The sequence below is a fragment of the Pseudomonas sp. Y24-6 genome (assembly GCF_020295325.1).
Taxonomy (GTDB): domain Bacteria; phylum Pseudomonadota; class Gammaproteobacteria; order Pseudomonadales; family Pseudomonadaceae; genus Aquipseudomonas; species Aquipseudomonas gregormendelii.
Map to the genome: position 1 here is coordinate 1 of NZ_JACBXG010000005.1, position 54,129 is coordinate 54,129.

Consider the following 54,129-nt stretch of genomic DNA (forward strand, 5'->3'; position numbering starts at 1 on the left):
CTTGGCCTGCGGATCAGGATTCTCAAAGCCAATGATCAATAGGCCCATCGTAGCTTTACCCGCCTGACTCACCGACGATTGCTGCGTGGCCGCCGCCGTCACGCTTTCCCAGGGGACAATCCAATACTCGCCATCCTCTCGTGGCACACACACCTCGCGGCGTTGCCGATTAAAACGCACTGGTAAAGGCACATCACGAAATAAACCTTGGATAACAAACCAGATAGGAAGAAGCATGATAATCGAGCCCAAGATCAGAATATCTTGGCTGAAGTCAGAGTTAAGATTTCGGGTAAAGTAAGACATGGCTAATACTGTCATTATGCTAGGCCAGATCACCATTACCGCCGAACCAATGCTGTAGTTGCCAATATCGAGAAACACCTCGTTCTTTCGCCAAATGGTGTTGAGCACATCCGAGGGTTTTTCCCCGGTAGGAATGGGCAACGGCGCCAAGTAGTCATTGCGCGAAAACAGCCTCTTTTTCGTGGTGCCTGCCGGTGGTGTACTCATGCGCGGTCCTTGGGTTGCAGGTAAGTAGAGCCTGAACGCTCACTGGCGAGCGGGTAGCTTGGCACGCGATCCAGTTCCGGTGTCGGATCGTCCCGCAGGGCAATCACGTCTCCGCTGCCACTCACGGTAAAGGCCACACCGCGTTCGCCGCCGATAAAATTTCGGGCGCCCAGCAGCGCGGTCAATGGCGTGCGATACCTCAAGCGCAGGGAGATCGTGCTGGGTGGCGTGCTAAGGACACCTTGTACTGAGCTGAAGGGGCCGCTCAGGCGTAAGCCTTGGCCTTCCTTGACCGGTATCCAGCGACAGGTGCTGCTGGGCAGCCAGTGCGGTGCCATATCTCGCCAAGGGCGAGGCGGTTGGTAGTTGTTGGTCGGGCTGTTTTTGATCAAGTCGCGGTAGCGCTGGGTATCCACCGGATCACCGATCAGGCTCAGTTCCAGGTAGGCGCTGCTGGGCTCGGCCCCAGGCAAGTCGATGGTCAGGCTATTGATGGCGCTTACGTAAGTCAGCCCGGAAGGACCACTTGAACTTCCCATTACCGAGCTGCTCTCCATGCTCACTCGTGGGGTATACAGGATGCCGTACAGTTGGTTGAGTTCGTCTTGTTGGGCCTTGGCTGCGATAGGATCTAAATTCCCTGCTCGGGATTTTGACCAGCAGCAGAAGTTGAGGAAGTTTTGCAGTGGGGTTTGCTGAAAGAACCAGGTGATCAGGTACAGCACGCCCAGCACGGCAATGACCCAGTTCAGCGGGCCCATGTACAGCGAATAACGCATTATGGCGGTTTCGACTTCGATCAGGCCGGCCAAGGCTCTCGCCGTTTGACCGAACCCTAGTAATGCTTGGGCGCCATAGGCGGCGACCTGCCCGGCGACCACGGTCTGGCGCATCGTCAGCCACGGGTCGATGTGCGTTTGAGCGCTTTCTAGTTGTTTTTGCAGGGATTTAAATTCTGATAATGCGGCACCCGTAGATAGAAGCCCAATCACCCCGCCAAACAGGGTGAGGGTTGGGGCCGCTGCTGAGCGAATCAGAAATCGATCCTTCCCCAACCCCTGCCGCACCTGATTGTCAATCACCGCCGTCAACGCAGCGGCAGCATACAAGGTAGCGGAAACTGTATCGTTGACGCGCTGGCTGTCGCCCCCCTCCACGGCTCCGGCTTGACTCAAGTAGTTACTCGCATTAAGCGAGTTCAGCAGCAAGGCCGCCAACGGCACCACGCCACCGCTGTTGGTCACAAAGGAGGAGTTCACGATGCCTTTCACATGCCCGGCACCGATGGCATTCCCCGTGGAGCGCGCCCATTGCGTCAGCCCCTCGGCTTTTTGCCCCACCAATTTCCACACCGGCTGGCCGCCCTCAATAACAGACTGCAAACGAGCCTCGCTGCCCAGGCGAGCAGCAACCAAGACTCCCAGCCAGGCACTGCTGAAGGTTTTATCGCCTTTGAGCAACAGCAACGACGCAGCCAGACGGTTGACCAGTACGCTCCATGGGCTATGAGCGCTTTGGGCGATGGCGGCGAGGTCATTCAATATCGGCGCGGTCAGGGGCGCCAGTGCCTGATGGGTCGCGGTGATGTTTTCCGACGCCAATGCGGCCATCAGCTCGCCCAGACGAGTGGTGTTGTTAATGCCCGCATCGAGCGAGGGCGTCCAGGCGCGAAACAGTTGTGTCAGTGCGCCGCCATCGGCTGCCCGCACGTAGTCGGCGTATTGTTCGGCGCCCTGGGCACGAATGCATTGGGCGGTCAGGCAACCGGTGGCCAGTTCGGTTAACCAGTGCCGAGTCTCCAGGTCATAGTAATCGACAAACCAGGTGCCGCTGACTGAACGTTTGAGGTACATGCCTCGGTCGGTAAACAATGCTTTATGGCGTTGTTCGATGTGCTGGAAATGCGCTGGCGCGGTGGTATCGAGCCAGGTGTTCATCGCTGTCAGATCGATATACTCGCCGACCTTGGCACTGAGGAAATCGTTGTCGAGGTTGGCCTGCTTTTCGGCGCGGTACTCACGCACCACGAACTCTGCCTCGTTGTACAAATCAGCCGGAATAAAGGCCCGCACCGGTGCGACGATGGTATCGATGCGCGCATCGCGGGCGGTGGCTTCAGCCTGGCCAGGATGGCCACCGTACTGGCGGGCCCGGGTTTCAGCCTTTAGCTCCTCGTCCAGCTGATGCTGGGCATTGAGCATCACCCGACCCTGATCGGGTGTCAGGTGGATCTCACGCTCCTTGTAGCGGTAGCTGAGGGAGCCCGCCAGCTCGGCACCGTCTTCGCTGATCAGGCTGCGAACAAACCCGCCGATACTCAGGCGCAGATTGTTGTCACCGATCCATTGTTCGTGGCGCGCTTCCACCCATTCCTGCTCATGGTTGATATCGCGCAGCACACCCAAGTCATCATCCAGGCACGCGAAGACCGGGAACAAACCTTTGGCCTGCGCTTTGGCGGTTTCCAGCCAATCCTGAGTGCTCTGACCCTCCCACCGTTCGGCACTCCACTCTCCCGGAGGCTCATCGCTGGCGTCGGGGTGTTGAGCGATGACTTTCTCCCGCTCACGAGCACGGTGCATCGCTTCGGTGTAGGCATTGATGTTCGGGGTCGTCGGGTCTTTCATCGCGGTCGCACCCAGAGCATCGGTATCATCACCGCCCCGTTGCTGGTCAGCCTTCATCGACCGGGTATAGGTGGCCGCGATGAGTTCGGCCATGACCTGATCCGCGTTGAGCAGCGGCGGACAATGAGGCGCCTGCAGCTCGTTGGCCACCGTGCGCAAGGCGACGTGACGCATGTGCGCACTGCGTTTGGCGCTGCTGTCGCTCAGCGCCTGGCAGTGTTCCGGATTCAGTGGAAACTCACTGTAGAGCATCCAGGCGTCATGGATTTTCTTCAGGGCCAGACCTGTCAGGGTGCCATGAAGCAAGACGGTGGCATCGGCTTCCAACGGTTGTTCACTCAGCAAACCATTCGGCCCGATGGCATAGCGCTTGAGAGGCCCCTGGTCCTGCCACAGATAAAGAAAACCTCCCCGCAGCCGGCGTGCCGCCATAGGGTGGCTCTGGGTAGCCACGCCGGGCGCGCAGCAAGGATGGGCAGCTTTTTCTTCCGCCAGGGCATACCGCACGGGCACTACGAATACGTCGGGCTGGTGGGCTGGGCAGGGTGTAATTGAACTGTTGATATCTTCATGGGGCATCGCCTTCGCGGCCCGGTTAGCCTGAGCCAGCCGGTCAACCATGGCCAGTCTTTCAGCACTCATGCGGACAGTCCCTTATCAGTGAGCAACTGGCGCTCTAGTTCAGCACTCAGGTTGTCCAGGCGTTGCTCAGGTAAAACCCCAGGTTCGGTGAGAATCTGCCGGTAGACGGCATGGCCGGGAGCGTCCGGAAAGTCATTGCCTAGTCAGGCGTGAAAGCTGGCCCAGCGGGTGACTTCATCGGCGGCACCGTAGCCTTGCCGTTCAGCGCTGAGCTGACAGCTCGTGACCCACTGCTGCTGTTCGGCTTGATCCAATCCTTGCAGGCACTGAGGGAAGTGCTGCTGACAATGTTCGAGCAACTGCTGGGCAAGACGCTGCCGCTTGGCTTCGCTCAAGTGATCCAGTTGTTCTGGGGTCAGGCATAACCAAGGCTTTTCCGTATACTGCGCGATGGGCTGTTCAGGGTTTTCCTGACGAATAAATCCGGAGCTGTGAGCCAATTTCGGCAGCAAAACAAGTCGGATAGGCCCCATCAATCGATCACGTGCCTGGGGCTCCAGACCAGTCAGCCACAAACGCGTGATACGGGGGTCGTAGTAACGAAAAAGGACCGTGGCATCGCCCTCGACGCGGGCGTGAATCAGGCTGCGCAGGTGCTGAACTACAACGTCTTCACCGGCCTCTGACTCCAGCCAGATACCCGCCGTTGCACTCCACTCCAGTGCAAAGATGTGGGCCAACGGGCTGCTGGGGGAAACCGGCACCAGTATCGGGCCGATATCCGCCAGCTTGCTGTAGGCAGTGTGCTGATACAGCGACTGAAACTTGGTGTTTTTCCCCTGATCCAGCAAGCGCTCGGCCAGGTTGTCGATCTGAGCACCATCCAGCAGTAAATAAGCCTGATTCATGCATTCAACTCCGCCAGTTTTTGACACACCGCACAGACCGGTGCGGCATGACGTGCGGCCTGAATCAACGCAGACGTTTGCGTGGCCAGTGACGGAGCAACCACCACCTCGGCGACCACCGGTATGACCGAAAGTGCCGGCTGTGCAGGAACCCCCGCCATAGGTGCACCACCCTGGACGATGGGCACGCTGCTGAAAATGCCCCCAGGGGTGATGACGATGTGGTGACCTCCCGCGCTGAGCGTCAGGCTCATGCCGGCATCGACCACTACATTGGCCGCAGTGACGTGCGCGTGTGCGCCTGCCTGAATCACCACTGAACCCTGAGCCATGGTGCTGCTATTACCGTTGATGCTGATCAGCTCGCTACCGCCAATCACCGTGTTGCGCAGGCCTTGGGTCGTGTGCAGTTCGTCGCCCTTGATCAAGCAGGAACTGTTCTTGTCGACTTGTTCAAAACGGTCATTGCCAATCAGGCTGTGGCTGTCGCGAGTGATGTGCTCGCGACGGTCGTTACCAATCTTGGCGTCGCTGTCATTGAGGACCAATTGCTCGATGTCGCGCTGGGCACGCAGGCAGACTTTTTCTTGTCCCGCCCGGTCTTCAATCGACAGTTCGTTGTAGCCGCCACTGGCGGGCGAGCTGTGGCTACGCAGAACCGTTTTGGTTTTGTTCGCGGGCAGCGCGTACGGCACCGGCATGACCTTGTTCGGCACGCATCCGGTAATCAACGGATTGTCGGGATTACCCTCCAGGTAGGTCACCACCACTTCCATCCCGATACGCGGAATGGTCACCGCACCAAAGTGTTCTCCTGCCCAGTTGGACGACACGCGCAGCCAGCAACTGCTCTTGTCGCTGCCCAGTTCTGCGCGGTCCCAATGGAACTCGACCTTTACGCGCCCGTACTCATCGCAGAAGATTTCCTCTGCCACTGGACCGGTGACACGGGCGGTCTGGGTGACCAACACTGATTTGCGCGTGACCAGCGGTGGACGGTAGAACACGTCCCAGGGAATCGCGCTGAAGCTGTTGCGGTAGCCTTGAGTGAAGCCGTCCTCGGGGTTGAGGTCACTGGTGATCGCTTCCTCTAGCGCCTGCGGTTGCTTGCCCGAGTGCGTCACGCTGAGCAACAACCACAGGTCGTTGCATTGTTGACGCGGATGCTCGGTCAGGTCGAAGAAGTGACCGCTGCGCAGGTTCGGCTGGTCGCTTTTGCCCTCGGCCAACTGGTAGTCGGCACGGTGCCGCTCAAGCGCTTGTCGGGCAAGCTGTTTGCCGAGCTTTGCATTTTCGATCAACACCGGGTAGCGGTAGTCTTCGAGCGCTGGAGTAAACTCGGCAGTGAATTGGCTTTCCAGCAACAGGCTTGGACGTTTTAGATCGTAGGCACGTCGTGTGGTCGTGCTGGTTCGGGTGCTGAAGCGCATGGAAAACTGACTGACAACCGGATGATCCGCCGCCAAGCCGGAGCCTTGCTGATACGGGGTGCCCCCCAGTTTGGGGAAATAGGTCTGGTCGTCGGTAAACACCAGGTGGTGGCCTTCCTGGCTATGCTGGTGATGCCACGAAATCCCGTCCTCGCTGCACAGCCTTTGGACGTACTCGTAGTCGGACTCACCGTACTGACTGCAGTACTCGCGTTCAGGGCTGGTGCTGACATGAAAGGTATACGCATCCGCCAGAATGCCATGTTCCTTGAGTACCTGAGCGATGATTTGCGGCACCGTCAGATTCTGGAAGATTCTTTGGTTGTGGCTGAACTGCAGATAGTGAAGAGCCGGCACCAAGGTCAGGTGATAACGGGTCAGGCGCTTACCGGCCTCGCCCACGAACACATCTTCGATACGGCCATGAATCCCTTCGCCATTGAGGCCGAACTGGAGAAACGCTGGCTGACTGAGCAGGCTTTCCAGATCGAAATCAGGGGCCTCGCTGACGAGTTCAACCTGGATCGCATACAAGCTGCTGATGGCTTCATCGCCGTGAAAGGCCAATACCTTGAAACCATTGCGAACAGAGGGAATGAGTAGAGCGAAGTGCGCAGTATTGGCCGGCGCGAACATACGCTTATCCTTAAGCTGAAGTAGTAGAGCAAATGCGTGGTCCGAACCCTCCCAGGGCTGAGCACGCTTAAAATTTCCAACAGGCTAACAAGGTGTCAAAGAAGTTAATTTAGGAAAAATCCTAAGAGTCGCTCGAACGCTCACTAACGGAATGTCCGTCTGCGGACTGGTCTAAATTAGACAGCCAGCAAGAACTGGCACAAAACGAATAGTTATCAAAAAGACTAAGATGAGGGGCGACTCTCATGTCCGGTTCTTAGGGGACGGCGGCGCAGTAATTGAACGAGGCCCACTGCGCCCAGGACTGGGCCTGGGCGATGAAAAATGGTCAACTGAGCCGATAAAAACCTACTACGCCGGCTACGCGCTCACCCAACGCATGTAAAGCGAGCATGACGTCATTCAGATCACGACCGGTCAATTCAGCCAGCTCTTTGGCACTTTTTGACAATCCACCTTTTAGGTGACTCAAAATCTGATTTTCGAGCTTTGTGTAATCGTCAAGACGTTCCGCCAAATGCTCCTGTCCTCGGTATTTCACGAGCAACTGCTGAGCAGTTTGACAATCCGCAGCCTGCCGATCCCGCTCAAGAATCAAGATTTCATTCCGATCGAGTAATTGTTGATACAGGTGCTTTTCGTCTTTCCTGTTCAGTCGGAACACCAGGCTCAAAATGATAGAGACCGCCGCCAGCACCAGGAAAAGCACCCATAACGGAACATCACGGGACAGTAATGCGAGTACTCCTGATGCACCGTCAGGCACGAAGTAAGCAGTGATTGTTAAGACGGATGACACCAGGGATATGGTGTTGAAGTAAAGCCAGCCATGCTTCATTGCGATGAACCCTCCTTGAGACGCGTTGCCGAATTGGCCGTTGCATTGTTTCCTCTGCGAACGACAATCGCAATGTGTTGCAAATTCGCGGCTTAAGGTCCGTGCTTGCGCTCAACACTGTCACCAAAGGCTCGAATCATCTCCAGTAGCGCCTTCACCCGCAGTGGCAAGTTCCCGGCCGGGTACACCGCGTGCATCTGCGGGTTGTCACCGTTGCTGGAGGTGAGCCGGTACTCGGGGCAGACCCGGCGCAGGCGCCCCGCTTGCACTTCGGGCTCCGCCAGCCAGTCTGCCAGGCGGGCGATGCCGATGCCCGCCAGGGCGGCCTGGAACACCGCCACGCCCGAGCTGAAACGAAACCGTGGATGGACCCGAAGGCTGATGGCCTGCTGCCCACTGCGAAAATTCCATTCCTTGAGGATGCGCGGCGCCGTGTGCAGGATCAGCGCGTGGGCTTCCAGCGCGTCAATGGTCTCAGGCGTCCCGCGCCGCTGCAGGTAGCCGGGGCTGGCGTACAGATGACGGGAGTAACGCCAGAGCGGATAACCGATCAGGTCACTGGATTGCGCGAACGCGCCGCGTATCGAGAAGTCCAGCTTGCTCTTGGCCGGGTCGAGGGTCTCATCGGTAAAGATCACGTCGACGTTCACGTCCGGGTAACGCTCGGCGTACTGCGCGATCAATTGCGGCAAAACACCGTGGCCGAGGAACTCGGGGGCGGAAAAACGCACCCAGCCGCTCGCCATGCCGCTGAGACCGGCCAGGTCTTCATCCGCCTCACGTTGCACATCCAGCATTTTGCAGGCATGGGGCAACAGGCGTTCACCCGCCTCGGTCAGGCTTACGGCGCTGGAGGAGCGATTAAACAACTTGGCCCCGGCACTATCCTCCAGGCCTTGAACGGCGCGGGTCACCGCACTGGGGGAGCGCCCCAGCGCGCGTGCCGCCGCGACGAAGCTGCGCTTGCGCGCTACGGTCACGAAGGCTTCGAGCGCCCACAGCTGATCCAGAGCCATTGATCACCTCATTGCAGTTATCGCAACGTGGCATTGCAACACAAAAAAAGCCGGTCCGTTAACCTTCGCGCTCAACTTACAGGGACGTAGGCAAACAAGGAGCAAATGGACATGACCAAGATGGAAAAAATAATCGGGACATCAACGACCTCCGGGGGGGAACAGATTCGTGACTGGCAGGGCAGTCACTCAGCGAGTTCAACCCGTCAGGCGATACCGCAGGTTCATATCTCGTTCCAGGAGCAGCAAGCGCTTCGCGCCGGCCTGGCCTCCCTGGCCGTGACCGACAGCCTCTCGGGTATCCGTCACATGCCGGCCTTGGGGCAGTTGCTTGAGAGCGCCCTTTGCAGTGAAAAAATCGATCGCTTGCGCAACTTTCCCAAGGCCCCCGAGGAGGCAATGATCGTCAGGGGGCTGCCCCTGGACTCACACCTGCCCGCCACCCCCTACGACATGGCGCCGGGTATCGAGCAACTGCCGGTAGTGGCCGGCGCGATCCTGGCGGTGCTGCAAACCCTGCACACTCATCCGGTGGCCTACGAGGGTGAAAACGACGACACGGTGTTCCGCCACGTGTCGCCCAAGCAACAGTGTGAAGCCGAAAAGAGCTCTTACGGGTCGCGCATGGACCTGTGCATGCACGTCGACAACCCGCACCTGCCCTTGACGTGCGAGCCGGTCTCCGCGTTGTCGGCCTGTCCGGAATACCTGTGCCTGACCGGTCTGCGCTGCGAGCTGGATGTGCCGACCCGCATCGTTGCCATTAGCGAGGTGCTGGCCATGTTGCCCGCCTGGGTTGAAACAGCCTTGTCTCAACCGCAGTTCGCCATTCGCCGACCGGTGTCCTTCGGCAAGCCGGGCAATGTGCTGGAACAGGTGCCCCTGCTCTACAAAAGCGCAACCGGCGAGCTGTTTTGCCGTTACAACAAAGCCAGTGTCACCGCCACCGGCGCCATCGCGAACCTGGCCCTGCAGCTGTTCGAAGCCGCCGCCAATCACCCCGATGTCGTACGCCCCGTCCTGCTGCAACCGGGGGACATGCTGATCTTCAAGAACCAGCAAACCCTGCATGCCAGGGAAGGTTTTACCCCGCGCTACGACGGGCGCGACCGCTGGCTGCTGCGCGTTTTCGGGGTCAACGACCCGGCCCGGGTGCTGGCGCTGGACCCCCAACAACCCTTCATTGCAAGAGCCTGATGTTAATGGTCGATATTGTCATTCTTTGTGTGTTCGCCTTCGCCGCTGGCCTGATTGATGCGGCGGTGGGCGGCGGCGGCCTGATCCAGATACCCGCGTTGTTCAACGTGCTGCCTGCCGCACCACCGGCTGCGCTGCTGGGCACCAACAAGGTCGCGGCCGCGTTCGGCACCGCATTCGCGGCCAGGTCCTTCGTGCGCAAGGTGGTGATCAACTGGGGGCTGGTGATTCCAGCCGCCTGCGCCGCCTTTGTCATGGCCTTCTTCGGCGCGGCCACGGTATCGTTCGTGCCCCAGTCGGTGATGCGCCCGATGGTGCTGGTATTGATCGTGGTGATGGCGATCTACACCTTCTGCAAAAAGGACTTCGGCGCCCTGCACACCCCCACGCACATCGGTATCCGGCAGAAGTGGCTGGCGGTCGTCATCGGCGGTGCCATCGGTTTCTACGACGGGCTGTTCGGCCCTGGCACCGGTTCCTTCCTGATCTTCCTGTTTATCCGCTGCTTCGCCTTCGACTTCCTGCACGCCTCGGCGTCGGCCAAGCTGGTGAACATCGCGACCAACGTGGCGGCGCTGATGTTCTTCATCCCGACAGGTAACGTGCTGTACCTGATCGCCCTCCCCATGGCGGTCTTCAACATCCTGGGCGCGTTGACCGGCACCTGGCTGGCGGTGCGTAAAGGCGTGCCCTTTGTCCGGGCGCTGTTTCTGGTGTTGCTGGTGATGCTGATCAGCAAACTGTCCTACGACCTGCTACTGAAAATCTGAGGAAAGCCCATGCAGCCCATGTTTGATCGCCTGGTGGCGCTACTCGATGCCCACGCCGCCACCTATCGGGTGTTGATGCACGATGCCGAGGGGCAGTCGGCGCGGGTCGCCGAACTGCGTGGCACCGAACCCGGCCAAGGCGCCAAAGCCATGCTCTGCGCGCTAAAGGGTCAGGCCGAACCCTACGCCCTGGTGATACTGCCAGGGGACCAGAGGCTCGATATGAAGAAAGTCGGCGCGGCCCTGGGCGGAAAAAAAGCCGAACTGGTCAACGCGCAAACGGCCATGCAGTTGACCGGGTGCAGGATCGGCGCCATCCCTCCGTTTACCTTCGATGAGCGGATTCAATTGATCGTCGACCCGTCCCTGACCACGGGCTACGGCGAAATCGCCTTCAACGCCGGTCGGCTGGATGCATCAATGGTGCTCGATACGCAGGATTACCTGTCGATTGCCAAACCCCGGTTGGTGGATATCCGCCAGGGTTGATCACCGGTGGGCAGGGTTGCGACGAAAGCCAAGAACGCCGCAAGGTGTCAGGTGTTATGCGTTATCGTTAGCAACCATTGCGAGCAAGCTCGCGCCTGCAAGGACCTGAGCCCACCATGAAATTCGACCTCGCCTACTGCCTCAGCCTCGACACCAAGCTGTCGATCTATGACGTGCGCGATTTGAATTTCGACGAGACGATGGCCTTCGATTCCGCCAAGGAACACTTCCAGTGCCCTAACGATGCTTGCCGGGCGGCATTTGATGCGGCGAATGTGTTGACGACGTTCAACGCCAAGAACGTGAACTACGTTCGCACCCCGCATTTCAAGAACACACCCGGCACCCGCCATGTTGCAGATTGCCCTTACGTCAGTCTCAAGTCGGCGGCGCCAGGGGTAGACGGGGTGGAAGGAGATGACAGTCGGGAGGAACATTTCCCATCCGAGCTGTTACTCACTCGGCGGCAGTACGTGCGTAAACCGCCGAGCCCGGCCTTGGCTCCGGATGCAGTGCGCAACACTGCGAAAGCACCTTCGGCCGCTGACCATGGCGAACACCCAAGCAAGGATTCGGCGCCGGACAAGACCACGGTCTTCGCGCACCCGGTGGAGTGTTTTGTCTCCAACTTCGGCGACAAGGAACTGCTCAAGCGCACACCGCTGACGATTGGCGAGCACACGGCGCCTTATGCCTCGTTCTTCAAGAAGGTCGAATACCTGCAGGACAATCAGGGCTTGATCTACTGGGGCAAGATCAAGGAGATCAAGGACTACACCCAAAGCTTTCGCATCGATTTCGAACAGAAGGTCTGGTTCAAGCAAGCGGACGAGGCGAAGAAGAAGCCCTATTCGGTCAACGTTTACCTGAGCAAGAAGCTGATCGAGAACTACCGCAAGCGCAAAGCGTTTCTGCAAGAGATCAAGCACGCCATCGACAGCGATAAAGAACTGTTTTGTTTCTTCTACGGGGTCACGCCGGAATTGAAGCAGGTGCCGAGCAAGAAAAACCCCGAGCAGACGTTCGGGGTATTCACTGCGAACATAGAGAACCTGGACCACTTCATTGTTCGGGAAGCGCCGGGGCTGGCTGAGAAGTAACTCAACCTACCCGAGACACATCCCCAGCATCACCAAAACCAGCAGGCCAATGTAAACACGCGCATGAACTCGATCGGCAATTCTCCCGATCCAGGGCGCGGCCAATCGAATCCCCAACAACGACCCCAGCGTCAAAACCGCAAACGCCAGCACATCCACATAACCCATAAATCCAGGTCCCAAATCGAGCTTAGCCATCGCCATATAAGTGACTGTCCCGGCAAGGGCCACGGGTAAGCTCAGCGGGTTCGCCATGGAGGTCGCCTGGCTCATGCTTAGCCCGCATCGCCGCAGCAGTGGCACAGTCATGACGCTGCCGCCTACGCCGAGAAAGGTCGCAATGGCGCCGATGCCTACGCCGCCTGCGGACACTTCTGCCCTCTCCAACCGTCGTGGCATTCGGTTCTCGGCATGGGAAAGAAATCCGCGTCTGAACAGGCAGTCGACGATTGTCACGACCAGGTAGGCGATGAAGGCATATCGAATAACTGCGCCGCTGACCCACATGGCGGCGACAGCGCCGACTATCGCGCCCAGCCCAATAAATCCAGCCAATGGCCACAGGTAATGGCCAATCAGGTTGCCGGCGCGCCAGTGTTTTGCGGTGGCGACCAGGGCGTTTACGATCATTACGCAGGTGGAAGTGGCAACGGCAATGTGCATGGCCGCTTGGCCGATGGGGGAGTCGGCGCCGTGGCTGGCCATGAGCATGCTGTACAGCAGTGGCACCACCACGAAGCCGCCGCCGAAGCCGAACAGTACGGCGGTGACGCCGGTCATGCAGCCGAAAAATGCCAGCAAGAGGTAGAACATTGTGTGTCGTCCGTTAGTGGGAGCGGTCGACGATAGAGCGAAGCGCCTTGGCCTGCTTCAGCAAGCCAGCCAATAATGTTTGCGTTTACGCCAAAAATGGACGTTGTTCGATGCGCAATGTTTCGATTGAAGTACTGGACGACACGCCGCGAGCGGTGGTGGCGACGGGTACGGATTATTCCTACGGCTATTTGCTACCTCGTCATATACACCGTCGGGCACAGCTGTTGTATGGCGCTACCGGGGTGATGCAGGTCAGCACGCGCGAGGGCAACTGGGTGGTGCCACCCCAAAGAGCGGTGTGGATTCCGGCGGGTGTGGCCCATGAGGTGCTGATGCTCGGGGTGAGCACACGCAGCCTCTACGTCGAGCCCGCCGCCGTCGATTTAGGTCCCCGGTGCCAGGTGCTGGGTGTTTCGCCCTTGATGCGCAATTTGCTGCTGGAGGCGGTGGAAATGCCCCTGGAGTATGACGAGCGCGGGCGCGATGGCGTGTTGATCGAGTTGTTGCTGCACGAACTGCGCAGCTGCGCGCGCCTGCCGTTGCACATTCCGCTGCCGGTCGAGCCCAGGTTGCTCGCGCTGTGCCAGGGGTTTCTGCAGCACGCCGACGCTCATCAACCGCCGCAGCAGTGGGCTGATGCATTGCACGTCAGCCTGCGTTCGTTCAATCGTCTGTTTCGCCTGCAGACAGGCTTGAGCTTCAGCCAATGGCGCCAGCGCGCCTGCGTCGTACTGGCGCTGGCGCGATTGGCGCAAGGCTCACCGGTAACGCGGATCGCCCTGGATTTCGGTTATGACAGCCCGGCGGCGTTCTCCACGATGTTTCGACGGGTGCTGGGGCAGGCGCCGTCCGTCTGGCTGAAGGGGACAAAAGTGTAAAAAACGAAAAATGAGTTTGATCCGGGCGCAAAACCACTGTACAAAAACACAGTATATCAAAAACAGCACTCTCGAGCCCGGAGAACATCATGGCCTCTCAAGCGATCAAAATCACCCTGGAACGCATCGCCCTTTTCCAATTCACCCCCGCCCACTGCGCCCAGGCCCGGGCCATGCTGGATTGGAGTATCGAAGAGTTGTCCCGAGAGTCCGGGGTGTCGGTGGAGGCCATTCAACGATTCGAGAATCAGCAGCCAGTGCTGGATGTCACGCGGCTGGCGTTGGCCTATCGGTTTGAGTCGCAAGGGTTGGCGTTCTTCCCGGGTTTTGCGCCGGGTCGGGGTATGAATGTGCGCGGGTCGACGCCCAATCCTGTGGGTCGGGCGGATTATGCGATGGTTGAGTGAGCGATCATGTATTGACAAATATACCAATATAGGTATATTTTTATATGAGCACAAGGAAGTCGCTCCTGTGGGCTCGTGCGGTCTACACGGTGAGATTTGGCAATGCCATCTACGTTCTGCACTGCTTTCAAAAAAAGTCATCTTCGGGAATTAAAACGGCGCAGAGCGACGTCGAATTAATCAGAACGAGACTCCAGGCAGCGCAGGCTCACGCAAAAGGATCGAAGAATGATTGAAATTGAAAAAAGCAGCGGCAACGTTTACGAAGACCTCGGGACACCCGAAGCCAGTGAAATGCAGGTCAAATCCCAGTTGGCGGCGAAGATTGGCGAGATCATCAAGGCCCGGCATTTGACCCAAGTTCAAGCGGCCGAAATTCTAGGGCTGACACAGCCTAAGCTTTCGCAAATGCTGCGAGGAAAGTTTCGTGGCATCAGCGAGTCCAAGATGATGGACTGCCTGTTATTACTCGGGCGTGATGTGCAGATCGTTATCAAGTCAGCCCCCCGCTCAAGGAAAGAGGGCCGAATTGAAGTGGTATTCGCCTGAAGACTGCACATTCACCAACCGTGCGATGACGGATGGCCAGTGACAGAACTCACTGACTCGCCAGCCTGCCGATACTGTTCAGAACTGCATCATCACCGTTCCTCAGATCACGTACGAATACTCACTTCAAGCCGTAGCTTTTACCCCGGGCTTTGTTGGTTCTGGTAAACCGGCTGCTCGACTTCGTACCACCAGGCTTCCCCGCGACAAGGTTGCTTCAGGTTAAACGCCTCCCCCATCTGCGGGGTCGTTATCGACACACTGCGCTCCCAGGCCAGTGCCATGATGCGGTCGAACGGTTCGTACCAGGCATGCATCGACAAGTCGAAAGTACCGTTGTGGATAGGCAGCAGCCAGCGCCCTTTGAGGTCGATGTGCGCCTGCAGGGTTTGCTCAGGCTGCATGTGCACATGCGGCCACTCGACGTTGTAGGCGCCGGTTTCCATCAGCGTCAGGTCGAACGGGCCGTGCTGCTCACCGATGCGCTTGAAGCCATCGAAGTACCCGCTGTCGCCGCTGAAGAAGATCCGCGTATCGGCGTCGATCATCACCCACGAAGCCCATAGCGTGATGTTGCCATCGAACAGGCCACGCCCGGAAAAATGTCGCGACGGCGTGGCGATGAACTGGATGCCGTCGACCTCGGTACCTTGCCACCAGTCCAGTTGTCGCACCTTGCTGGCATCGACTCCCCACTTGATCAGCGTGTCACCGACACCCAGCGGGGCCAGGAAATAGTTGGTCTTGCTTGCGAGCTGGAGCACGGCCTGATAATCCAGGTGATCGTAATGATCATGGGAGAGGATCACCGCTTCGATCGGCGGCAGTGCTTCGAGGCTGATCGGCGGTTGATGAAAGCGCTTGGGCCCGGCCCATTGCACGGGCGATGCGCGTTCGGCGAACACCGGATCAGTAATCCAGAATTTGTCGCGCATTTTCAGCAATACAGTCGAGTGGCCAAGGCGGTAGACGCTGTGATTGGGTGCGGCGATCAGCGCCTCGCGTGTCAGCGGCTGCACCGGCACCGCGGCGGCTGGGCGGGTGTTGCGCGGTTTGTGGAAGATCATGTTCCACATGATGCGCAGCATCTTGCGCAGTCCTTCGCGCTGGACGGGGGCATGGTTGCGAAAGAGCCCTTCGACCTGACGGGAAGATTCAGGTTCGCGAACCGTGTCTGAATCAGAGATGGCCATAAAAAACTCCAGAACGAGCGCAAACGATTGCGTGTTGGCTCGGTGAACCGGGATGAATGGCCAAGCATGCACGCATCAGCCAGAAATCTATTTTTACCAGCGCAGGATTAACACAACATTACACTGCACGGTGTAGTTTCAAGGTTGCATCAAAGCCGATCACAAGTAAACTGCTGAGTGTAATTCTTCTCTCTTCCTGCCGAAGCGTACTTATGACAGCTCCAAAGCGCCTGACCGATCGAAAACGCGAAGCCATCATCCAGGCTGCCATTGCCGAATTCCGCGCCAACGGTTTCGACATCACCAGCATGGACAAGATTGCCGCGACGGCAGACGTGTCAAAGCGCACGGTGTACAACCACTTCCCGAGCAAAGAGGAATTGTTTGCCGAGATCCTCAATCAATTGTGGGCCCGGGTCACCGCCGAACAGGACGTGGCGTACCAGCCCGACCAGCCCCTGCGCGGCCAGATGCGCCAGTTGCTGATGGCAAAGATGCACACGCTGGGGGATGAGAATTTTCTCAACCTGGCGCGCGTCGCCATTGCTGCCACCATCCATTCCCCCGAGCGCGGGCAAGACATGGTTGCGCGCATGAACGAGCGCGAGGGAGGCCTGACGGTGTGGATTCGTGCAGCACAGGCGGATGGTCGCCTGAAGCCGGTCGACCCGGCCTTCGCCGCGCATCAGATACAAGGCATGCTCAAGTCATTCGCGTTCTGGCCACAGATCTCCCTGGGTTTGCCGAGCATTGAGGCCGCGATGCAGGACCAGGTGGTGGATTCGGCCCTGGACATGTTCCTGGCCTGTTATCAGCTGGCATAAATGACAAGGTCTGACCGCTGGTCAACGTTGCGCTGACGCGGCATGAAACTTCGCGATGTGTTTCAGAATGAAACCGGCGCCAGCGCTATAGTGTGGCTCTGTCCTAACGACCCGCAGAGAGCACCATGACCACGACGACTGATTCCAAACCCGCAGCCCCTGTCGATCACCTGCGGTTCCACCGCCGTCATGCTCACCTCGCCCCGACCTTTGGCAACGACAAGTTCGCCCTGCGCGCCGAGGCATTCGCGCGGTTCTTCGGTACCCCGACCTTTCTCGGCGCACAGACGCTGATCGTAGTGCTGTGGGTGTGCCTCAATGTATTTGGCGTGGCGCACTTCGATCTGTATCCGTTCATCCTGCTCAACCTCGCGTTCAGCCTGCAGTCAGCCTACGCCGCGCCCTTGATTCTATTGGCCCAGACTCGCCAGGCAGCACGGGACAAAGCCCAGTCGGATGCCGACGCCCAGCACCGCGAAGCACTGGCGGTGGCCAACACCGAGCGCCAGGCACAGGCCGCGCACAACTCCGCGCAGTTATTGGAATTGCTGGAACAGAACACTCGCCTGACCGAGATGACAAAAGCGCTGACCGAGCGCATCGAGAACCTCACTTCGCAAATGCACCAGCACCTTGTGCTCGAGCACCCGCCAACTAACAATTGATCTGGCGGCTGGTCGGGCCACTTCGTCGGTACGCCTCACCCCTGCACAAGACTGCGCTGCGCCAGAATCTGCGGCACTTCCCTGCGGTTCATGTACACCCGCAACGGTTCGGTCACGTTGATCCGGTCATCGATGTTCTGATCCAGCAGCAACTGAATCGACTCCCGGTTGAGCGTCATGCCCTGCCCCGGCCCAGGCGACCAGACGAACTCACTCACAGGAATAATGCCGTCATCCGCCACGTCCATGCCGAAGGAATCCTCGCTGAAACGTACGATGTATTGGCCGGTTTTGCGGTTGAGGCCGACGAAACCCTTGAGCTGGTCGGCGGCCTGGCAGATGAGCTGGGAAGTGATGCGCATATAAACCTCACAACAAGTGATCGATGGTTTACACGCAAGGCGGGTTCACGGGTTTCCCTCTGCCGGGGAAACTGCCGTGGCCAAGAGTACTGCAAAGAAGCGCACAAATGCGCTGAAAAAAACTGCTTTAAACAGGTTTATGTCGGTCTGGCGATAGCGCTGTCGGCGCTCAGTTGTTAAAAGGGACGTCTTTGAAAACTGCGAAAGGACCTCGACCATGGCTGTCACCTTCACCCAAAGCGCTCTGCTGCTGAGCGTGCTGCTCGGTCTCGGCCAGGCACAGGCCGCCAGCGAGCCAAGCCCTACAGCGCTGGCAACCCGCCTGGGCATACCGCACCCGGCGGTGATTGCGCACCGCGGCGCGTCATTCGATGCACCGGAATCCACCGCTGCCGCCTACAAGCTGGCTCGCGACCTGGGCGCCGATTATCTCGAACTGGACCTGCAGCGCAGCAAAGACGGCGTACTCTTCGCCCTGCACGACGACAACCTGCAACGCACCACCGACGTGGCCACCAAGTTCCCCGAGCGCAAGGACAGCCCGGCCAACGCCTTTACCCTCGCCGAGCTCAAAACCCTCGACGCCGGCAGTTGGTTCAACAAGGCCTACCCAGACCGCGCGCGCCCCTCATTCGTCGGCCTGCAGATCCTGACCCTCGACGAAATCATCGACATCGCCCAGGGCAATCCGTTGCACAAGCCGGGCCTGTACATCGAGACCAAGGAACCGAAGCAGTTTCCAGGGCTTGAACGTGATTTGAAGGACAAGCTCCAGGACCGCGGCTGGCTGAGCCCCGCCGGGTCAAAGTTGGCAAAGAGCCCACTGGCCGTGGGCCAGGGCAAAGGCAAGGTGGTGCTGCAGACGTTCGAGAAGAGCAGCCTGGAACTGCTGGAAAAGGAAATGCCCCAGGTGCCGAAGATCTTGTTGCTGTGGGTCGGGCCGGGCAGCATCGAGCCCAAGTCCAAGGTGACCTTCGCTGAGTCCGGCGACAAGGACAAAGCCACCTACTACGCCAAACAGGAACCCAAGAGCAAAGCCGAATTCCAGCAATGGGTCGAGTACGCTAAATCTGCCGGCGCCATCGGCACCGGTCCTTCTGCGGCGTTGACCAAAGGTGGCGACCAGAGCTACTCCGATCTGGTGCAACCGTGGATGAACCAGTACACCCACGACCAGGGTTTGCTGGTGCACGTGTACACGATCGACGATGCGGTGGACTATCAGAAAGTCACGGATGCAGGGGTTGATGGCATCTTCACCAACCGTGCCAGTGAGCTGCTGAAGTTCTACAAGCGTCCCGCGGCGGCGAGCGTCGGGCAATTGTTGCAGAATAATGGGTATTGAGTCGGGACCGAGGTGAGTCGATCACGGGCAAGCCGTGCTCCCACGGCGAGGACACTCAGTTCCAGCCGCAATAGGGAATTAAGCCTGAATTAAGTTGCCACAGTTAATCTGATCCCACTTAAACAGTTCATCCAAGGAAAGAACCCATGAAAACTTTGACTGCTCTCTTCACTGCTGCTGCCCTCACCCTTACCGCTGGCCTGGCCCAGGCTGACGTTCCAGTGGATCAGATCCCGCAACTGGTCAAGGACGGCAAGATCAAGCCGTTGGCAGAACTGAACCAGGTCGTCATGAAGCTGCACCCGGGCGCCACCATTACCGATAGCGACCTGGACAACCACTTCAATGGTTACGAGTACGAAGTGGAACTGCGTGACGCCCAGGGCGTTGAGTGGGATGTCGACTTGAACGCCGCGACGGGCGAAGTTCTGAAGAACAAAAAAGACGACTGATTGAACAATTAAAAAGCCGCACGATTTCACGATCGTGCGGCTTTTTGCTGCTCCGCAAAAAAACTACGCACTCAGGCGCGCCGTCACCTCATTCAACTGCCCGGACAAACCGTGCAGGTTGTGGCTGGCCGCTTCGGTACGCTGCACGTTATCCAGATTGGTGCTGGCAATGCTGGTGATCTCGGTCAGGTTCCGCGAAATATCCTCGGCCACTGAGGTCTGCTCTTCGGCAGCCGTAGCAATCTGGCGGTTCATGTCGCGGATCGCTTCCACCGCCAGGGTGATGCGCTCAAGCATGGCGCCAGCCTGGGTAACTTGCGCAACGCTTTCCTCACTGCGGGACTGGCCACTCTCGATTGCATGAGCCGCATCCACCGCACCGGTTTGCACCGTCTGGATAATCTGGTTGATCTCGATAATCGACGCCGCCGTGCGCTGCGCCAGGCTGCGAACTTCATCGGCCACCACGGCAAAACCGCGTCCTGCTTCGCCAGCCCGTGCGGCTTCGATCGCGGCGTTGAGCGCCAGCAGGTTAGTCTGCTCGGCGATGCCGCGAATCACTTCCAGAACCTTGCCGATGCGCCCGCTGTCGGTTTCCAGCTGGCGAATGACCGTCGCGGTATTGGCAATTTCACCGCGCATCAAGGTGATGGTCTCAATCGTGCCCTGCATGACTTTTTCGCCCTCCTGCGCTGACTGGTCGGCGTCGTCGGCAGCACGTGCTGCGTCGGCTGCGTGACGCGCCACTTCCTGGGCGGTAGCGGACATTTCGTTCATCGCCGTCGCCACCTGATCAGTGCGGTTGAACTGTTCATTGGTGCCACCGGCCATGAGGCTCGCGATCGACTTCAACTCGCCGCTGGCGCTGTCCAGGTCCGACGCACTGCGCTGCAGACGACTAAACGTATCGGCGAGAAAGTCGCGCAGGGTATTGGCCGCAACGGCGAGCTTGCCCAACTCATCCTGCCGGGTGCTGGCCGCTCGTTCGGCAAAACGTCCCTGGCTGAGTTGCGCCACGTAGTCGATCAATTTGCGGATCGGCTCAACCAGGTTGCGGTTGACCAGCCACAGGCTCAACAGGCCGATCAACAAACCCGAGACCAGCATCACCACGAGACCCAGCAACACGGTGCGATCGGCACTGGCGCTGATCACTGTCGACTGCTCAGTGCCCTGCTTACGCAACTCGCTGACCAGTTCGCTCATCTGCTCGCTGGCGGCACGGTCGACACCTTTGACCGCGGCGTCCCCCGCCGTGGGATCAGCACCCGCCGCCACATAGGCATCGCGTCCCTTCTGGTAAGCGGCGCCCAGCAGGCGATGCTCATCGCGCAGACGTTCGATGCGTGTCTTCAGTTGCGGTTCGATGCCCTTCTGCCCGGCCAGTTCACCGAGAATATTCTGCACGTCGCGCTGACGGTCCTCGAACTGCTTCCAGTACTTGGCCAGTTCAGCCGGTTGCTTGCCACGCAGCAGGACGTTTTTCCATTCCTGCACTTGCACCTTGAATTGCAGGTTGGCTTCGTCGATCAACTGCGAAGTGTGTAAAGGTCCTTCGATGAGATTGGCGTAGCTCTGAACGCCGCCAGACAAGAAGTGAAAGCAGGACAGCGCGATCAGCAACATCGCCAGCAGGCTGCCGCTCAACAAAGCGAGGATTTGTGCTCTCAGGGATTTTTGCAAAAACATCGAGTGGTATCTCATGGCAGGGATAAGACACGCCAGGCAGGCGTGCAAGATGTCCGGACATCCCTGTCGGCGACGCAGGTCCACGACCTTCATCGCAATCGAACCAGCTACCCGTCATCGGCGCGTCAAAGCCTTTCTTTAGCGATTTAGACCCAATGGCGCACGAGACTCATCCATCATCAAAACGTCATAAAACGGTAAGAATTCAGCGCCATGCTGCGGCTCAAGTGTCCCTGTAAAACTTTGCAATATTTGCCTCCCGCAGCGAGACCTCATGAACCACAGCATCGATCACAGCCATCGCGACCAGGACCTGTTTGGTCTGCTGTACGGTTTCAGTTTTCGGCCCGGCGAGCCTGGCCGAGAGATCGATTCGGCCCGGGCACTGCAGTGCCTGCAGCAGCCCCAGGACAGCGAGGAATTCCTCTGGCTGCACCTGAACCTGGCACACGCCGCCTGCGAGCGCTGGATGAAAAGCCATCTGGAATTGCCCGATGAGTTTTTCGAAGCCCTTCACGAAGGCTCGCGTTCAACGCGCATCGAGCATGTGGATTCAGCGCTGCTGGCGGTGGTCAACGATGTGGTATTCAACCTCAGCAGCATGGTGTCCTCCGATGTGTCGACGTTGTGGGTCTGCGCCCGCAGCCGGCTGATCATCAGCGCGCGCCTGCAACCCTTGCACTCGGTGGACAAGCTGCGCTCGTCGGTCAAAGCCGGTGAACGCTTTCGTTCGCCTCTGGAGTTGCTGGTTCATTTGCTGCGCGATCAGGGCGAAGTGCTGACCCAGATTGTGCGGCGCACCAGCCTCAGCGTTGATCAGATTGAAGACGAGCTACTGTCCTCGCGACTGTCGACCAACCGCGCCGAACTGGGCGCCAACCGTCGGGTGCTGGTGCGCTTGCAGCGCTTGCTGGCACTGGAGCCGGGTTCATTGCTGCGCTTGCTCAATCGGCCGCCGCAGTGGTTGCAGAAGGAAGACGTGAAGGAGTTGCGCAAGTCCACCGAGGAGTTCGCGTTGATCATTAACGACCTGACGGCACTGGGTGAGCGCATCAAATTGTTGCAGGAAGAAATCGCCGCCAATCTCAACGAGCAAAGCAACCGTACGTTGTTCACCCTTACCGTGGTGACGGTACTGGCACTGCCGATCAACATCATTGCCGGTTTTTTTGGCATGAACGTGGGTGGGGTGCCGCTGGCGGGAGATCCGCAGGGGTTCTGGATTCTGGTGGCGCTGGTGGCCACCTTCACCGTGATTGCCGGGCGCTGGGCTTTTCGCAAGCGGCAGGATTATTAAGATCAAAAGATCGTCCGAACGCGGCCCGAGCCTTCGGCGCCGCCTAAACGGTTGTGTGTCAGGCCTGGCAGGCCCGACGCAGCAGCACACGCTCGCGAATCACGTCATACACCCAGTGGTAAACGTAGGTGTACGGCAGGAAGAACAGCAGCACGCCGATGTCCAGGACAAAAGCCTGCCACAGGCTGATATCCAGCCACCAGGCAATCAACGGCACGCCCAGCGCCACCAACCCGCCTTCGAACAGCAGCGCATGCACCACCCGAACCCAGGCTGTACGGACGATGGCAAGTCGTGTCAGTAAACGGTCAAACATGCCGTTGAACAGCACGTTCCAGGCCAGCGCCAGGGCCGCGATGGCCATCGTGACGACGCCCATGTCGAGCATCGGTTTATCCATGACCCACGCCAGCAACGGGGTACAGATGACAATGGCCAGCAGTTCAAAACCTACCGCCTGGAATACACGTTCTGTGATGGATTTGTCGGCGCTCATGACCTGACTCCTTGAGTGACTGTGGTTGCCATGATCCGCCATCAACCCGATACTTCATAACCAATAACCATCGATCAAGGCGATAGTTCAATGCCCTCCCACGAAGTGTTGCTGGCGTTTGTCCAGGCAGCCACTCAAGGCTCGTTTTCCGCAGCGGCGCGCAAGCTCGGGCGCAGCCAGTCGACCATCAGCGCTGCCGTGGCCAGCCTGGAAATCGACCTCAACCTGACACTGTTCGATCGCAGCAGCCGCAAACCCGGCCTGACACCGGCCGGGCATGTGATGCTGCAACGGGCCGAAGAGATCCTAGCGGCCACCAGTCGCCTGGAAATGACCGCCAGCCAGCTATCACAAGGTGTCGAGGCAAAGCTCACCGTGGCGATCTCCGATACCTACCAGTCCGACCGGTTCGAGGCGGCGTTGGGGGCATTTGAGCAGCGTTACCCGGATCTGGAGCTGGAGTGCCTGATTGCCGAGTGCGATGACCTGGTGGCACTGGTCCAGCGCGGTCGGGCGCATGTGGCGTTTGCCGAGAAGCAAGACAGCTACCCACCGGACCTGGTCAGTTCGACGGTCGAGGAGCAAACGGAAATTGCCTTGTTTGTCTCGCGCAAACATCCGCTGGCGCAGCTCAGCCCTATCGATCAGGACCTGCTGCAGCAGCACCGCGAACTGCGCCTGGCGACCATCGTCAATCCGTATGAAAGCCGGGCCAAAGGGCGCGTGTGGTCAGCGCCCAGCTACCTGATGCTGCTGGAAATGGCCCAGGGCGGGTTCGGCTGGGCGCCATTGCCGCGCTGGCTGGTGGGACGATTTGGTGCGGGAGAGCTGGTGGAGTTGAAGGTGCGTGGCTGGCCGAAACCGTTATTCGTTGATGCACTGTGGTCGCGGCTGCATCCGCCGGGGCCGGCGGGGAGTTGGTTGTTGGGCAAGATGTTGGAATGAGAGCAAAAGATCGCAGCCTTCGGCAGCGCCTACAGGGGGATCGCATTTCAATGCAGGAGCCGCCGAAGGCTGCGATCTTTTGCTAATCCAAACCGCGCAACCGCTCCTGCAGAAACCGCCGTTCCGGCACCTGCTGCGTCAATTCCAGCGCCCGTAAATACGCCGCCCGAGCCTCCTCTACCCGGCCCAACCGCCGGCAAAACTCGGCGCGGGCCGAATGCGCCAAGTGGTAATCCAGCAGTTCACCGCGCTGCAAAATCCCGTCGATTAGCGTCAACCCCACCAATGGCCCATCCCGTTGTGCCAGCGCCGCCGCACGATTCAGCTCGACCACGGGCGACGGCACCGCCCGCAGCAACACGTCGTACAAACCCACGATCTGTGGCCAATCCGTATCCGCCGCAGTTGCCGCCTCGGCGTGCACCGCCGCTATTGCCGCTTGCAGGCAGTAAGGCCCGAACGGTCCGGCGGACAGTGCGCGCTCGATCAAGCCGCAGCCTTCGGCGATCAGCCCGGCATCCCACAGCCCGCGATCTTGCTCATCCAGCACAATCAACTCGCCGTCAGCAGAAGTTCGCGCCGGCCGGCGGGACTCGTGCAGCAGCATCAGCGCCAGCAGCCCCATCACTTCCGGCTCGGGCAGCAGTTCCATCAACAGACGGCCCAGGCGAATGGCTTCGCGAGTCAGATCCTCGCGGGTCAACTCATCACCGACAGACGCCGAGTAGCCTTCGTTGAACACCAGGTAAATCACCCGCAACACGCTGTCGAGGCGCTCGGGCAATTCCGTCAGGGTCGGCACCTGGTAGGGGATTTTCGCGTCACGGATCTTCGCCTTGGCCCGCACGATTCGCTGGGCAATGGTGGCGGGGGCCGCGAGGAACGCCCGGGCGATTTCTTCCGTGGTCAGGTCGCACACTTCCCGCAGCGTCAGCGGCACCTGCGCGTCGGCGGCGAGTGCCGGGTGACAGCAGGTGAAAATCAGGCGCAGGCGATCGTCTTCCACTTCCTCGCCACTCCAGTCCGCCTGCTCCAGTTCTTCCAGCTGCGCGATCAACAGGGGGCGAGAGGCGTTGAACCGGGCACGCCGACGCAACACATCAATAGCCTTGAACCGCCCGGTAGACACCAGCCAGGTGCGTGGATTATCCGGTACGCCGTCCCGTTGCCAGCGCTCGACCGCAACGAAGAACGCTTCGTGCAGCGCCTCTTCAGCCAGGTCGAAATCCCCGAGCAGGCGAATCAGCGTCGCCAGGATTCGCCGCGAGTCTTCCCGGTAAACCTGCTCGACCCGAGCGCTGACGGCGGCGCCAGGCATCAGTCCGGCATGCCTTCGGTCACCAGCGTGACCAGTCGATCCAGGCTCTGCCCCCAACCATCGTGAAAGCCCATGGACTCGTGCGCCTGGCGGTCTTCTTCCGACCAATGCATCGCCCGCGCCGTGTACAGCGTTTTGCCCTCACGCTCTTCAAGCGTCACCTGGGCCGACATGAAAGGTTTGCCCGAAGGGATCCAGCCGGGGGTAAACGCGTCGGTAAACACCAGCCGCTCGGGCGCGACGATTTCCAGAAACACCCCCTGGGTCGGGTATTCGGCACCGTCCGGGGCGCGCATCAGGGTGCGAAATTGCCCGCCCACCCACAGGTCCATTTCGCATTCGGGCGTGGTCATGCCGTGGGGTCCCCACCACTGGGTGAGCAAGGCCGGCTCGGTCCAGGCGCGAAAAATCTTGCGCCGCGGGGCATCGATCAGGCGGCTGATGGACAACTCGAAAGCCGCAGGTTTTTGTTGAAGGGCATGCGGACTCATGAAGGATCTCCTGTTGTGATTGTTATTCAGGGATTCAACTGGCGAACGGGGCGCACCTCGACACAGCCGACCCGGGCCGCCGGGATATTCCCGGCGACCTGCAAGGCTTCATTAAGGTCCCGTGCATCGATCAGGTAGAAGCCGGCCAACTGCTCCTTGGTTTCGGCAAACGGGCCATCGGTGATCGACACCTTGCCGTTGCGCATGCGCACGGTGGTGGCGGTCTGCACCGACTCCAGCGCCTCGGCCGCGATCATCCGGCCGCTGCCCTGGATCGATTCGGCATAGGCCATGCACTCTTCGTCTTTGGGGCTCTCTGGCAGCGAATGCAGTTCACGCTCGTTGCTGTAGACCAGGCATAAATACTTCATGGCGCACTCCCGGATCGAACGGATCAACTATGGCTCAGTTTGGCGCCCAGGCGCCCTTTCCCGACGACCAGCCCACGCATCAGGGCTGCACATCGAACAGCATGGCGCCGCTGGCCATGTCGAACGGGGCCGACCAGTGCTCGTGCACGATGCGCCATTGCCCCGCGTCGCGACGGTAGCAGGCGGTGGCACGCATCCAGCAGGCCTGGGTCTCGCCCTTCTCGTCGGTGCCGCCGCAATGGGCCAGCCAGTGGGCAAATGCAATGTGCTCGTCGGCGACGATGTTGACGTGATCAAAGTCGAAGGTGTGGGGCCCCGGGCACATCTCCATGCACTCCAGCCAATGTGCGCGGTAGGCGGCCTTGCCACGAAATTGCAGGGCCTTGACCGCATCGTAGGAGACGACGTCGTCGGCATACAGGGCCATGATTTTCTCCACATCCTTGCCGATCACCGCCTGGCGGTAGGTGTCGATCAGGGTCTGGATTTCTGTGGTAGCAGTCATGAGCGTTCTCCGTGATTGTTGTTGTGAAGACACCCTTAGTCGTCCGGTGGAATGCCAAATCGACAACCCAAATAAAAATAAACCCTGCGCGCAAAATCGCTAGAATCCGGGAATCATTTGTGTTGGAACAAGGACTCTCCAGTGACAGTTCGACTCGTGCCTTATGAAAGCCTGACGACGCTCCAGCGCCAGCAGGTCGAGGCCATTGAAGTTCATCCGCAGCAGATCAGGTTCTGCGGCGATATCCACGGCGCGCTGCACTCCCTGCTGTCCAAGCCAGGCCCGGGGGTCAAGGGATTTGCCCTGCTGGTAGAAGGCGTTCCCGTCGCCTTCCTGCTGCTCAAACGCCCGCCGGTGCTGCCGGCCTGGGCCAATGAACACAGCGCCACCTTGCATGCCTTGCAGGTCGATCAACGGGCCCAAGGCAAGGGTTACGGCAAGGCGTGCCTGCAGGCCCTGCCCCACGTTGCGCGCCAGGCCTGGCCGCAAATCAGGGGGTTGGAACTGTCGGTGGATGCGGACAACACCGCGGCGATCGCGTTGTATGCCCGGTTTGGCTGGGTCGACAGCGGCGAAGCCTATCGGGGCCGGATCGGCTACGAACGACGAATGGGTCTGGTTTTCGAGGAGTCTGGTCATGCTCAACACCATTGAAGAACTGGAGGCGTTGTACGGCCTTCCCCACGATCGCGCCGTGCGCAAGCAGATTCCGTTCCTCAACGAGGATTACCAGGCGATGGTCCGCGCTTCGCCGCTGGTGATCATCAGTTCGGTAGGCCCCGACGGCATGGATGGCTCGCCGCGGGGCGATACGCCCGGTTTCGTGCGCATCATCGATTCGCAGACCCTGGCCATCCCCGACCGCCCCGGCAATAATCGCATCGACACGCTGCGCAATGTGGTGCTGGATTCAAGGGTGTCGCTGCTGTTCATCATCCCGGGGATCGGCGAGACATTGCGCGTTAACGGCACGGCGCAAATCAGCGCCGAACCGCAGTTGCTGGAGAGTTTTGCGGTCAACGGCAAGCCGGCGCGCACGGTGATGCTGGTGACGGTGGACGCGGCGTATTTCCATTGCTCGAAGGCAATAGTGCGCTCGGACCTGTGGAACCCGGACAAATACCTGGATCGCTCGGCACTGCCGACGGCCGGGGCGTTTCACAAGCGGTTGAATGATGGGGCGTTTGATGCCGAATCGTATGACCGGGAAGCGCCAGCGCGGGTGAAGGACAGTCTTTACTGACTCAAACATCCCCCGGTAGGAGCCTTCGGCAGCTCCTACGGGGGGAGACCGAGGATCAGGATCAGAAGATCGCAGCCTTCGGCAGCTCCTACAGGGTCAGGATCATCTCATGCCACGCCATCCCGCCATGGTCCGACGTCGATGGCTTGATGTAGGCAAACCCGAAACCGGCATACAGCGGGACATGCCGCTCCTTGCACATCAGGTGAATACTCGCCTTGCCCAGCCCGCGCATCCTCTCGATGAACTCGCCCAGCAACACTTTCGCCAGTCCCTGTCCCTGATAATCCGGGTGCACCACCACCGACATGATCACCACGTTAGGCCCTGCCGGATCGTGGCCGATCAGCTCCTTGAAGGCCTCGTCCGACATTTCCACTTCATACGCCGCACCGGAATTGATGAAACCGGCAACCACGCCATCCACTTCGGCCACGATGAAGCCTTCAGGCCAGGTGGCAATGCGGGTCGCAATCTTTTCCCGGGTCGCGGCCTCATCGCCCTCGTAGGCGAGGGTTTCAATGGCGTAGCAGCGATCCAGGTCGGCAGGCGTGACGAGGCGGATAACAGGGGTCATGACAACTCGATTTCAGCGATGAAAGGGCTGCAGATCATAGATTATTGCGGCTTGAGTGGCAGCCAGATTTCCAGCAAACCGGTGTGCCGTGTCGGGTTGAAGTCTGCACTGTAGCGCTCGAATTCCGGCGCATCCGCCGCCTCGCGCCCGGAACCCGGCAACCAGGTTTTCCAGATGTACTGGAACGTCTGGGGCAACCTGTCCAGTGAGCCTTTGTGCTCGAACACTGCATATTGCTGGGGCTGAACCTCGACCCAGCGGTACTTCTCGGGCAAGTCATCGAGCTTGCTGATCTCGACGCCGGCAATGTACTCGAAGCCGCCCTTGCCATCGGGATTGCAGCAGATGCCGTAGGTCACTTCGTCCTTCTGGCCAGGAATGTTGCCAATCTCGGGGATGAATTTTTCCCAGAGTTCAGGGATGCCGGCCGTAGTGTCCTGGGTGAATCGCCCGCCAAGCCCTGCAATCAGCAGGAAATGCCCATGCTCGAAGCGAGGTTCAGCTACTTCCACGGTTTTTTGCTCGTCCATCATTCGACTCCTTGAGTGTAAAAAGTGGGTTCGGCTGGGAGTATAGAAGCCAAACCCGATTCGCCAAATTACAGCGTGTGTAACTGCTCGGCCGCGCCGCCGCCGATAAATTCGTTATAGCCCGATAGAATCACATACACCGCGAAATAGCAGAAGATCGCTGCAGATGCCATGTAGGAGTAACGCAACAGCTTGTCGCCCAACAGCTTGCCGCCATGACTCGCAGCGAAGCACAGAGCACCACTCCACAACAGCCCGGCGCAGAAGAAGCCTCCCAGGAACAACGCCGACCCGAGCGGGCCACCGGCACCCGAACGCGCGATCAAGGTGCCGCCGACTGCGGCAAACCAGAGGATGGCACTGGGTGAGGACATGGCCAGGAATATCCCGCGCAAGAATTCCTTGCGATGGGAGTTCTGCCCTACCTCGGCGGTTTGCGCCAATACCGCTTCGTGGTGAATGGCCGAATAGATCATCTTCGCCGCAAAGTACATCAGCAGCGCCGAGCCACCGACCCACAACACCCAGCGCACGGTCTCGTACTGCAGCAAAACTGTCATGCCCGCCAGTGCCAGCACGGCGTAGATCAGGTCGCCGACGCAGGTTCCCAGGCCCAGGGCAAACCCCTGAAAATAGCCGCGCTGCATCGCCAGGGTGATCATCGCGATGTTGGCCACGCCAATGTCCAGGCACAGCGAAAGGCTCAGCAAGAAGCCACTGGTGAACTCCATCGAACGGTTTCCTTCGGAAAATTTTGTTTACAAAGCCGCTGGACAGTTTGCCACAGCTGCCCTTACATTCCGCCACAGGCCACCGCAGTGGCCAACGTCGCTCGGACGGTTCAGGGCGCTTACGTTATCCGAGGCAACAATGGCCGAACAAGGTTCGCCGCGCCGCTTTTCGCGCATAGATCGACTCCCCCCCTATGTTTTCAACATCACCGCCGAGCTGAAAATGGCCGCCCGGCGTCGTGGCGAAGACATTATCGACTTGAGCATGGGCAACCCCGACGGGCCGACACCGCCGCACATTGTCGAGAAACTGGTCACCGTTGCCCAACGCGAAGACACCCACGGTTATTCCACGTCCAAGGGTATTCCACGCCTGCGCCGGGCGATTTCCAATTGGTACAAGGATCGCTATCAGGTCGACATCGACCCGGAAACCGAAGCCATTGTCACCATCGGCTCCAAGGAAGGCCTGGCGCACCTGATGCTGGCCACGCTGGATCAGGGCGACACCGTGCTGGTGCCGAACCCCAGCTACCCGATTCACATCTACGGTGCCGTGATTGCCGGCGCCCAGGTGCGCTCGGTGCCGCTGATTCCGGGTGTGGATTTCTTCGCCGAACTGGAGCGGGCCATTCGCGGCTCGATTCCAAAGCCGAAGATGATGATCCTGGGTTTTCCATCCAACCCCACCGCCCAGTGCGTGGAACTGGATTTCTTCGAGCGGGTGATTGCCCTCGCCAAACAGTACGACGTGCTGGTGGTACACGACCTGGCTTACGCCGACATCGTCTACGACGGCTGGAAAGCCCCCTCGATCATGCAGGTGCCGGGCGCCAAGGACATTGCGGTGGAATTTTTCACCCTGTCCAAGAGCTACAACATGGCCGGCTGGCGCATCGGTTTCATGGTCGGGAATCCGGAGCTGGTCAACGCCCTGGCGCGGATCAAGAGCTACCACGACTACGGGACCTTCACACCGCTGCAGGTAGCGGCCATCGCCGCGCTTGAGGGGGATCAGCAGTGCGTCAAGGACATCGCCGAGCAATACCGGCAGCGGCGTAACGTGCTGGTCAAAGGCCTGCATGAATTGGGCTGGATGGTGGAAAACCCGAAAGCGGCGATGTATGTCTGGGCCAAGATTCCAGAGGCGTATGCGCACCTGGGTTCGCTGGAGTTCGCCAAGAAGTTGCTGGCCGAGGCCAAGGTCTGCGTCTCGCCGGGCGTGGGGTTCGGTGAATACGGCGATGATCACGTGCGCTTCGCCCTGATCGAAAACCTGGACCGGATCCGCCAGGCCGTGCGCGGCATTCGCGGGATGTTCCGCGCCGATGGGCTGGCCGGCAAAACCAGCGGCTGACGCCTGACCCGCGCCCAACCAAAATCGGCCACAAAAAAACCGCATCGCTGCGGTTTTTTTGTGCCTCAAACAGCGCTTACACGAACATCGACAACAGCAGGATAAAGCCCAACGCCACCACGGACAGGATGGTTTCCATCGCGGTCCAGGTCTTGAAGGTTTCTGCCACAGTCATGTTGAAGTACTGCTTCACCAGCCAGAAACCGGCGTCGTTGACGTGGGACAGGATCAGCGAACCGGCGCCAGTGGCCAGCACCAGCAGCTCACGGTTCACGCCCGGGATCATGCCCACCACCGGCACCACGATGCCTGCACCGGTGATGGTCGCCACGGTGGCCGAACCGGTCGCGATACGGATCACCGCAGCCACCAGCCAGGCCAGCAGGATCGGCGAGATCTGCGCGTTGACCGCCATGTGGCCGATCACGTCACCCACACCGCTGGTTACCAGCATCTGCTTGAAGCCACCACCGGCACCAATGATCAGAATGATCGCGGCCGTCGGCGCGAGGCTGGCATCGAGCAATTTGAGGATCTGGTTGGAGCCGATGCCCTGGCGGTGGCCGAAGGTGTACAGCGACAGCAGCAACGCCAGCAGCAGCGCCGAGATCGGGTGACCGATCAGGTCCATGAACGAGCGGAAGAAGTTACCTTCTGGCAGTACGACATCGGCGAAGGTCTTGAGCAGCATCAGGAACACCGGCAACAGCACGGTGATCAGGGTAATGCTGAAACTTGGCAGTTCTTTGGCGTCCGGCTCGCGCGCCAGTTGATCCACCAACTCCTGATTGGGATGGCCGGGAATGTACTTGGCAATGAAGGTGCCGTAGATCGGCCCGGCAATGATGGCGGTGGGCAGCGCCACGATCAGCCCGTACAGGATGGTCTTGCCGATATCGGCACCGAACACGCCGATCGCCAGCAACGGGCCCGGGTGCGGTGGCACCAGGCCATGCACTGCTGACAGGCCGGCCAGCAGCGGGATACCGATCTTGATGATCGATACACCGGTGCGCCGCGCGACGATGAACACCAGCGGGATCAGCAGCACGAAGCCGATTTCAAAGAACAGCGGGATGCCGACCAGGAAGGCAGCGAACATCATGGCCCACTGCACCTTGTCCTTGCCGAATGCGCGAATCAGGGTCTGGGCGATCTGGTCCGCCCCGCCGGATTCGGCCATCATTTTGCCGAGCATGGTGCCCAGCGCCAGGATGATCCCGACAAAACCCAGCACCCCGCCGAAGCCATCCTGGAATGCCTTGATGATGGTGCCGATCGGCATGCCCGAGGTCAGGCCGAGAAACGCTGCGGCAATGATCAGGGCGATGAACGGGTGGAATTTGAACTTGGTGATCAGGACGATAAGTCCGATCACCGTGACCACTGCATCAAGCAGCAGGAACGTCTCGTGGGACATGCCAAACATTAGGGGTGTCTCCTGGTTGTTGTTGTTATTAAAGCGGGTAATTCGCAAGCCATCAGGACAGCGCTGTCTTTTCGCAGAAAACTCATACGCCGGGTTTCAGGCCATGTTCCAGCCACCAGCGGTGTGCTTGAACGGCCAACTCGTCGACGCTATGGCTGGAGGCATCCAGCGCCAGGGTCAGCGGTTCGCCCTTGGGCGACTCGAGCGTGGCGAACTGGCTGTCGATCAAGGTCGACGGCATGAAATGGCCGGGGCGGTGGGACACACGCTCGGCGGCCACTTCGGGGGTCAATTCGAGAAACACAAAACCCAGGCCTGGCAGCGCGCTGCGCAATACTTCGCGATAGCTGTGCTTGAGGGCCGAGCAGGTCAATACCGGGCGTTGGCCCTGGGCGTCGACACGGCGCAGTTCATCGCACAGGCTGTCGAGCCAGCCGGCACGGTCCTGATCATTGAGGGGGATGCCCGCGCTCATCTTTTCGATGTTGGCAGCAGGATGGAAAGTGTCGCCTTCGATGGCCGTTGCGCCGCTGAGCTGGCACAGCGCTTCGCTGACGCAGGTTTTGCCGCAACCGGCAACGCCCATGATGACCAGGGCGGTGATGGGATGATTCATGTAACACCTCAGCACGCAGACAGCGCTACCTTTGCCAGCTTTGACACTGGTTCAAAAGCAGAAGTTGCCGACGCCTTCTTGTCATTTTTGTGGGTTGCAACATTTCGTACCCAACGCCGAGAAGCGAGGTTCAGGCAAAACTCGCTTACGCATTTGCAGCTGCTTCGGGACAGCGCTACCTTAGTGCCTCGAATTTTGTTTGGCAAGCCGTCCGATGATCTCCCCTAAAAACGATAAGAATACGCGCACCACTGGCCGCCCTACCCTCAACGAAGTGGCGCGCCTAGCCGGTGTCAGCCCGATTACCGCATCCCGAGCCCTGCGCGGGGTCAGCACGGTGGCCGCCGACCTGGTGGAGAAGGTGCAGAAAGCGGCGCTGGAACTCAACTACGTGGTCAACCCCGCCGCCCGTGCCCTCGCCTCTGCACAGGGCCACTCCGTGGTGGTGCTGGTGCCGTCGCTGTCCAACCTGCTGTTCATCGACACCCTGGAAGCCATTCATCAGGTGTTACGTCCCAAGGGCTTCGAGGTGCTGATCGGCAACTTCCACTACTCGCGCGACGAAGAAGAAAACCTGCTGCGCAACTACATGGCCTATCAGCCAAGGGGCTTGCTGCTGACCGGTTTCGACCGCACTGAAAGCTCGCGACGCATGATCGAGGCCAGCAACATCCCGTGCGTGTACATGATGGAGCTCGACAGCGCTGCGGGCGTCAATTGCGTGGGCTTTTCGCAGTTGGCCGCCGGTGAAACGGCGGCGCAACATTTGCTGTCCCGCGGTCGCAAGCGCCTGGCCTACATCGGCGCCCAGCTGGACCAGCGCACCCTGTTGCGCGGCGAAGGTTTTCGCAAGGCGCTGCAACAGGCCGGGCTGTACGACCCAGATCTGGAGGTCCTGACTCCGCGCGCATCCTCCGTTGGCCTGGGCGGCGAGTTGTTCATGCAGTTACTGGCCAGTCATCCAGACGTCGATGCCATCTTCTTCGGCAACGACGACCTGGCCCAGGGTGCGTTGCTCGAAGCCATGCGGTTCGGGATCAAGGTTCCGGAGCAGGTGGCAATCCTGGGCTTCAACGACCTGCCGGCCTCAGCGCACATGGTGCCGCGCCTGAGCAGCATCAGCACACCGCGCGAGGCCATCGGCCGGCGTTCGGCGGAGTTGATGCTGACCTTGCTGGCAGGCAACACCGTGGCCAGGTCGGTGCTGGACATGGGGTTTGAGTTGAAGGTGCGCGAGAGCACGTAAATCCCGACGATTCTGGAAAAACGCGCCCCCCTGCGCAAGGAGGCCGGTGTCATTGGTTGGCCATCAGCTCCACAAACGCCAACGCGCCCTTCTGCAGCGGCTGGCTCTTGAGCCACACCGCATGCACCGGCAGCACCAGGCCATTCTCGATATTGCGGAAATTCAGGCGCTGCAGCCGGCCGGCGTCGAGTAATGGCTGCACCACCGACTGCGGAAAATTGCCCCAACCCAACCCGGCTTCAACCATGTCCAGCGCCATCGCCAGGGTGTCGGTGCGCCAATGGGACTCGCCCAACAGCGGCCGGGTGTCACTGATGGGCAGATCACGGCTGGCGACGATGATCTGGCGCAGGTGCACCAGGTCTTCCAGAAACAGCTCCTGCCCCGGTACCAGCGGATAGTCCGCCGAGAGTGTGGCAATCATCCGTTCCGAACCGACAAACTGGAAGCGTTCGAGCACGTTCATGTTCAGCCCGGCGAACGCCAGGCACACGCTGACCCTGCCGCTGTGCAGCATGGCCAACACGTCATCTTGCGCAGCGGTGAACAGTTCAATGTCCAGTAACGGAAAACGCCGGGCGATGACCTTGATCGCGGCCAACACCGCGCGCTTGTCCAGGTCGGCCACCACCCCAATCGACAACTTGCTTTCCAGCCCCAACGACAGCTCGATAGCGTGCACCTGCAACTGCTTGAGCTGCTCGGCGATCAACCGTGCATGGGGCACCAGCGCCGCAGCCATGGCGGTCGGCACCGGTTCGCGATGGCTGCGATCGAACAACAGGTAACCGAGTTCAGCCTCCAGGTTGGCGATACCCATACTGACCGCCGACGGCACCCGGCCCAAAGACCGAGCGGCAGCAGAAAACGACCCGCGCTCAATTACGGCAAGAAACAGTTCGATGCTGTCGCTGTTGAAACTCATGTTTAACCTGTCAATAAAACTGAAAGCATCTGACTTTTTCTGTCACCCCTATTGAAGCTATCTTGCGCCGCCTCCGCCAGTGGGTTCAACACATCTGGCTTTTTTTATTCGTCGCAAGAGGTTGTATTCATGCAAGGTGTCAAACGAAAGCTGGTCTATGTGTCGCTGTATGAAATCATCGGCATGACATTCTCGGCACTTGGCCTGGCGCTGTTGTCGGGCACATCGCCCGGCAGCACCGGTCCCCTGGCGGTGATCATTACCACCATCGCCGTGACCTGGAATTTCATCTACACCTCGCTGTTCGAGCGCTGGGAAAGCCGTCAGGTGTCGCGTACCCGCACCGTGAAACGGCGCATCGCCCATGCAGTGGGATTTCAACTAACCTTGATAGTGTTTCTGATCCCGTTGATCGCCTGGTGGATGAACATCAGCCTGGTACAAGCCTTCCTGCTGGACCTGGCACTGATCATCTTCATCCCCTGCTACACGTTCGCGTTCAACTGGTTGTTTGATCGCACCTTTGGTTTGCCCGCTTCTGCACTACCGGACCCGGCCTGATTGCCAGTCGGACACTACCCTGTCAGATTCCTGAAGCGGCTGAACGCTAAAGGAGTAGCTCGATGGAACATGCACTGAAGATTCTTGGTAAAGCGTCCTCGATCAACGTCAGAAAAGTCCTGTGGACCTGCGACGAACTGGGCGTTTCCTACGAACGTGAGGACTGGGGCAGCGGCTTCGCGTCAACCCACAGCCCCGAATTCATCAAGCTCAACCCCAACGCCCAGGTGCCGGTGATCATTGACGAGGCCGGCGTGTTGTGGGAATCCAACACCATCTGTCGCTACCTCGCGGGCAAGCACCATCACACCGAACTGCTGCCTGGCGAACCGGCAGCCCGGGCCCGCGTCGAGCAATGGATGGACTGGCAGGCCACCGAACTCAATCGTTCCTGGAGTTATGCGTTCACCGGGCTGGTGCGTCGGGATCCGGAGTTCCTTGACCCGCACCTGATCGCCACCGGGGTGCGCGGCTGGAACCAGAAAATGGCCATACTCGAGCAACAGCTCAAGGCCACCGGTGCCTATGTCGCCGGGCCGCATTTCACCGTGGCCGACATCGTCATCGGCCTGTCGATCAACCGCTGGCTGATGACCCCCATGGATCGCCCCGACCTGCCCGCCGTCGATGAGTATTTTCAACGGCTGGCGCAACGCCCGGGGTTTCTCAGGCATGGCTGCAATGGCTTGCCGTGAAGGTGGGTGAGTTCAATCGCGGCGGTCAGTTCAACTGTAACGTCGAGTTGAACTGACTGATCGCATCCACCACATGTCGCGAGCCCTGCTGGATTTCCAGGATCACCTCCCCGGCTTCGTTCGCCAGTTCAACCCCAAGCCCTGTGCGGCTCAGGCTCGACTGCATGCTCGTCACCGCACTCAGCGACAGGTCATGGTTCTTGCGTACCACTTCGACAATCTCCAGCGTCGCCTGGCTGGTCCTCGCTGCCAGGCTGCGGACTTCGTCGGCCACCACCGCAAAACCACGGCCGTGCTCCCCCGCCCGGGCCGCTTCGATGGCGGCGTTGAGTGCCAGCAGATTGGTCTGATCCGCAATGCCGCGAATGGTCTGGACAATGGTGCCGATGATTTCGGACTGCTTGCTCACAGCATCAATGCTCAGTGCCGCCTCATTCAGGTCGCGGGAAATGTCCTGGATGATCTGCACGGTCTGCTGCACCACCTGGGAACCTTTCTGTGCGCAGGCGTCGTTTTGTACCGACGTGCTGTGGGCCGATTCGGCAGCGGTCTGCAGGGTGGTGACCTGAGGCGTGATGTCACTGGCGAACTTGACGACTTTGTACAGGCGCCCCTTGGCATCGAACAGCGGGTTGTAGGACGCTTCCAGGAACACCGTATGACCGTACTTATCTCTGCGCTCGAAACGGTGCGAGTGATATTCACCGCGATTGAGCGAGGCCCAGAATGCTTTGTAGGCCTGCGACTCGCTCTCAGCTCGATGGCAAAAAAGGCTGTGGTGCTGGCCCACGACTTCGTTCAGCGAGTAATGCATGGTTTTGAGGAAGTTATCGTTGGCCGTGATAACGGTACCGTCCGGCTTGAATTCGATGACGGCCATGGAGCGCCCGATAGCGGCGAGCAGGCTGTCGTTTTCGTGCTCCCGATTGATCCGGGCGGTGATGTCCGCCGCGACTTTCATCACGCTGCGCACCTGCCGATCAGCCCCGTAAACCGGCATGTAGCTGGCCTCCAGCCAGACTTCCCGACCGTTCCTGTCCAGGCGCTGGAACGTACCACTGACCGGCTCGCCCCGCGCCAGGTCCCGCCACAGTTTCGCGTATTCCTCGCTGCGGTAAAAAGCCTCCTCACAAAAAATCCGGTGGTGCTTGCCGCGCACTTCCTCGGCGCTGTAACCCATGGTGCTGCAGAAATTCTCGTTGGCATCGATGACGATGCCATCAGGCGTGAACTCGATGATTGCCATCGACCGGCTGACCGCAGCCAGCTTGGCATTGGCTTCGGTCAACGCGCCGCTGAAGCGCTCGATTTCCAGCAGGTCAGCCTTGTGATGTAGGTTAAACATGTCGTATCACCCTAAGCACGGTCTTTTGATTGAAGAAAGTTCGGCCTTTCTACGTATCCACCACAATGCTCCATGGAACATGGCATACGCCCCCCCATTAAATGGAGGGTTCGCTCAGGTGATAAATGATGTTCAATCGGAGGGTCCATGGTGCGACGCTCTTATCAAGACATCCTTCTCTTGATAGCCCGGAATCGAGCCAAACCTGACAGTCTCATGAGTAACTCCCTTTCGCGTACCACTCCTTGTTACGAGTCAGCATAGACAGGCAATAACCGTACGCAAGGCCACTAGTCGGCCATTACGCAGCATAAATTGAACTTTTTTCAGCGGGCGAACTTTACGGGCATCGCGGGGGACGTGATGCTTGCGCCGCACAGCCGTGCAGCAGGAGCCCGAGGACCGGGCTCCCTTTTTGCGGGATCAATGGCCGAACACGTCCACCTTCTTGGCCTTCTTGTCCGCGCGCTTTTCATCAGCGGTTTTCGCCGGTTTTTTCTTCGCTGCTTTCTTTGAATCCATGCCTTTGGCCATGATACGTACTCCACTCATACGGGATGTGAGATCAGGTATACACCTATCGCCGTGCGCGCGTTCTTTTATAATCCCAGGCTTTGCGCACCAACAGACCGAACCCATGCCCGACACCCAGTACACCCTGCTCGCCGAGCCCTTGTGGCCGCTGATGAACAAGTTTTATCGAAGCCATCAATCGTCGATGAAAGCCGTGCGCGACGCCCAGCTATGGGTCGCCAGGCGTGAACAAATCATCGGTGCATTGTGTTTGCGGCCGGTGGCGGACGGGCATTGGTTGACCGGACTGTTTGTTGACCCGGGTTGTCGTGAACAGGGGATCGCGGGCGCGTTGATCGCCGAGGCCATCAAGGGGCTGCAGGGGCCGGTGTGGTTGTTCTGTCATCCGGACTTGCGCGGCTTCTATGAGCGCCGGGGGTTCAGCTTCGACCCGGTGCTGCCGTATGCGATGGCTGAACGGTTGAGTCGTTATGCGCGCAGCAAGCCGATGATTGCGATGGGGGCAGGCCTGTAACCCGCCCCTGTGGGAGGGCCCTATTGCATGAGGTAAATTCTGGTCAGTCGTCAGCGTTCGGGTCGAGGTCCGGGAACATCACTTCAGTGAAGCCAAACTTGCTGAAATCGGTGATGCGCGACGGGTACAGTCGTCCGATCAGGTGATCGCACTCATGCTGCACCACCCGGGCATGGAAGTCCGAGGCAAAACGCACAATGGGTTGGCCTTTAGGATCAAAACCTTCGTAGCGGATTTCCCGATACCGATTAACCGCACCGCGCAGGCCCGGGACCGACAGGCAGCCTTCGAACCCCTCCTCCATCACCGGACTCAGCGGCGTGATCAGCGGGTTGATCAGGATGGTCTGCGGCACGGCCTCGGCATCCGGGTAACGTTCACTGTGCTCGAACCCGAAGATCACCAATTGCAGGTCAACGCCGATTTGCGGAGCGGCCAGGCCGACACCGCCAACGCTCTCCATGGTCTGGAACATATCGTCGATCAACTGCCACAACTCCGGCGAGTCGTACATTTCGACAGGCACCGGCGGGGCGATGCGCAGCAGTCGCTCATCGCCCATTTTCAGGATTTCACGGATCATTTGATGACTTCGTCAGTGGATGGCTTGATCGAGTGATCCCGACCCAGTCCGGAAACATGTTGTTTAGGCTCTTCGGCGAGCTCACCGGGGACTTTCTCGCCCGGGTCCTTGCCTTCGCTGGACATGTGTTCGATCACCGCATTCATCTCCGCCCCGAGTAACAACACGGCAGCAGAAATGTAGAAATACAGGAGCAACACGATGATCGCGCCGATACTGCCATACATGGCGTTGTAGTTGGCGAACTCCTTCACGTACAAGCCAAAACCCACGGACGCGAGTATCCATACCACCACCGCCAGCACCGAGCCTGGGGTGATGAAACGGAACTCCTGTTTGACGTCAGGCATCACGTAGTAGATCAACGCCACCGCCACCATCAGCAGGATCACCACCACAGGCCAGCGGGCGATGGTCCACAGGGTCACGATGAAATACTCCATGCCCACCTGCGCGGCGATCCAGCCCATCACCTGCGGCCCGAGCACCATCAGCGCCGCCGCGATCAGCAGCATGCCGGCAATGCCGATGGTGTAGAAAATCGACAGCGGCAGACGTTTCCACGCCGGACGTCCTTCGACCACGTCATAGGCAGCGTTCATCGCACTCATCAACAGGCGTACGCCGGCAGACGCGGTCCACAGCGCGATCACGATACCTACCGAGAGCAACCCGCCCTTGGATTGCTGCAGCTGGTCGATCACCGGGTTCACCTGCTCCACGGCCTGGGGCGGCAACACCAGCTCCGACTGCAGGCGCAGCCAGGAGAAGAAGTCCGGCAGGTGCAGAAAACCGATCAGGGCGATCAGGAACAGAATGAAGGGGAATAGCGAGAACAACATCTGGTAGGCCAGCGCCGACGCATAGGTCGACATCTCGTCATCGATGAATTCGGTGACCGTGCGCACCATCACGCGGTGGATGGGCAGACCTTTCATGTCCGGGAAAATCATTAGCGTCTCCTTTCGCCGCAAAAATCGGGTTCAAGTCGGGGCGACTCAGGGGCCGTTGCCATCAATGTAGCCTGCATCAAAATAGCCTTGTCCGGCGGCTTTGAAACAAATTCTGTGTTCAAGTTCCAGCTGAAACAAAAACGGCCATCCGCAGATGGCCGTTCATAATAGCTTCACAGGCCCGATCAGGCCTTGTCGACGCCTTTCTTTACCGCGTCTTTGGCGTTGCCCACTGCTTGCTGAGCTTCGCCTTTCTTTTCCTGCACTACGCCTTCGGCACGCATCTTGTCGTTACCGGTAGCCTTGCCTACGCCCTGTTTGACGTTACCGACTGCTTCGTTAGCTACGCCTTTTACTTTATCGCCAGTGCTGCTCATGGTGTCTCTCCTGTGAACAATTGAACGAACAAAAGTGCTTACAGAAAGATTGACCGGAGGGGTTTGCCGGGAGTTTCATTTTTTTGCGCAGAAGATTTCATCGATCCCGGCAGGTTGGGCTTTATGTTTGCCCGCCAACACCCGAGAATGCACAACGTATTCAGGCCATGGCGCTGAAGATCCAACCCCGTAGGAATGTTATGAAACTCGATAAAAAGCAGGCCATTGCCCGCAGAAACCAGGAACTCGGCGGTGCTGTGCTTGGCGTCAACAACTGCCATTTCACCGAATTGAACCGCAACCGCAATATCTGGTGGTTCGACATCCCGGTAGCACGCCTGGCCATTGGTCAGTACGAGTGGGTGCACCTGCTGATGCACACACCGGACACCGACGAACTGCTGCACCTGAAAGTGCCCACGGTGTTCCTGCGTGAGAAGCTTGAAGGGCTGGTGGTGCGCAACGAGGGCAAACGCAAGGCAGCCCTGAGCCTGGAACTGAGTGCCGACAAAGATTCGTACCTGCAAGACATGCGTCCAGCGGGCACCAACGTCAACTTCGCGCCGTTCCGCCTGTAATCGTCGGGGTAGAAGGACTGGCCGTTTGCGCGTGAGACGAAGCCCTCGGCTCATTTCGGGCGAGGGTTTTCCCGTAGTTACTCACCAAGTGGTCCACCCCGGATGGATGGCGTTTGATCAGTTTCAGCACCAGGTCCCGATCGACTTCACCGCGGCGATACGGCTCCCGTTGTTTTAGTTGCAGCCACAATTTCAGCAATCGATTATTGAACGACGCGATTTCAGGTACCTCGTCATAGCCAGGATTATTGAGCAACATCTCCACCAGCGCCGGCAGGTGGAGCTGCAGCGCGCCGTCATCCAAGCGGTTCACTTGCTCGATCACCGATCGCATTAAGGGGTTTTTCAGATTCTGATAAGTGGGATTGATGCTGTGGATAGTCACCAATAAATTGCTAATGCCCGTCTCGGAACAATAGGCGTTAAGCTGACGTTCTCTGTCGCTGGTGATGGGCCCTAGCAGAGTTTCCTCGATAAACTTTTGACTCAAGGACATCTGCGCGTCGGTGAGATTCGCGCCACTGAAGTCCACGTCATCAAGGTCAAGGTTGGTTAGGTTGGCCCCGCTAAGATCGCAGTCCACGAAAATGACTTTTATGAGTTTCGCTGAGAAAAAATTGTTGCCACTGAAGTTCACGTCAACACAGTCAACGTTGGATAGTTCGGCCCAAGAAAAATTGCAGCCTGAGTAATGGCCAGATTTGATCATCGTCCTGCCCACCCTGGCGCCAACGAACAACACGTCTTCACAACAAAGGTTGGTTAGGACGGCTCCACGAAAATTGCACTGTGAGAGGATGGTATTTTTGAATGTCGCCCCGGACAAGATGGCCGCCTCGAAATTCGATTCCCCAAGATTGAAATTCTGATACAGCCGGTTTGTCAGGTCTTCGTAGGTAAAGTTACGTCCTCTAAGATCGATGACAGAGGTCCGCGAATCAGGCCTGCTGCCCCCGGATAAATTCGCAACTTCGTTTTGGTTACGGGCCCAACCTGCCCGAACAGGTGGCTCGAGCGAGGAGTCATCGCCAGTGCGCATCCCACCGAGATGAGTTTTCATCACTGATCCTTTTAGCCTTTCTTGGGAAGCGATTGCGTTTGTTGGTGCGTCGGTCAGTGTCAAGCCACGCTTGGGAAAGGGGAGGTCGACGTTGCTGGCGCGCTTCAGTTTCTTGGTAACAGGCATGGACTCTTTGGTTAGGAGGCCCGTGAGGATAGGGTTATCACTCACGAGCGAAGAGGTGTTGGTCTTTATCTGCGGCATAAGCATCACTCCATGAAAGATGGCATTGGCCAGGAGCCCGCAATCAAATCACGCCCCCATACCCAAGACTTTCAGAAAACGCACAACGGGCTGATGCATGCGTGCGGCAGTGCGAGCCATTGCGGAATCGCGCGCAAAAAAAATCCGCCAGCCGTTTCGGGCTGCGGATTTTTCGACGGTTCCAATGATCAGCCAGCGTCCCCCGATTGGCAGGCGACGCCAGTTGCCATTCAGGCCTTCTTCAGGCCCAGCTTCTTCAACTCCTCGTCGCGCAATTCGCGCCGCAGGATCTTGCCGACGTTGGTGGTCGGCAGCGCATCGCGAAACTCCACGGAGCGCGGCACCTTGTAGCCGGTGACATTGGCACGCATGTGCTCCATCACCGTTTCCTTGGTCAGGGTCACGCCCGGCTTGACGACGATGAAGAGCTTGATCGCTTCACCCGACTTCTCGTCCGGCACGCCAATCGCTGCGCACTGCAACACGCCTGGCAGGGTCGCCAGCACGTCTTCCAGCTCGTTGGGATACACGTTAAAGCCGGACACCAGGATCATGTCTTTCTTGCGATCGACAATACGCATGTAGCCATCCGGCTGGATCAGGGCGATGTCACCGGTCTTCAGCCAGCCTTCGCTGTCGAGGATTTCATCGGTGGCGTCCTGGCGCTGCCAGTAACCCTTCATCACCTGCGGCCCTTTCACGCACAGTTCACCGATTTCACCCAGCGGCTGTTCCACACCGGCATCATCGATGATCTTGCACAGGGTCGACGGTACCGGAATGCCGATGGTGCCGATCTGGATGTGCTGGATCGGATTCACCGTGGCCACCGGACTGGTTTCGGTCATGCCGTACCCTTCACAGATGGAGCAACCGGTGACCGCCTTCCAGCGCTCGGCGGCCGCCAGCTGCAAGGCCATGCCGCCTGACAGGGTCACCTTCAGGGCTGAGAAGTCCAGCTTGCGGAAACCTTCGTTGTTGCACAGCGCAACGAAGAGCGTATTGAGGCCGACAAAACCGCTGAACTTCCACTTCGACAACTCCTTGACCATCGCCGGCAGGTCGCGCGGGTTGCTGATGAGGATGTTGTGGTTGCCGATCAACATCATCGCCATGCAATGGAAGGTGAAGGCGTAGATGTGGTACAGCGGCAGCGGCGTGATCAGGATCTCGCAACCTTCATTCAGGTTGGACCCCATCAGCGCCTTGCACTGCAGCATGTTCGCCACCAGGTTGCGATGGGTGAGCATCGCGCCCTTGGCCACGCCGGTGGTGCCGCCAGTGTATTGCAACACGGCCACATCGCTGCTGGCCGGGCAGGCTTCGGTGACTGGCTGGCCGTGGCCCTTGCTCAATACGTCGTTGAACTTGATCGCCTTGGGCAAGTGATAGGCTGGGACCATTTTCTTCACGTACTTGATGACGCTGTTGATCAGCAGGCGCTTGAGCGGCGGCAGCAGGTCGGCGACTTCGGTGACGATGACGTGCCTGACCCCGGTCTTGGGTACCACGGTCTGCGCCAAATGGGCCATGTTGGCCAGGCAGACCAGGGCCTTGGCACCGGAGTCGTTGAATTGATGTTCCATTTCCCGCGCGGTGTACAGCGGGTTGGTATTGACCACGATCAGCCCGGCGCGAATCGCGCCGAAGACGGCCACCGGGTACTGCAACACGTTCGGCAATTGCACGGCGATTCGATCGCCTGGCTGCAAGTCGGTATGCTGTTGCAGATAAGCGGCGAAGGCGCCCGACAGTTCGTACAATTGACCGTAGGTGAGTGTCTTGCCCAGGTTGCTGAACGCCGGCTTGTTGGCGAAGCGTTGGCAGGACTGCTTCAGCACTGCCTGAATATTCGGGTACTCGTCCGGATTGATGTCGGCAGCAATCCCGGCAGGGTACTTATCCTTCCAAAAGTCTTCGATCATGGAAGCCCACTCCTCAGCAACGCGAATTCAGCACCGCATTTGATGCGATTATTATTGGTGTTTGATCAGAGGCAAAACCGGCGTTTTCCAAAGGCCGGCAAGTCCCAAAGCGCGCCGAGAGTAGCAGCTTTGCCAAGGGTCGACTAGAGCCAAAAGTGGGCTCTATAGTCACAATGGTGACTCTTGAATATCTTATAGTCAGTTTTAGAGCAAAAATTCTATAGGTCGCCTGGAAGCAAAAGATCGCAGCCTTCGGCAGCTCCTACAGAGGAACGCATTCTCATGTAGGAGCTGGCGAAGGCTGCGATCTTTTGACGTCATCCAGCCCTAGTGATCACTAAGCAATATCACGCAACTCCCGCCGCAATATCTTGCCCACCGGCGTCATCGGCAATGATTCGCGTAACACAATATGCTTGGGTACTTTGTAAGCCGTGAAGTTTTCCTTGCAGTAGGCCTTCAGCTCTTCAAGGCTGACCCCGGACTCGCGCGCCACCACAAACAATTTCACCGCCTCCCCCGAGCGCTCATCAGGTACACCGATCACCGCGCAGTTGGCGACTTTCGGGTGAGCCATCACCACGTCCTCGATCTCGTTCGGGTACACGTTGAAACCCGAGACGATGATCATGTCCTTCTTGCGATCAACGATGCGCACGAAACCATCCGGGTCGATCACCGCAATATCGCCGGACTTGAACCAGCCCTCGGCATCCAGTACTTCGGCTGTCGCCTCAGGCTTGTGCCAGTAGCCTTTCATGATCTGCGGGCCCTTGATGCACAGCTCGCCGCGTTCGCCCAAGGCTTGCTCGACGCCCTCATCGTTGATGATTTTCAGCGTGGTACCCGGTACTGGCAGGCCCACCGTACCGATGCGCGACTTGTCACCGTAGGGGTTGGTGCAAGCCACAGGTGACGTTTCGGTCAGGCCGTAGCCTTCGGTGATGCGGCATCCGGTGAGTTTTTCCCAGCGCTCGGCAGTGGCCTTGACCAACGCAGTGCCACCGGAATTAGTCAGCTTGAGGCTGGAGAAGTCCAGGGTCTTGAAATCAGGATGATCCATCAACGCGACAAACAAAGTGTTCAACCCCAGCAACGCAGAAAAACGCCAGTTCTTCAGTTCCTTGATAAAGCCCTTGATGTCCCGTGGATTGGTGATCAGCACGTTATGGTTGCCGGTGACCATCATGCACATGCAGTTCGCCGTGAAGGCATAGATGTGATACAGCGGCAGCGGCGCAATCATCACCTCCTGCCCTTCACGCAGCAGCGGCTGGCCGTCGGTACCGAACTGACCGAGGCAGGCCCGCGCCTGTTGCATGTTCGCCACCAGGTTGCCATGGGTCAGCATCGCGCCCTTGGCCAGGCCAGTGGTGCCGCCGGTGTACTGCAGCACCGCGACATCGTCGAGGCCGGCGTTCAACGGCTTGATCCCCTGCCCCTTGCCCATGCGCAGCGCGCTCTTGAAGGAGATGGCCTGGGGCAGTGAATAGGCCGGAACCATTTTCTTCACTTTGTCGACCACGGTATTGATCAGCCAGCCCTTCGCGGCCGGCATCAGGTCGCCCATTTTGGCTTCGATCAAGTACTGGATGTCGGTGTCCGGCAGCACTTCCTGGACCTTTTGCCCGAACATGTTCAGGTACACCAGCGCCCGGGCACCGGAATCCTTGAATTGATGACGCATTTCCCGCGCGGTGTACAACGGGTTGGTATTGACCACGATCAGGCCGGCACGCAAGGCGCCAAACACGGCGATCGGGTAATGCAGGACGTTCGGCATCTGTACCGCGATGCGATCGCCTGGCACCAGGTCGGTATGGGCTTGCAGGTAACCGGCAAACGCGGCGCTGTAGCGTTCAAGTTCGGCGTAGGTCAGGGTCACGCCCATGTTGCTGAATGCCGGGCGGTCGGCGAATTTCTTGCAGGAACGCTCGAACACCTCAATGACCGACTTGTAGGCCCCAAGGTCGATGTTCAGGGGTACGCCGGCCGGGCGTTTGTCATTCCAGAAATCAGGTTGCATTATTCTTGTCCTCTTTACCTGAACCTATCCGGGCCGCTGTTCTGTCAGTTTCGTCAGACCTGACGCGAAAAGCGGAGCTTCACGGACACTAGCAGTTATGGCGAATCAGGCAAACATGACCGGTACCGTCATTGATCGTGTGAATCTTCCTGCCGTGGTGTAAGGCAGTTCGCACGGCCGCACCCGGAATGCGCTATACAATGCATCGACCCAGCGCAAAGGAATCGCCATGATCCACGACACTTTCTGGCTGACCGCGAGTGACCGCAGTCGCCTGTTCGTCAATCAGTGGCTACCCACAGCTCCCCTGAAAGCCATCGTGCTGCTGGCCCACGGCATGGCGGAGCACAGCGCCCGCTACCAGGGCCTGGCGCAAAAACTCTGCGACCAGGGCTACGGTGTCTATGCCCCCGACCTGCGGGGACATGGCAAAACCGCCGAAAATGGAACCCTGGGGCATTTCGCCGACGATGATGGCTGGTGCAAGGTCGTCGGCGACCTGGCGAGCCTCAATCAGCACGTCGGTCAGCAGCATCCCGGGGTGCCGATCCTGCTGATCGGCCATAGCATGGGCAGCTACATCGCCCAGGCCTATCTGCTGCACCACAGCGCCAGCCTGCACGGCGCCGTGCTGAGCGGCTCGAACTTCCAGCCCGTGGCGCTTTATCGCGCAGCCCGGCAGATCGCCCGCGCCGAACGGCTGCGCCAAGGCCCCAAGGGCCGCAGTGCGCTGATCGAGTGGTTGTCGTTCGGCTCGTTCAACAAGCATTTCAAGCCGGTACGCACGCCTTTTGACTGGCTGAGCCGCGACCCGGCCGAAGTCGACAAGTACATCAACGACCCGCTTTGCGGCATGCGCTGCACCAATCAGCTGTGGGTCGATTTGCTGGGCGGCTTGCAGCAAATCAGCAAAGCGTCCAATCTCGCGCAGATCGATCCGGGCCTGCCGCTGCTGGTGATAGGCGGCGAATGTGATCCGGTGAGTGAAGGCAAGCGTCTCAAAGGTCTGGCCAATGCCCTGCGCAAGGCCGGCAGCCAGAATCTGCATCTGATTATTTACCCCCAGGCCCGGCATGAACTCTTCAACGAGATCAACCGCGATCAGGTTATCGACGATCTGTTGGACTGGATCGAGCAGGCACTGAGCCACCGCCGACCCACCCGGTCGGAATAGTTTTTTTGCGATTTATTTATTCGTGACAGGAATTGAAACAGATGACCCAGGTTACCAACACCCCTTATGAAGCCCTCGAAGTCGGCCAGACCGCCAGCTACAGCAAAACGGTCGAAGAGCGCGACATCCAGTTGTTCGCTGCGATGTCCGGCGATCACAACCCGGTGCACCTGGACGCCGAATATGCTGCAGGCACCATGTTCAAGGAGCGTATCGCCCATGGCATGTTCAGCGGCGCCTTGATCAGCGCAGCCGTGGCCTGCGAACTGCCCGGGCCGGGGACTATCTATATCGGCCAGCAGATGAGCTTCCAGAAGCCGGTAAAGATTGGCGATACTTTGACCGTGCGCCTTGAAATCCTCGAAAAACTGCCGAAGTTTCGTGTGCGCATTGCTACACGCGTATTCAATCAGCGGGATGAGCTGGTGGTGGATGGCGAAGCGGAGATTCTGGCACCGCGCAAGCAGCAGACCGTGACGTTGACGACATTGCCGGCGATCAGCATCGGTTGAAGGGCAAAAGATCGTCCACCAGCCGCCCGAGCCTGCAGACGATTTTCAGACGCAAAAAAACGCCGGATCAACCGGCGTTTTTTTTGGCTGCCACGAACGCTTACGAGCGAGCGCGAGCCTGGTTACGCAGGGCTTTCACCTGGTCGTGGTTGCGCTGTACGCCGTGGTACTGACGCTCAACCAGGTCACGAATGCCCACCAGATTGTGCTTGTTGATTTTTTCGATGGCTTCTTTGTAAGCCTTCAGCGCATGGTCTTCACCGCGCTCGGCTTCGTTCAACACGGCTTCTTCATCCTTGCCGGTGAACATGGCCTTCACATCAACCCAACGTCGGTGCAGATCGCCGCTGACGCTGGTGGAAGTTTCCGGATCGCCACCCATGGAGCGCACGGCTGCCTGCAGTTCTGCGGCGGCGGTTGCGCAATCAGCGGAACGGGTCACGAACAGGGTTTTCAGTTCAGGGTGCTTGATGTCTTCAGCGCAGGTCTTGAACCCTTCCTGACCGTCTTTGCTGACTTCGATCAGGTCGTTGAGTACAGAGATGGCTTCTTTATTCATGTCGGTCATTTTTCAATTCCTTGCGGGTTGATGAAAGATGCAATAGCTATTGCACCCTGCATGCCAGCTTTTCACTGAAAACAAATTGCTTGAATTTCAATGGCTTATGTTTTATCGCGAAATCTGTATCCGCTTCTTTTGCATGATCTGTCATTTGGCCTGCATGCAGAATGCCTGTATTTTCAAATGTGACTGAATCAAGACGACCCATTGATGAACCCGCAAAAGCTCGAACTGCTGATTACTCGCCAAATGCCCTTTGGAAAATACAAAGGACGCATCATTGCCGACCTCCCCGGCCAGTACCTCAACTGGTTTGCCCGGGAAGGTTTCCCCCACGGCGAACTGGGCGGGCTGCTGGCCCTGATGCAGGAGATCGACCACAACGGCCTGTCGGAGCTGCTTGAACCGCTGCGCGCCAAACACGGCAAACCTGCCCCGCGTCATTGAAGACTGAGTAAGCCATGCCCGATAACACCCGCCGCGCCCGTGATGAGCTGTTCTGGCTGACGTTTGCCGATCGTTACTCGAAGGAACCTGGCCCGATCAATCTTGAAAACGGTTATTTCGGCCGAATGTCGCGCACGGTGGTCGAGGAATACCAGCGCAACATCGAGCTGATCAACCGCAGCAACTCGGTTCATGTGCGCCAGCGCTTCGAACAGATCGAAAGCCTGGAGATTCGCGCGCAGCTGGCGGAGCTGATGGGTGTGCGGGCCCAAGCCGTTGCCCTGACCCGTAACGCCAGCGACGCCCTGCAATCGCTGATCCGCAATTACAACCGCCTGCAGCCGGGCGATCAGGTGCTGATCTGCGACCTCGAATACGACACGGTAAAAGGAGCCATGCGCTGGCTGGCGCGTTATCGCGGTGTGGAGGTGATAGAGATTGATCACCAGCACCCGGCCTCTTTCGACTCGCTGCTGGCCAGTTACCGTGAGGCTTTCGAGCGTTACCCACGGCTCAAGCTGATGGCACTGACCCACGTCACCCATCGCACCGGGCTGGTCATGCCAGTGCAGGCCATTGCGGCGGCTGCGCGGGAACACGGCATCGATGTGATCCTCGACGGCGCCCATGCGCTGGGGCAGATGAAGTTCAAACTCGAAGAGCTGGGCATTGCCTTCGCCGGTTACAACCTGCACAAGTGGATAGGGGCGCCGCTGACTCTGGGTTTCATGTACATCGCCCCGGAACGCCTGGCCGATATTGACCCGGACATGGGCGAGATGCATTTCCCGCTCAACGACATTCGCGCCCGCACGCCCTACAGCACCCCCAATATCCCGGCGCTGCTGACGCTGCCGCTGGTGTTCGAGGAACACCTGGCCATGGGCGGCTCCGCAGCCAAAGGCGCGCGGCTTAATTATCTGCGCAATGAGTGGGTCCGGGTGGTGCGGGATTGGCCGGGTATCGAGGTGATGACCCCGGACGACCCACGGTTGTATTGCGGGATAACTTCGATGCGGTTTACCCGGCATGCGGATCAACAGGTGATGGTCGACCGGCTGTTGAACGAGTTCAACCTGTTTACCGTTGTACGCAGCGGCGCGGCGAGTGGACCCTGTATCCGCATTACACCGGGGCTGACGACCACAGCGGCGGATATCGCGGCGCTGATCAAGGCGCTGGACCAGTTGCGCTAATTCAACACCGCCCGCCTGCAGGAGCGAGCTTGCTCGCGAAAAACCTGAGACCGCCCAGGGGTGTCAGGTTTCCAGCGTTATCGTTAACGACCATCGCGAGCAAGCTCGCTCCTACAGGGTTATGGCGTACACGGTGGGGCTTTCTTCAGACAAAAAAAACGGTGCACCGACCAAGCGCACCGTTAAAGCCGTAGAACACACAACGACGTGTCAGGTAAAACCAATCAGTCCAGCAGCGCCAACGCCTCGGCAGTGCATTCCTGGATGCGGGCCCAGTCGCCGTTCCTGATCCACTGCGGATCAAGCATCCAGCTGCCGCCCACGCACATCACGTTTTTCAGCGCCATGTAGCTTTTGATGTTGGCCGGGCTTACGCCGCCAGTCGGGCAGAACTTAACTTCGCCGAACGGACCGCCCAAGGCTTTGATCGCCGCGACGCCACCGCTGACTTCCGCCGGGAACAGCTTGAAACGGCGATAGCCCAGGCCATAACCCTCCATGATCCCGGAAGCATTGCTGATCCCCGGCAACAGTGGAATCGGGCTGTCGACACTGGCTTCCAGCAGGTCACGAGTGATGCCTGGCGTGACGATGAATTGCGAACCCGCCGCCTCGGCCGCGGCCAGCATGCTGCGATCCAGCACGGTACCGGCACCGGTCATCAGTTCCGGGCGCTGCTCGCGCAGAATCTGGATGGCCTTGAGGCCGAACTGCGAACGCAAGGTCACTTCCAGTGCAGTCAGGCCACCGGCGGCAAGGGCATCGGCCAGGGGCAGGACGTCCTGCTCGCGAGCGATGGTGATGACCGGCAGAATCCGCGCCTTGGCGCAGAGGCTGTCGATCAGGGCAACTTTGTCCGCCATGGAAACGGTCGGGGGAGTGTTTTTCATAGCGGCTGATCCTTGGCTCATGGGCACCAGTAAATCTCTAACGTAGGTTGCAGAAACGCGCGAATCGGCATGGCGCCGACATCGTCACCGGCCAATGCGGCACTCAGGGTGGTCAGCTTGGACTGACCGCAAATCGATAGAACAGTGGTCTCGGCCGAAGCCAGCAGCGCACGACTCATGGTCAGGCGCTGATGCGGCACGGTCGGTGCCAGCATCGGATAGCAGCGTCGGGTGCCATCGGCTGCCAATGCTTCAGCCAGGTTCGGGCTGTTGGGGAACAGCGACGCGGTATGACCGTCATCGCCCATGCCGAGTATCAGCACGTCGATCGGCGGCAACTCTGCCAACAGGCGATCGGCTTGCTCGGCGGCCAGCTCCAGGTTCGCCGTGGCGCTGTACAGGCTCAGGAATTGCGCCTTGGCCGCCGGGCCTTGCAGCAGGTAGCGCTTGAGCAGCCCGGCATTGCTGTCGGCATGCTCGACCGGCACCCAGCGCTCGTCGGCCAGGGTGACAACCACCTTGGACCAGTCGAGCTTTTGCCTGGCCAGGTTCTGGAAAAATGCCACCGGGCTACGGCCACCGGACACCACCAGCGTCGCGGTGCCGCGAGCATCAATAGCGTCACTCAGCTGCTTGGCCACATTCAGTGCCAAGGCATCGGCCAACAGCACCGGGCTCTTGTACTCATGGGCGCTGACGCCCTGAGGCAGTTTCAAATCAGATATCGCCATACCACGACCTCCCGTCCCGCGTGATCAGTGCAATGGAGCTCATGGGGCCCCAGGACCCGGCCGCGTACGGCTTGGGCGCATCACCGGATTTTTTCCACCCGGCGATCAACTGGTCACACCACTTCCACGCGGCTTCGATTTCATCTTTACGGACAAACAGGTTCTGATTGCCGCGCATTACTTCCAGCAACAACCGTTCGTAGGCATCGGGAATCCGTGCGCTACGCCAGGTATCGGAAAAATTCAGCTGCAACGGACCGCTGCGCAGCTGCATGCCCTTGTCCAGGCCTTGCTCCTTGGTCATCACGCGCAAGGAAATGCCTTCGTCCGGTTGCAGGCGGATAATCAGCTTGTTGCTGATCTGCAAGCGCTGCTCCGGCGCGAAGATGTAGTGCGACGGTTCCTTGAAATGGATGACGATCTGCGACAGCTTCTGCGGCATGCGCTTGCCGGTACGCAGGTAAAACGGCACTCCGGCCCAGCGCCAGTTGCGAATGTCGGCGCGCAGGGCGACAAAGGTTTCGGTGTCGCTCTGGGTATTCGAATTCGGCTCTTCCAGATAGCCAGGCACCGGCTTGCCTTCGCTGTAGCCGGCGATGTACTGGCCGCGCACCACTTGGGTGGTCAGGCCTTCCGGGCTGATCGGCGCCAGCGCCTTGAGCACCTTGACCTTCTCGTCGCGAATACTGTCGGCGGACAGATCGGCTGGCGGGTCCATGGCGATCAGGCAGAGCAGCTGCAGCAGGTGATTCTGGATCATGTCGCGCAGCTGGCCGGCCTTGTCGAAGTAGCCCCAGCGGCCTTCGATCCCGACTTTCTCGGCCACGGTAATTTCCACGTGGGAGATGTAGTTCTGGTTCCACTGGGTTTCGAACAGGCTGTTGGCAAATCGCAGGGCGATCAGGTTCTGGACGGTTTCCTTGCCCAGGTAGTGGTCGATGCGATAGGTGCGGTTCTCCGGGAAAAACTCGGCCACCGCGTCGTTGACCGTGCGCGAGGATTCCAGGTCCGAGCCGATCGGTTTTTCCAGCACCACGCGGGTATTTTCAGCCAGGCCGACTTTCGCCAGGTTTTCGCAGATGGCGCCGTACACGGCGGCCGGGGTAGCGAAATAGGCGATGACTCGCTGGGCGCTACCGGCTTGCTCCGCCAGGGCGACGTAATCATCGGCCTTGAGGAAATCGACATGCAGGTAACTCAAGCGGGCGAGGAAACGCTCGACCACGGCTTCGTCCAGCTCCTTGGCGCCGACGTAGCGGCGCAGCTCCGTGGCGATAAACGCCAGGTGCTCCTGTTGGCTGCCCGGCTCACGGGCCAGCGCGATGATGCGCGTGTCCTCGTGCAGCAGGCCGGCGCCGTCAAGCTGGTAGAGAGCTGGAAACAGCTTGCGCAGGGCCAGGTCGCCAAGGGCGCCGAACAAGGCAAAGGTGCACGGTTCAACCGTAATCGAAGGCATGATGTTGGTTCTTTTATCAAGTTAAGCTACAAATACCTTTTTTCAAGGCATCGCTCAAGAGAAAATGTAGTAATAACCACAACATTTTCGCAAAATATGGATTGCGAGTGGTGGTCAGTCGGAGCCATCAGTAGGATAGGCCACCGTCACGGGCCTCACCAAAGGCTCAATTCGCATAGCCGAGCGGCTTTTTACAGGTGAATCAAGGAACATATATGGACCGCGTGCGAAATTTACTGGAACAGATCCAGAATCGCCTTGAAGACCTGAACAAGGCCGAACGCAAAGTCGCCGAGGTGATCCTGCTCAACCCACAGCAGGCCACCCGCTTCAGCATCGCCGCCCTCGCCCAGGCCTCGAAGGTCAGTGAGCCGACGGTCAACCGTTTCTGCCGTTCGTTCGGTGTCAGCGGCTACCCGGAACTCAAGCTGCAACTGGCCCAG

At 59.1% G+C, this 54,129-nt stretch carries 58 protein-coding genes and 5 pseudogenes (1 of these 63 only partly in view); 27 read left to right on the top strand and 36 right to left on the bottom strand.

Annotated elements, in window-relative coordinates; translation table 11 throughout:
• The 6 genes and pseudogenes from HYI44_RS10910 to HYI44_RS10935 all read right to left on the bottom strand — a co-directional run.
• A pseudogene (locus HYI44_RS10910) lies at positions 1-513 on the bottom strand (hypothetical protein); the annotation flags it as partial.
• Entirely contained in the window at positions 510-3,782 is a 3,273-nt protein-coding gene (locus tag HYI44_RS10915; protein ID WP_225569410.1) for a toxin VasX, read from the bottom strand. The pseudogene HYI44_RS10910 and the gene HYI44_RS10915, both read right to left, overlap by 4 nt.
• 143 nt (positions 3,783-3,925) lie before the next feature.
• Positions 3,926-4,630, bottom strand: a complete 705-nt coding sequence (locus HYI44_RS10920) for a DUF4123 domain-containing protein (RefSeq protein ID WP_225569411.1) — start codon at positions 4,628-4,630, stop codon at positions 3,926-3,928.
• Positions 4,627-6,696: a type VI secretion system tip protein VgrG gene (locus tag HYI44_RS10925; RefSeq protein WP_225569412.1), complete on the bottom strand. Its 2,070-nt coding sequence runs from the start codon at positions 6,694-6,696 to the stop codon at positions 4,627-4,629. Before HYI44_RS10925 ends, HYI44_RS10920 begins: the two co-directional genes overlap by 4 nt.
• Positions 6,697-7,024: 328 nt before the next feature.
• The gene (locus HYI44_RS10930; RefSeq protein ID WP_225569413.1) at positions 7,025-7,534 is read right to left on the bottom strand and encodes a hypothetical protein; all 510 of its coding nucleotides are present in this window, start codon (positions 7,532-7,534) and stop codon (positions 7,025-7,027) included.
• A 92-nt stretch (positions 7,535-7,626) separates the two neighbouring features.
• Entirely contained in the window at positions 7,627-8,550 is a 924-nt protein-coding gene (locus HYI44_RS10935) for a LysR family transcriptional regulator (protein ID WP_225569414.1), read from the bottom strand.
• A gap of 111 nt (positions 8,551-8,661) precedes the next feature.
• Between HYI44_RS10935 and HYI44_RS10940 the strand changes: the two genes are divergently transcribed.
• From HYI44_RS10940 to HYI44_RS10955, 4 genes are all read left to right on the top strand, one after another.
• Complete coding sequence (locus HYI44_RS10940; protein WP_225569415.1) at positions 8,662-9,747, top strand: TauD/TfdA family dioxygenase; 1,086 nt, start codon at positions 8,662-8,664, stop codon at positions 9,745-9,747.
• 5 nt (positions 9,748-9,752) lie between these two features.
• Positions 9,753-10,517, top strand: a complete 765-nt coding sequence (locus tag HYI44_RS10945; RefSeq protein WP_225569416.1) for a sulfite exporter TauE/SafE family protein — start codon at positions 9,753-9,755, stop codon at positions 10,515-10,517.
• A gap of 9 nt (positions 10,518-10,526) precedes the next feature.
• Complete coding sequence (locus tag HYI44_RS10950; RefSeq protein WP_225569417.1) at positions 10,527-11,006, top strand: YbaK/prolyl-tRNA synthetase associated domain-containing protein; 480 nt, start codon at positions 10,527-10,529, stop codon at positions 11,004-11,006.
• A 116-nt stretch (positions 11,007-11,122) separates the two neighbouring features.
• Positions 11,123-12,106 (top strand): hypothetical protein, encoded by a 984-nt coding sequence (locus tag HYI44_RS10955; RefSeq protein WP_225569418.1) that lies wholly within the window; start codon positions 11,123-11,125, stop codon positions 12,104-12,106.
• A gap of 6 nt (positions 12,107-12,112) precedes the next feature.
• On the opposite strand, the gene HYI44_RS10960 is transcribed toward HYI44_RS10955, so the two are convergent.
• Entirely contained in the window at positions 12,113-12,919 is an 807-nt protein-coding gene (locus HYI44_RS10960) for a sulfite exporter TauE/SafE family protein (RefSeq protein WP_225569419.1), read from the bottom strand.
• A 110-nt stretch (positions 12,920-13,029) separates the two neighbouring features.
• On the opposite strand from HYI44_RS10960, the gene HYI44_RS10965 reads away from it, so the two are divergent.
• The 4 genes and pseudogenes from HYI44_RS10965 (at position 13,030) to HYI44_RS10980 (ending at position 14,756) form a co-directional block, all read left to right on the top strand.
• Positions 13,030-13,800, top strand: coding sequence for an AraC family transcriptional regulator (locus HYI44_RS10965; RefSeq protein WP_225569420.1), 771 nt, complete (start codon positions 13,030-13,032; stop codon positions 13,798-13,800).
• An 89-nt stretch (positions 13,801-13,889) separates the two neighbouring features.
• Positions 13,890-14,207, top strand: a complete 318-nt coding sequence (locus tag HYI44_RS10970; RefSeq protein WP_122840212.1) for a helix-turn-helix domain-containing protein — start codon at positions 13,890-13,892, stop codon at positions 14,205-14,207.
• A gap of 74 nt (positions 14,208-14,281) precedes the next feature.
• Positions 14,282-14,443, top strand: a pseudogene (locus tag HYI44_RS10975) (type II toxin-antitoxin system RelE/ParE family toxin); the annotation flags it as partial.
• The gene (locus HYI44_RS10980; RefSeq protein WP_122840210.1) at positions 14,436-14,756 is read left to right on the top strand and encodes a helix-turn-helix domain-containing protein; all 321 of its coding nucleotides are present in this window, start codon (positions 14,436-14,438) and stop codon (positions 14,754-14,756) included. The pseudogene HYI44_RS10975 and the gene HYI44_RS10980, both read left to right, overlap by 8 nt.
• Positions 14,757-14,896: 140 nt before the next feature.
• Here the strand turns inward: HYI44_RS10980 and HYI44_RS10985 are convergent, their stop codons facing one another.
• Complete coding sequence (locus HYI44_RS10985) at positions 14,897-15,949, bottom strand: MBL fold metallo-hydrolase (RefSeq protein WP_225569421.1); 1,053 nt, start codon at positions 15,947-15,949, stop codon at positions 14,897-14,899.
• A 212-nt stretch (positions 15,950-16,161) separates the two neighbouring features.
• On the opposite strand from HYI44_RS10985, the gene HYI44_RS10990 reads away from it, so the two are divergent.
• Positions 16,162-16,773 (top strand): TetR/AcrR family transcriptional regulator, encoded by a 612-nt coding sequence (locus HYI44_RS10990; protein WP_225569422.1) that lies wholly within the window; start codon positions 16,162-16,164, stop codon positions 16,771-16,773.
• A 125-nt stretch (positions 16,774-16,898) separates the two neighbouring features.
• Entirely contained in the window at positions 16,899-17,438 is a 540-nt protein-coding gene (locus HYI44_RS10995; RefSeq protein WP_045060741.1) for a DUF1003 domain-containing protein, read from the top strand.
• A 35-nt stretch (positions 17,439-17,473) separates the two neighbouring features.
• Here HYI44_RS10995 and HYI44_RS11000 read toward each other — a convergent pair whose 3' ends face one another.
• Positions 17,474-17,800 carry a DUF2025 family protein gene (locus HYI44_RS11000; protein WP_225569423.1) on the bottom strand — a complete coding sequence of 109 codons (327 nt, stop codon included), beginning with the start codon at positions 17,798-17,800 and terminating at the stop codon, positions 17,474-17,476.
• A gap of 45 nt (positions 17,801-17,845) precedes the next feature.
• On the bottom strand, positions 17,846-18,019 hold the full coding sequence (locus HYI44_RS11005; RefSeq protein WP_225569424.1) for a hypothetical protein: 174 nt from the start codon (positions 18,017-18,019) through the stop codon (positions 17,846-17,848).
• Here HYI44_RS11005 and HYI44_RS11010 point away from each other — a divergent pair.
• Positions 18,018-19,145, top strand: coding sequence for a glycerophosphodiester phosphodiesterase (locus tag HYI44_RS11010; RefSeq protein WP_225569425.1), 1,128 nt, complete (start codon positions 18,018-18,020; stop codon positions 19,143-19,145). The two genes, HYI44_RS11005 and HYI44_RS11010, sit on opposite strands and share 2 nt — an antisense overlap.
• A gap of 146 nt (positions 19,146-19,291) precedes the next feature.
• Positions 19,292-19,597 carry a PepSY domain-containing protein gene (locus HYI44_RS11015; protein WP_122840204.1) on the top strand — a complete coding sequence of 102 codons (306 nt, stop codon included), beginning with the start codon at positions 19,292-19,294 and terminating at the stop codon, positions 19,595-19,597.
• Positions 19,598-19,660: 63 nt separating this feature from the next.
• Here the strand turns inward: HYI44_RS11015 and HYI44_RS29560 are convergent, their stop codons facing one another.
• Positions 19,661-20,428: a methyl-accepting chemotaxis protein gene (locus HYI44_RS29560; protein ID WP_412548484.1), complete on the bottom strand. Its 768-nt coding sequence runs from the start codon at positions 20,426-20,428 to the stop codon at positions 19,661-19,663.
• A gap of 165 nt (positions 20,429-20,593) precedes the next feature.
• Positions 20,594-21,379 (bottom strand): annotated as a pseudogene (locus HYI44_RS29565) (methyl-accepting chemotaxis protein); the annotation flags it as partial.
• Between the two features lie 181 nt (positions 21,380-21,560).
• Here HYI44_RS29565 and HYI44_RS11025 point away from each other — a divergent pair.
• Positions 21,561-22,583 (top strand): transporter, encoded by a 1,023-nt coding sequence (locus HYI44_RS11025; protein WP_122840202.1) that lies wholly within the window; start codon positions 21,561-21,563, stop codon positions 22,581-22,583.
• A gap of 58 nt (positions 22,584-22,641) precedes the next feature.
• Here the strand turns inward: HYI44_RS11025 and HYI44_RS11030 are convergent, their stop codons facing one another.
• Positions 22,642-23,079, bottom strand: a complete 438-nt coding sequence (locus HYI44_RS11030) for a multidrug/biocide efflux PACE transporter (RefSeq protein WP_122840201.1) — start codon at positions 23,077-23,079, stop codon at positions 22,642-22,644.
• 90 nt (positions 23,080-23,169) lie between these two features.
• Here HYI44_RS11030 and HYI44_RS11035 point away from each other — a divergent pair, with 90 nt between their 5' ends.
• Positions 23,170-24,024, top strand: coding sequence for a LysR family transcriptional regulator (locus tag HYI44_RS11035; RefSeq protein ID WP_225569426.1), 855 nt, complete (start codon positions 23,170-23,172; stop codon positions 24,022-24,024).
• 82 nt (positions 24,025-24,106) lie between these two features.
• Here the strand turns inward: HYI44_RS11035 and HYI44_RS11040 are convergent, their stop codons facing one another.
• The 4 genes from HYI44_RS11040 to HYI44_RS11055 all read right to left on the bottom strand — a co-directional run bounded on the left by HYI44_RS11040 (position 24,107) and on the right by HYI44_RS11055 (position 26,709).
• Positions 24,107-25,342 carry an RNA polymerase sigma factor gene (locus HYI44_RS11040; protein WP_225569427.1) on the bottom strand — a complete coding sequence of 412 codons (1,236 nt, stop codon included), beginning with the start codon at positions 25,340-25,342 and terminating at the stop codon, positions 24,107-24,109.
• A complete protein-coding gene (locus tag HYI44_RS11045; protein WP_122840198.1) occupies positions 25,342-25,833 on the bottom strand; it encodes an SRPBCC family protein in 492 nt (163 codons plus the stop codon). The genes HYI44_RS11040 and HYI44_RS11045 overlap by 1 nt, the downstream gene beginning before the upstream one ends.
• A gap of 26 nt (positions 25,834-25,859) precedes the next feature.
• Positions 25,860-26,204, bottom strand: coding sequence for a YciI family protein (locus HYI44_RS11050; RefSeq protein WP_045060730.1), 345 nt, complete (start codon positions 26,202-26,204; stop codon positions 25,860-25,862).
• A gap of 79 nt (positions 26,205-26,283) precedes the next feature.
• Entirely contained in the window at positions 26,284-26,709 is a 426-nt protein-coding gene (locus HYI44_RS11055) for a YybH family protein (RefSeq protein ID WP_225569428.1), read from the bottom strand.
• 141 nt (positions 26,710-26,850) lie between these two features.
• Between HYI44_RS11055 and HYI44_RS11060 the strand changes: the two genes are divergently transcribed.
• Both HYI44_RS11060 and HYI44_RS11065 read left to right on the top strand, forming a co-directional pair.
• Positions 26,851-27,363, top strand: a complete 513-nt coding sequence (locus HYI44_RS11060) for a GNAT family N-acetyltransferase (protein ID WP_225569429.1) — start codon at positions 26,851-26,853, stop codon at positions 27,361-27,363.
• On the top strand, positions 27,347-27,952 hold the full coding sequence (locus HYI44_RS11065; protein ID WP_122840195.1) for a pyridoxamine 5'-phosphate oxidase family protein: 606 nt from the start codon (positions 27,347-27,349) through the stop codon (positions 27,950-27,952). The genes HYI44_RS11060 and HYI44_RS11065 overlap by 17 nt, the downstream gene beginning before the upstream one ends.
• Positions 27,953-28,040: 88 nt before the next feature.
• Here HYI44_RS11065 and HYI44_RS11070 read toward each other — a convergent pair whose 3' ends face one another.
• From HYI44_RS11070 to HYI44_RS11080, 3 genes are all read right to left on the bottom strand, one after another.
• A complete protein-coding gene (locus tag HYI44_RS11070) occupies positions 28,041-28,529 on the bottom strand; it encodes a GNAT family N-acetyltransferase (protein WP_122840194.1) in 489 nt (162 codons plus the stop codon).
• Between the two features lie 41 nt (positions 28,530-28,570).
• Positions 28,571-29,059: a GyrI-like domain-containing protein gene (locus HYI44_RS11075; RefSeq protein ID WP_122840193.1), complete on the bottom strand. Its 489-nt coding sequence runs from the start codon at positions 29,057-29,059 to the stop codon at positions 28,571-28,573.
• Between the two features lie 68 nt (positions 29,060-29,127).
• Entirely contained in the window at positions 29,128-29,790 is a 663-nt protein-coding gene (locus HYI44_RS11080) for a LysE family translocator (protein ID WP_225569430.1), read from the bottom strand.
• A 139-nt stretch (positions 29,791-29,929) separates the two neighbouring features.
• On the opposite strand from HYI44_RS11080, the gene alaC reads away from it, so the two are divergent.
• A complete protein-coding gene (gene alaC, locus HYI44_RS11085; protein WP_225569431.1) occupies positions 29,930-31,147 on the top strand; it encodes an alanine transaminase in 1,218 nt (405 codons plus the stop codon).
• A 76-nt stretch (positions 31,148-31,223) separates the two neighbouring features.
• Here alaC and HYI44_RS11090 read toward each other — a convergent pair whose 3' ends face one another.
• Complete coding sequence (locus HYI44_RS11090) at positions 31,224-32,576, bottom strand: GntP family permease (RefSeq protein ID WP_045061550.1); 1,353 nt, start codon at positions 32,574-32,576, stop codon at positions 31,224-31,226.
• An 82-nt stretch (positions 32,577-32,658) separates the two neighbouring features.
• Entirely contained in the window at positions 32,659-33,192 is a 534-nt protein-coding gene (locus tag HYI44_RS11095) for a gluconokinase (protein WP_045061549.1), read from the bottom strand.
• Between the two features lie 214 nt (positions 33,193-33,406).
• Between HYI44_RS11095 and HYI44_RS11100 the strand changes: the two genes are divergently transcribed.
• Positions 33,407-34,438, top strand: coding sequence for a LacI family DNA-binding transcriptional regulator (locus HYI44_RS11100; protein ID WP_225569432.1), 1,032 nt, complete (start codon positions 33,407-33,409; stop codon positions 34,436-34,438).
• Between the two features lie 49 nt (positions 34,439-34,487).
• Here HYI44_RS11100 and HYI44_RS11105 read toward each other — a convergent pair whose 3' ends face one another.
• Positions 34,488-35,363: a LysR family transcriptional regulator gene (locus HYI44_RS11105; protein ID WP_225569433.1), complete on the bottom strand. Its 876-nt coding sequence runs from the start codon at positions 35,361-35,363 to the stop codon at positions 34,488-34,490.
• A gap of 129 nt (positions 35,364-35,492) precedes the next feature.
• Between HYI44_RS11105 and HYI44_RS11110 the strand changes: the two genes are divergently transcribed.
• Together HYI44_RS11110 and HYI44_RS11115 are read left to right on the top strand one after the other, a co-directional pair.
• The gene (locus HYI44_RS11110; RefSeq protein ID WP_122840187.1) at positions 35,493-35,924 is read left to right on the top strand and encodes a PACE efflux transporter; all 432 of its coding nucleotides are present in this window, start codon (positions 35,493-35,495) and stop codon (positions 35,922-35,924) included.
• 62 nt (positions 35,925-35,986) lie between these two features.
• Entirely contained in the window at positions 35,987-36,619 is a 633-nt protein-coding gene (locus HYI44_RS11115) for a glutathione S-transferase family protein (protein WP_122840186.1), read from the top strand.
• A gap of 25 nt (positions 36,620-36,644) precedes the next feature.
• On the opposite strand, the gene HYI44_RS29570 is transcribed toward HYI44_RS11115, so the two are convergent.
• Together HYI44_RS29570 and HYI44_RS29575 are read right to left on the bottom strand one after the other, a co-directional pair.
• The gene (locus tag HYI44_RS29570) at positions 36,645-37,103 is read right to left on the bottom strand and encodes a methyl-accepting chemotaxis protein (RefSeq protein ID WP_412548485.1); all 459 of its coding nucleotides are present in this window, start codon (positions 37,101-37,103) and stop codon (positions 36,645-36,647) included.
• An 84-nt stretch (positions 37,104-37,187) separates the two neighbouring features.
• Positions 37,188-37,964, bottom strand: a pseudogene (locus HYI44_RS29575) (PAS domain-containing protein); the annotation flags it as partial.
• A 637-nt stretch (positions 37,965-38,601) separates the two neighbouring features.
• Between HYI44_RS29575 and HYI44_RS11125 the strand changes: the two are divergent.
• A complete protein-coding gene (locus HYI44_RS11125) occupies positions 38,602-39,012 on the top strand; it encodes a GNAT family N-acetyltransferase (RefSeq protein ID WP_122840184.1) in 411 nt (136 codons plus the stop codon).
• Positions 39,013-39,055: 43 nt separating this feature from the next.
• Here HYI44_RS11125 and def read toward each other — a convergent pair whose 3' ends face one another.
• The 3 genes from def to HYI44_RS11140 all read right to left on the bottom strand — a co-directional run bounded on the left by def (position 39,056) and on the right by HYI44_RS11140 (position 40,925).
• Positions 39,056-39,595: a peptide deformylase gene (gene def, locus HYI44_RS11130; RefSeq protein WP_045061542.1), complete on the bottom strand. Its 540-nt coding sequence runs from the start codon at positions 39,593-39,595 to the stop codon at positions 39,056-39,058.
• Entirely contained in the window at positions 39,592-40,548 is a 957-nt protein-coding gene (locus HYI44_RS11135; protein WP_045061541.1) for a YihY/virulence factor BrkB family protein, read from the bottom strand. Before HYI44_RS11135 ends, def begins: the two co-directional genes overlap by 4 nt.
• 185 nt (positions 40,549-40,733) lie before the next feature.
• Complete coding sequence (locus HYI44_RS11140; protein ID WP_225569435.1) at positions 40,734-40,925, bottom strand: CsbD family protein; 192 nt, start codon at positions 40,923-40,925, stop codon at positions 40,734-40,736.
• A 200-nt stretch (positions 40,926-41,125) separates the two neighbouring features.
• Between HYI44_RS11140 and HYI44_RS11145 the strand changes: the two genes are divergently transcribed.
• On the top strand, positions 41,126-41,503 hold the full coding sequence (locus tag HYI44_RS11145) for a hypothetical protein (RefSeq protein ID WP_109634211.1): 378 nt from the start codon (positions 41,126-41,128) through the stop codon (positions 41,501-41,503).
• On the opposite strand, the gene HYI44_RS11150 is transcribed toward HYI44_RS11145, so the two are convergent.
• The 3 genes from HYI44_RS11150 to fadD2 all read right to left on the bottom strand — a co-directional run bounded on the left by HYI44_RS11150 (position 41,478) and on the right by fadD2 (position 46,718).
• Positions 41,478-42,767, bottom strand: coding sequence for a pentapeptide repeat-containing protein (locus tag HYI44_RS11150; RefSeq protein ID WP_225569436.1), 1,290 nt, complete (start codon positions 42,765-42,767; stop codon positions 41,478-41,480). The two genes, HYI44_RS11145 and HYI44_RS11150, sit on opposite strands and share 26 nt — an antisense overlap.
• Before the next feature lie 230 nt (positions 42,768-42,997).
• Positions 42,998-44,692 carry a long-chain-fatty-acid--CoA ligase FadD1 gene (gene fadD1 / locus HYI44_RS11155; protein WP_225569437.1) on the bottom strand — a complete coding sequence of 565 codons (1,695 nt, stop codon included), beginning with the start codon at positions 44,690-44,692 and terminating at the stop codon, positions 42,998-43,000.
• 337 nt (positions 44,693-45,029) lie between these two features.
• Entirely contained in the window at positions 45,030-46,718 is a 1,689-nt protein-coding gene (gene fadD2, locus HYI44_RS11160) for a long-chain-fatty-acid--CoA ligase FadD2 (protein ID WP_122840180.1), read from the bottom strand.
• A 229-nt stretch (positions 46,719-46,947) separates the two neighbouring features.
• Here fadD2 and HYI44_RS11165 point away from each other — a divergent pair, with 229 nt between their 5' ends.
• Positions 46,948-47,892, top strand: a complete 945-nt coding sequence (locus tag HYI44_RS11165; RefSeq protein WP_225569438.1) for an alpha/beta hydrolase — start codon at positions 46,948-46,950, stop codon at positions 47,890-47,892.
• 41 nt (positions 47,893-47,933) lie between these two features.
• The gene (locus HYI44_RS11170; RefSeq protein ID WP_045061536.1) at positions 47,934-48,404 is read left to right on the top strand and encodes a MaoC family dehydratase; all 471 of its coding nucleotides are present in this window, start codon (positions 47,934-47,936) and stop codon (positions 48,402-48,404) included.
• Between the two features lie 100 nt (positions 48,405-48,504).
• Here the strand turns inward: HYI44_RS11170 and HYI44_RS11175 are convergent, their stop codons facing one another.
• Entirely contained in the window at positions 48,505-48,972 is a 468-nt protein-coding gene (locus tag HYI44_RS11175; protein WP_045061535.1) for a PA2169 family four-helix-bundle protein, read from the bottom strand.
• 204 nt (positions 48,973-49,176) lie between these two features.
• Between HYI44_RS11175 and HYI44_RS11180 the strand changes: the two genes are divergently transcribed.
• Both HYI44_RS11180 and HYI44_RS11185 read left to right on the top strand, forming a co-directional pair.
• On the top strand, positions 49,177-49,413 hold the full coding sequence (locus HYI44_RS11180) for a DUF3820 family protein (protein ID WP_045061551.1): 237 nt from the start codon (positions 49,177-49,179) through the stop codon (positions 49,411-49,413).
• Between the two features lie 14 nt (positions 49,414-49,427).
• A complete protein-coding gene (locus tag HYI44_RS11185) occupies positions 49,428-50,609 on the top strand; it encodes an aminotransferase class V-fold PLP-dependent enzyme (RefSeq protein WP_225569439.1) in 1,182 nt (393 codons plus the stop codon).
• Between the two features lie 19 nt (positions 50,610-50,628).
• On the opposite strand, the pseudogene HYI44_RS29580 reads toward HYI44_RS11185, so the two are convergent.
• The 4 genes and pseudogenes from HYI44_RS29580 to zwf form a co-directional block, all read right to left on the bottom strand.
• A pseudogene (locus HYI44_RS29580) lies at positions 50,629-50,703 on the bottom strand (outer membrane lipoprotein carrier protein LolA); the annotation flags it as partial.
• Between the two features lie 130 nt (positions 50,704-50,833).
• Positions 50,834-51,499 carry a bifunctional 4-hydroxy-2-oxoglutarate aldolase/2-dehydro-3-deoxy-phosphogluconate aldolase gene (locus HYI44_RS11190; protein ID WP_122840177.1) on the bottom strand — a complete coding sequence of 222 codons (666 nt, stop codon included), beginning with the start codon at positions 51,497-51,499 and terminating at the stop codon, positions 50,834-50,836.
• A 17-nt stretch (positions 51,500-51,516) separates the two neighbouring features.
• Positions 51,517-52,230 carry a 6-phosphogluconolactonase gene (pgl, locus tag HYI44_RS11195; RefSeq protein WP_225569440.1) on the bottom strand — a complete coding sequence of 238 codons (714 nt, stop codon included), beginning with the start codon at positions 52,228-52,230 and terminating at the stop codon, positions 51,517-51,519.
• Positions 52,217-53,686, bottom strand: coding sequence for a glucose-6-phosphate dehydrogenase (zwf, locus tag HYI44_RS11200; RefSeq protein WP_045060432.1), 1,470 nt, complete (start codon positions 53,684-53,686; stop codon positions 52,217-52,219). Before zwf ends, pgl begins: the two co-directional genes overlap by 14 nt.
• Before the next feature lie 224 nt (positions 53,687-53,910).
• Here zwf and HYI44_RS11205 point away from each other — a divergent pair, with 224 nt between their 5' ends.
• On the top strand, positions 53,911-54,129 hold the beginning of the coding sequence (locus HYI44_RS11205) for a MurR/RpiR family transcriptional regulator (RefSeq protein WP_175649041.1). It continues 642 nt past the right edge of the window; only the first 219 of its 861 coding nucleotides appear in the window; the start codon lies at positions 53,911-53,913; its stop codon lies beyond the right edge, outside the window.

Coding starts and splice junctions, on each gene's coding strand:
- HYI44_RS10915 (WP_225569410.1), bottom strand. CDS start 3,782: ATGAGTGCTGAAAGACTGGCCATGGTTGACCGGCTGGCTCAGGCTAAC.
- HYI44_RS10920 (WP_225569411.1), bottom strand. CDS start 4,630: ATGAATCAGGCTTATTTACTGCTGGATGGTGCTCAGATCGACAACCTG.
- HYI44_RS10925 (WP_225569412.1), bottom strand. CDS start 6,696: ATGTTCGCGCCGGCCAATACTGCGCACTTCGCTCTACTCATTCCCTCT.
- HYI44_RS10930 (WP_225569413.1), bottom strand. CDS start 7,534: ATGAAGCATGGCTGGCTTTACTTCAACACCATATCCCTGGTGTCATCC.
- HYI44_RS10935 (WP_225569414.1), bottom strand. CDS start 8,550: ATGGCTCTGGATCAGCTGTGGGCGCTCGAAGCCTTCGTGACCGTAGCG.
- HYI44_RS10940 (WP_225569415.1), top strand. CDS start 8,662: ATGACCAAGATGGAAAAAATAATCGGGACATCAACGACCTCCGGGGGG.
- HYI44_RS10945 (WP_225569416.1), top strand. CDS start 9,753: ATGGTCGATATTGTCATTCTTTGTGTGTTCGCCTTCGCCGCTGGCCTG.
- HYI44_RS10950 (WP_225569417.1), top strand. CDS start 10,527: ATGCAGCCCATGTTTGATCGCCTGGTGGCGCTACTCGATGCCCACGCC.
- HYI44_RS10955 (WP_225569418.1), top strand. CDS start 11,123: ATGAAATTCGACCTCGCCTACTGCCTCAGCCTCGACACCAAGCTGTCG.
- HYI44_RS10960 (WP_225569419.1), bottom strand. CDS start 12,919: ATGTTCTACCTCTTGCTGGCATTTTTCGGCTGCATGACCGGCGTCACC.
- HYI44_RS10965 (WP_225569420.1), top strand. CDS start 13,030: ATGCGCAATGTTTCGATTGAAGTACTGGACGACACGCCGCGAGCGGTG.
- HYI44_RS10970 (WP_122840212.1), top strand. CDS start 13,890: ATGGCCTCTCAAGCGATCAAAATCACCCTGGAACGCATCGCCCTTTTC.
- HYI44_RS10980 (WP_122840210.1), top strand. CDS start 14,436: ATGATTGAAATTGAAAAAAGCAGCGGCAACGTTTACGAAGACCTCGGG.
- HYI44_RS10985 (WP_225569421.1), bottom strand. CDS start 15,949: ATGGCCATCTCTGATTCAGACACGGTTCGCGAACCTGAATCTTCCCGT.
- HYI44_RS10990 (WP_225569422.1), top strand. CDS start 16,162: ATGACAGCTCCAAAGCGCCTGACCGATCGAAAACGCGAAGCCATCATC.
- HYI44_RS10995 (WP_045060741.1), top strand. CDS start 16,899: ATGACCACGACGACTGATTCCAAACCCGCAGCCCCTGTCGATCACCTG.
- HYI44_RS11000 (WP_225569423.1), bottom strand. CDS start 17,800: ATGCGCATCACTTCCCAGCTCATCTGCCAGGCCGCCGACCAGCTCAAG.
- HYI44_RS11010 (WP_225569425.1), top strand. CDS start 18,018: ATGGCTGTCACCTTCACCCAAAGCGCTCTGCTGCTGAGCGTGCTGCTC.
- HYI44_RS11005 (WP_225569424.1), bottom strand. CDS start 18,019: ATGGTCGAGGTCCTTTCGCAGTTTTCAAAGACGTCCCTTTTAACAACT.
- HYI44_RS11015 (WP_122840204.1), top strand. CDS start 19,292: ATGAAAACTTTGACTGCTCTCTTCACTGCTGCTGCCCTCACCCTTACC.
- HYI44_RS29560 (WP_412548484.1), bottom strand. CDS start 20,428: ATGGCCGGTGGCACCAATGAACAGTTCAACCGCACTGATCAGGTGGCG.
- HYI44_RS11025 (WP_122840202.1), top strand. CDS start 21,561: ATGAACCACAGCATCGATCACAGCCATCGCGACCAGGACCTGTTTGGT.
- HYI44_RS11030 (WP_122840201.1), bottom strand. CDS start 23,079: ATGAGCGCCGACAAATCCATCACAGAACGTGTATTCCAGGCGGTAGGT.
- HYI44_RS11035 (WP_225569426.1), top strand. CDS start 23,170: ATGCCCTCCCACGAAGTGTTGCTGGCGTTTGTCCAGGCAGCCACTCAA.
- HYI44_RS11040 (WP_225569427.1), bottom strand. CDS start 25,342: ATGCCTGGCGCCGCCGTCAGCGCTCGGGTCGAGCAGGTTTACCGGGAA.
- HYI44_RS11045 (WP_122840198.1), bottom strand. CDS start 25,833: ATGAGTCCGCATGCCCTTCAACAAAAACCTGCGGCTTTCGAGTTGTCC.
- HYI44_RS11050 (WP_045060730.1), bottom strand. CDS start 26,204: ATGAAGTATTTATGCCTGGTCTACAGCAACGAGCGTGAACTGCATTCG.
- HYI44_RS11055 (WP_225569428.1), bottom strand. CDS start 26,709: ATGACTGCTACCACAGAAATCCAGACCCTGATCGACACCTACCGCCAG.
- HYI44_RS11065 (WP_122840195.1), top strand. CDS start 27,347: ATGCTCAACACCATTGAAGAACTGGAGGCGTTGTACGGCCTTCCCCAC.
- HYI44_RS11070 (WP_122840194.1), bottom strand. CDS start 28,529: ATGACCCCTGTTATCCGCCTCGTCACGCCTGCCGACCTGGATCGCTGC.
- HYI44_RS11075 (WP_122840193.1), bottom strand. CDS start 29,059: ATGGACGAGCAAAAAACCGTGGAAGTAGCTGAACCTCGCTTCGAGCAT.
- HYI44_RS11080 (WP_225569430.1), bottom strand. CDS start 29,790: ATGGAGTTCACCAGTGGCTTCTTGCTGAGCCTTTCGCTGTGCCTGGAC.
- alaC (WP_225569431.1), top strand. CDS start 29,930: ATGGCCGAACAAGGTTCGCCGCGCCGCTTTTCGCGCATAGATCGACTC.
- HYI44_RS11090 (WP_045061550.1), bottom strand. CDS start 32,576: ATGTTTGGCATGTCCCACGAGACGTTCCTGCTGCTTGATGCAGTGGTC.
- HYI44_RS11095 (WP_045061549.1), bottom strand. CDS start 33,192: ATGAATCATCCCATCACCGCCCTGGTCATCATGGGCGTTGCCGGTTGC.
- HYI44_RS11100 (WP_225569432.1), top strand. CDS start 33,407: ATGATCTCCCCTAAAAACGATAAGAATACGCGCACCACTGGCCGCCCT.
- HYI44_RS11105 (WP_225569433.1), bottom strand. CDS start 35,363: ATGAGTTTCAACAGCGACAGCATCGAACTGTTTCTTGCCGTAATTGAG.
- HYI44_RS11110 (WP_122840187.1), top strand. CDS start 35,493: ATGCAAGGTGTCAAACGAAAGCTGGTCTATGTGTCGCTGTATGAAATC.
- HYI44_RS11115 (WP_122840186.1), top strand. CDS start 35,987: ATGGAACATGCACTGAAGATTCTTGGTAAAGCGTCCTCGATCAACGTC.
- HYI44_RS11125 (WP_122840184.1), top strand. CDS start 38,602: ATGCCCGACACCCAGTACACCCTGCTCGCCGAGCCCTTGTGGCCGCTG.
- def (WP_045061542.1), bottom strand. CDS start 39,595: ATGATCCGTGAAATCCTGAAAATGGGCGATGAGCGACTGCTGCGCATC.
- HYI44_RS11135 (WP_045061541.1), bottom strand. CDS start 40,548: ATGATTTTCCCGGACATGAAAGGTCTGCCCATCCACCGCGTGATGGTG.
- HYI44_RS11140 (WP_225569435.1), bottom strand. CDS start 40,925: ATGAGCAGCACTGGCGATAAAGTAAAAGGCGTAGCTAACGAAGCAGTC.
- HYI44_RS11145 (WP_109634211.1), top strand. CDS start 41,126: ATGAAACTCGATAAAAAGCAGGCCATTGCCCGCAGAAACCAGGAACTC.
- HYI44_RS11150 (WP_225569436.1), bottom strand. CDS start 42,767: ATGCCGCAGATAAAGACCAACACCTCTTCGCTCGTGAGTGATAACCCT.
- fadD1 (WP_225569437.1), bottom strand. CDS start 44,692: ATGATCGAAGACTTTTGGAAGGATAAGTACCCTGCCGGGATTGCTGCC.
- fadD2 (WP_122840180.1), bottom strand. CDS start 46,718: ATGCAACCTGATTTCTGGAATGACAAACGCCCGGCCGGCGTACCCCTG.
- HYI44_RS11165 (WP_225569438.1), top strand. CDS start 46,948: ATGATCCACGACACTTTCTGGCTGACCGCGAGTGACCGCAGTCGCCTG.
- HYI44_RS11170 (WP_045061536.1), top strand. CDS start 47,934: ATGACCCAGGTTACCAACACCCCTTATGAAGCCCTCGAAGTCGGCCAG.
- HYI44_RS11175 (WP_045061535.1), bottom strand. CDS start 48,972: ATGACCGACATGAATAAAGAAGCCATCTCTGTACTCAACGACCTGATC.
- HYI44_RS11180 (WP_045061551.1), top strand. CDS start 49,177: ATGAACCCGCAAAAGCTCGAACTGCTGATTACTCGCCAAATGCCCTTT.
- HYI44_RS11185 (WP_225569439.1), top strand. CDS start 49,428: ATGCCCGATAACACCCGCCGCGCCCGTGATGAGCTGTTCTGGCTGACG.
- HYI44_RS11190 (WP_122840177.1), bottom strand. CDS start 51,499: ATGAAAAACACTCCCCCGACCGTTTCCATGGCGGACAAAGTTGCCCTG.
- pgl (WP_225569440.1), bottom strand. CDS start 52,230: ATGGCGATATCTGATTTGAAACTGCCTCAGGGCGTCAGCGCCCATGAG.
- zwf (WP_045060432.1), bottom strand. CDS start 53,686: ATGCCTTCGATTACGGTTGAACCGTGCACCTTTGCCTTGTTCGGCGCC.